Origin of the sequence: Bacillus sp. EB106-08-02-XG196, from assembly GCF_013396335.1 — a bacterium.
In the GTDB taxonomy this organism is placed as follows: domain Bacteria; phylum Bacillota; class Bacilli; order Bacillales; family Cytobacillaceae; genus Neobacillus.
The window spans coordinates 1-57671 of the sequence record NZ_JABWSY010000004.1; the positions used below are offsets into that span (position 1 = coordinate 1).

Consider the following 57671-nt stretch of genomic DNA (forward strand, 5'->3'; position numbering starts at 1 on the left):
TTCTTTAGGTTTCAAAGAAAGAATAGGTCCATTTTGGTAAAATTGAAAGTTATTCGCTTAGCTTGATGGCTATGGTGACAGGCACTCCTAATTATCTATTCTTTTGTTACTAATTTTAGTGGAGCTGCTATGATTTTCTCTACGCTTTTACCCTGCAAAACGTCTCTTGCAGCGTCTACAGCAAGCTTACCAATTAACTCTGGCTGTTGGGCAACTGTTGCTTCCATATTGCCTGATTTAATCGCATTTAGGGCATCGTCATTCCCATCAAATCCAATGACCATAACTTCCTTACCAGAGCTATTAATTGCCTCAATAGCCCCCAACGCCATTTCATCATTATGAGCAAATACAGCTTTAATATCAGGATTTGCCTGCAGAAGATTTTCCATAACGGTTAATCCCTTCGTACGATCAAAATCAGCTGCTTGTTTAGCCGTTACGTTCAATTTTTGATCTGCTACGTTATGAAATCCCTTACCCCTTTCACGTGTGGCCGATGCCCCTGGAACTCCCTCTAATTCAATAACTTGTGTTTTTTCTCCAAGCTTTTCAATAATATAATTTGCGGCCATTTCCCCGCCTTTTATATTATCTGAAGCCACTAATGCTTCTACCTTCCCTTTATCAGCTGACCGATCCAAAGTAACTACTGGTATACCAATATTATTCGCTGATTGGACAGCCGTTGAAATAGCAGCTGAATCAGTTGGATTAATGAGCAGAGCATCTACACCCTGCTGAATTAAATCTTCCACGTCATTCACTTGTTTCGCAGAGTCATTTTGTGCATCTACGATAATAACTTCCATACCCAAGGCTTCTACTTCTTTCACCACTCCATCCCTTAAAGAAACGAAAAATGGGTTATTTAATGTAGAAACAGATAAGCCAATTTTAATATCTTCTAAACTTTCTTTTTTATCTGGTTTTGCCCACCCAGGCGGTTGCATGGAACAAGCACTTAGGAGCAAAAGTGTTAGTGATAGACATATAGTTAGTAATTTTTTCATCGTGATCTCTCCTTATGCTACTTTTTACGGTCAAGTAATACTGCAATTAAGATAACAATCCCCTTAACCACCATTTGATAAAAGGATGATACTCCAAGAAGATTTAAACCGTTATTTAAGGTTCCGATAATTAAAGCACCGATCAATGTTCCAAAAATTCTTCCTTTTCCCCCTGATAAGCTTGTCCCTCCTAATACAACGGCAGCAATTGCATCAAGCTCATAGGAAGTACCCGCAGTAGGCTGGGCTGAATTTAAACGAGATGTTAAGATTGCACCGGCCAGCGCTGCAAGCATACCTGAAAGACTATAAATCATGATTTTTACATTCGGAACTTTTATCCCTGAAATTAATGCTGCTTTTTCATTTCCGCCAATCGCATATGTTTTACGGCCGAATGGAGTTTTATGAAGAATAATGAATAAGACAACAAATGTAACAATCATCGTAATCGCTGGTACAGGTATTCCTAGAAAATAACCACGGCCAAATAACTGAAACAGATAATTATCACCAAGACCAGTAATTGGGTTTCCACCAGTATAAACAAGTGTTAGTCCTCTAAAGATCGTCATTGTTGCTAGAGTTGCGATAAATGGTGCCATTTTCCCCCTGGTAATGAACAATCCGTTAACTGTTCCCATCAATCCGCCAAGAATACATCCAATTATGATTGCAAGTATCGGGTCTATACCAGATACCATCATTCCCGCTGTCAAAGCACTGGATAATGCAAGAATAGCCCCAACAGATAAATCAATTCCGCCTGTTAAAATAACAAACGTCATCCCAAACGCAATAAGTGCATTAATTGCCACTTGCCTTAATAAATTTAATATATTCAAAGGTTCAAGAAAACTTGGATTTAATATCGATACAATCACAACTAAGATAATTAAACCAAGTAACGGTCCTAACTTTTGGGTGATGGCATTCATCATATTTGTCTTACTAGGTTTTGTACCTGCATTAATAGAATTCATCCTACTGACCTCCTGTTGCCAATGTCATAATTTTTTCTTGGGTCGCATCTTCTTTCAATAAATCACCTTTTATTTTTCCTTCATGAACGACGAGGATTCGATCACTCATTCCAAGGACCTCAGGTAATTCTGAAGATACCATGATGATCGCTACACCCCGATCAGTTAATTCATTCATTAGTTGATAAATTTCTCTCTTCGCTCCAACATCTACTCCTCTAGTTGGTTCATCTAAAATTAGTAATTTCGGCCCTATCCCAACCCACTTGGCAATGACCACTTTTTGCTGATTTCCTCCTGATAGCTTTCCTACGGCAATATCTGGGGATTCCGTTTTAACTGTCAAGCGTTTAATGAGCATATTAACAAAGTCTGTCTCACTTTTTTCATTGATAATCCCTTTTGGAGCGAAGCTATAGAGGGTTGGCAAAACCATATTATCTCTTATAGAGAAATCTAAGATTAATCCCTCATCTTTCCGATCTTCTGTAATGAATCCGATTCCTGCCTTGACAGCCTGTTCCGGTGTTTTGATGGTCACTTTCTCACCCTTTAACCAAATTTCACCGCCATCAATACCATCCAGGCCAAAAATTGCCCTCATGATTTCTGTTCTTCCGGCTCCCATCAAGCCTGAAACCCCGACTATTTCCCCAGCACGTACAGAAAAATTCACATCTTCAAAATGTCCTTTTTTTGTTAACCCCTTTACTTCAAGAACGGTTTCAGCCGGGTTAGGATTTCGTTTAGGAAAACGGTCGGTTATTTCCCTTCCAACCATTTTCCTGACAACCTCATCAAAATTTGTTTCCGGAATCGCCTTCGTGTCAACGGTTTTCCCATCACGCATTATAGTAATCCTGTCACAAATGGAGAAAATCTCCTCCATCCGATGAGAAATATATACGATCGATACTCCTTCTTTTTTCAATGAAGAAATAACATCAAAAAGCTTGCTGATTTCCCTTTCTGTCAATGCAGCAGTAGGTTCATCCATAATAATTACTTTTGCCTCGGTCATTAAAGCTTTCGCAATCTCAATCATTTGCTGCTCCCCAACAGAGCAGCTACCTGCCTCTTTATCTAACGGAATCGATACGGCTAATCTATCGAACTGTTTTTTTGCCAGCGTTTTCGTTTCATTTATTTTTAAAAGACCAAATGAATTCTTTAATTCCTTGCCAATAAATAAGTTTTCTAGAACCGTCATATCAGGCCAAATATTTAATTCCTGATGAATAAAAGTGATTCCACTTTGCTCCGCTTCTTTTGGGTTCTTAAAATAAGTCTCTTTCCCATCAATTTTGATGACCCCAGAATCACCCGCATGCAGTCCTGTAAGAACGTTCATCATTGTTGATTTCCCTGCACCATTTTCCCCCATTAGGGCATGTACTTCCCCATCTAATAAATCAAAATCAACACCTGTTAAAACTTGATTAGTTCCAAATGCTTTATAGATGTTTTCCATCGTAATACGCATGTTTATCACCTCATCTATTAGAAAAATACTCCAGATTGTAAAATACAGTTTGCATATGGTGTAATTTCACCCGTACGAATGACTGCTTTAGCTCGTTTTGTTAATTGTTTAAATTCCTCATGTGAAACATGTTCTATTTCCTTATCAGCGAATTTACCTTTTAAATAGTTAGCATGTTCGGGATTTCTTTCTTCTATTTCAGAGGCAATCATCACTTTTTCGATAACCATATCCTCTTCAACCGCATTCACTACATCTATAAATGAAGGCATTCCTGTTTTGACTGCTAAATCGATCTTTTTAACTCCATCAGGAATGGGCAAACCAGCATCTGCTATCACAATATAATCGGTATGACCAAGATCAGCTAACACCTTTGATATATGGCTGTTTAATATTCCATAACGTTTCATTTTTATAAATTCCCTTCTACTTCTTTTCTTGTCGGCATTCCACCCTGTGCACCAAATTTTGTTACAGACAATGATGCAGCCCGATTAGCAAAACGAATGCTATCTTTTATGTTTTTACCCTCAGCTACCGCAACAGCAAATGCCGCATTAAATGTATCGCCTGCACCTGTTGTATCGACAGTCTCAACCACATAAGCCGGGACAAGCACCTCATTCTCGCCATCATAATAGCGGACTCCGTTTTTACCTTCAGTAACCAATAATTTATTTGGATATTCTTTTAAAGCATCATGGATATCCTTGTTCTCAAAAAGAACAGAAGCTTCCCATTCATTTGGAGTAATATAAGCTGCCTTTTCAATCACAGTTTTACTAATATGTCTTGCGGGTGCCGGATTTAGTAATAAGGGCACATTATTCAGAAAGCAAATTTCGGTTACATATTCCACTGTTTCCTCAGGAATCTCTTGCTGGATTAGTACAATATCTGATTCTCGTATTACATCCAGTGCCTTTTCAACAAATTCAGGTGTGACATAATTATTAGCACCTTTAACCACAATAATGCTGTTATCACCCTCTGCCAGGGTAATATGTGCTGTTCCTGTTTCTAAATGTGTAACCGGTTCCACATAGGTTGTAACAACTCCATTAGCTGTGAAATTGTTAACTATTTCTTCCCCAAACCCATCGTCACCTACACATCCAACCATATACACTTCAGCACCGAGCCTGGCAGCTGCGACAGCCTGGTTAGCTCCTTTGCCGCCAGGGACTGTCTTAAAGCTCTCTCCGAGAATCGTTTCCCCTTTATTCGGCCGCTTTGAAGCGGTTACAACCAAATCCATAGAAGAACTACCAATAATCGTCATTTTAGCCATTTTTCTTCTCAACCTTTCTTGTCGTTTGCCTTTCAATAAATGTAACAGGCATTTGAATATTCTTTTGCTCTACCGTTTTTTTATTAATAATTTTCATTAATAATTTTGCTGCTTCTCTGCCCATATCATAGGCTGGCTGTCTAATGGTTGAAAGTGGCGGGAACAGCAGCTTGCTAAGCGGTATATCATCATATCCAATAATTTGTAAATCATCAGGAATTGATCTTCCAATTCTTAGTGCTTCATGTAATATGGCTGCCGCACTAAGATCATTGCTGGCAATGACCCCATCCGTTTCAGGAAATTTCTCAAATAATGTTTTGGCCATTTTTTCTGCATCGTGAAAACTAAACGATGACGTAATCACCTGAAAGTCTACATTAGCATTGCATAATTCATCCACTGCACCTTTGAATCTGTCTTGCGCTGTCCTTAGTTCAATAGGTCCTCGGAGTAAAGCAATTCGCTTACTTCCCCTTTTGATTATTTCTTGTGCTGCCTTTTTCCCCCCATCTAATCCATCTGAATAAACTGAAGGATGACTATTAGTTGTACGATCAAGAAAAACAACAGGAAAAGATAAGTCTTCGTAAAGACTTGTTTCAGCTTGATTTGTTGCAGAAATAACACCTATTACATTATTTTGTTTAAATGTCTGTATATAATCTATTTCTTTTTCAGGTTTTTCATCAGCATTTCCGATAATCAAGTGGATGCCTTGCGCTTGCATTTCATCCTCTACTCCACGAGCTAGCTCAGGAAAGAAGGGATTTCGAATATCCGGAAGCAATAATCCAATTAATCTTGATTTTTTCTTATAAAGAGATCTTGCCACTTCATTTGGTTTGTAGTTTAATGCTTTAATTGCCTCGTTTACTAGCTTCCTAGTATCTTCATGTGCATAACCTTTATTGTTTAATACTCTTGAAACGGTAGCCACAGATACTCCAGCTTTTTTTGCGACATCACGTATGGTAGCCATCGATTCACTCCTTATGTGTAACCGGTTACACATATAGTAGCATAATCTTTTTTCACACGCAACATACTTTACCTAAAAAAAATGGCACCCACACAATTTGTGCAGATGCTTTGCCTTTTTTAAACAAAGATAATTTCTTCTGTCGCTCTGTATTCCCTTGGAGAAAGGCCAACATACTTTTTAAAGGTACCACTGAAATAATTTGGTGTATTGAAACCTAGTTCTTCAGCAATCCACTCAATCGTATGATTCGTATGACGCAATAGCCACACTGCACGCTGCAAACGGACAAAGGTGACATATTCAACAAAATTACGCCCTGTTTCTTGTTTAAATATCCGACTGAAGTACGGTACACTAAGATTAATTTGATCAGCTACCCGTTTTAATGAAAGATCTTCGATACAATACCGGGCAATATAGTCTGTACATTTCTGAATCTGAACATCCTTTGTAATCTCTTCAAAATAACGCAGTGAAGGCCTGTCATACGGCGTGGTGCGCCTAGCCTTGCATGCTTCACGATAGGAATGGTGCAAGAGGAGCGGTTCTCGGTAGATGGAGCCTACCCCTATATATAAATAAATCCCATACTCGTTTTCCAATGCTTGAATAGTATCAAGGATCCTGTTCTCCCCTTCTTTCCAGTGCATTAAGGAACCGTACTCGGGAGGCACCTGGATAAGCATAAGTAAATGTTTTCGGTAGGAAAGAAAAGTAAGCTGATAACCTTGGAAGCGGTTTCTAAAAAACTCCTGAATCCCTCTCGGTGCCCAGCCTTCCTGTTCCCTGCTGCCAGGACAACGGACAAATCCCTGAATAAAACAGACCGCATTTGGCATTGCCTCTCCTGGAAGAAAAGAACGAGATTGAATTAATTCCTCTTCAGTTGTTTTATCGCCAACCAGTAGCCGCCGCAAAAATGCCTCTTGAAATGGTAACGTATTGCGTTCCGGTTTTTGTTCATGATGGATCTGATAAAATAACTCATCATATTCAATAGGTATAGAATTCGTAATTGACAGCTCCCTAATAGCCCGTTTCAATGTACGAAGAAATATATGCTTTTTCACGGATTTCACTAGCAAGTACTCTAGCTTAAACTCAATGGCAAGCGGCGAAGTATATAATAACGATGGGTCTAGTAAGGGAATAATCCTGCATTCTTTATTACGTTTGCGAAATCGGTGTATTTTAACCCAATCATGCCATTTTCTTACTTCGATAACAGCTATATGTATATCATGTTGATTAAACTCAGCTTCTGCCAGTACACAACTTTCCATAAATTCTTCTTTAATCCAGTCTGCCAGCTTTTCATATTCCAGTTCATCTTCTACTGCTAGACTAATAGAATACATTTTATATTCTCCCCTCCTTCCTAAAATGTGGCATTTAAAGTTATATTCCTATACAAATTATAGTACAAAAATTAGACTATAGTAAATATTTGTACATTTCTGATAATTAATTGTAAGGTATATGTCCATTTTATGACGTAAAATCATTTTAATAGTATCTTGGCCGGGCTAAGGAAGGGTACTAAAAAACGGCGGAAGCCTAAATAATATTAAGGAGGAGTAACATATGGCTGGAGAGTATACGGAGTACGACTATGTTGAGGCTGGTACGATTGACGTTAGCGAACTTAAGCCGCTCGATCCCGAAACTAGGAAAATCATGAAAGGTGAATTTAGTACTGGTCTTAAACTTACGGTTTTTTATTATATTTTTATTCTCGCAATTCCGATATTAAATTGGTACGCAGGTGATTTTATGTTTTCCCGTATGTGGGGCGGCATGACATATAGTTGGTTTTTGACCAGTGTTGTTGCAATGGCAATGGCTTTTATCATTGCTTACGTTCACACTGCTCTTTACGAAAAACGTTTAAAAAACTATCAAAAAAATTCTGGCTCCCCTGAAGAAAGGAGAATTATTTGATGGCCATGTTATTTGAACCTAAAATGCTTTTAACAATCATCCTCATGGGAACGATTGTTTATATCACATATTTATCAAAAAGAAGTGCGACTGCATCTGATTATTTCGTTGGCGGACGAAGCTTCGGCTGGTTTACTAACGGTTCAGCCATTGGCGGAGATTATTTAAGTGCTGCGACCTTTCTTGGTATTGCCGGTCTAACCTATCAGCTTGGTTACGATGGCGCTTACTATGCCTTTTGCTTCTCTATTGGCCTGACTCTTCTCGCTATGTTCGTCGCAGGTCCACTGCGCCGGTTCGGAGCCTATACAGTAGCAGACTTTTTAGCCTATCGTTTTCACAGTAAACGTGCCCGCCTCGCTGCTGTCGCTGTAGTACTTGCAATTTCAGGTTTCTATGCAGCTCCTCAGTTATTGGGTGCCGCACAAATTTTAAGCATGTTCTTTGGTACAAGCTATGAATTTGGAATTATCTTTACCTGTTCGGTTATGATTTTTTATGTTGGTATCGGTGGAATGAAGGGTACTACTCTTAACCAAGCGCTCGAATTATGGATTCGTCTTGGCGCCTTTCTCCTCATGGTTGGCGCAGCCATCTATGGCGGACTTCATTATCAGGAGATTCTAGCAGCTATTAATGAATTTCAAGGTACGATTACCGGTACTTCAGCGTTTTCGGTTGACGGAAATGATATACCATTTGATGGGTCTGTTTGGACCGGTACCGGCAACTACTTCCCATCTTTCTGGCAAACAATATCAATGACAATCGGACTTTCACTCGGTACGATTGGACTTCCTCACATCCTGCTTCGCTTCTATACAAATCCAAGTGCAAAAGCAGCGCGTAAGTCTGCTCTTATGGCAATTGGTATTGCAAGCGTGTTCTTTTTATTCGCTGTGTACCTTGGAGTAGTCGGCCGCTCTATTTTTCTAAGTGGCAATGTAGATTCAGCTGTTATGAAGGACCTTATTGCGGGCGGAAACAATATGGTTGTTCCATCTACTGCACAGGCATTAGGTGGAGAATGGCTGCTTGGACTTGTTATCGCAGGAGCATTTGCAGCCGTCTTCTCGAACCTTTCAGGATTATTCATCGCAAGCTCTGGCGCCTTAGCACATGACTTGTATGCAACTTTCTTCCGTAAGAACATCACAGAGAAAGAGCGCGTACTCGCGGGTAAAGTAGCAATTATTATCCTTGGTATTTTATACGGTGCTCTCGGTCTCATGGTAAAAGGAGCATCCATCGGCCATCTGGTCGCACTAGCATTCACCGTTGCTGCCAGTACATTTACTCCTATCTTTATCTTGGGCATCTGGTGGAGAGGAATGACAGAGAAAGGAGCAATTGCCGGGCTTGTTGCTGGCCTTCTAGCTTCGATGTACATGATTTTCTTTAAGACGACTCTTCCTGAGTTCCTGCAGTTCAATGTACCAGGACTAATTACAGTGCCAATTGGATTCCTATCAGTTATTATCGTCTCAAAGCTTGATCGCAGAGTTCCTGCAGATGTGAACGAATTTATGAAAAAAGTTCACTCCAAAGAATCGGAAGTAGCATAGAAAAAATAAAGGTATAAAAAAAGGGTGTCCCAAAAGCAAATCGCTTTTGGACACCCTTTTTTCGGTTAGTAGTTAGGAGTAAAATTTATAAGTATTGTTTAAATTTGAGTAAAAAAGTGAAAGTAACGGAATTACCTTTTTGGAGGTAAAATGGTGAAAGTCATTAAAATAATCGTTCAGATATGTTTGATTTACATAATTTCTTCACTGGGAACCATCATTCAGGAACAATTTAATTTGCCTATCCCCGGAAGTATATTAGGATTGTACAAAACGATTCGAAAATACCTAGTTAATTCCTCCGGTGACTGTGCCATATCATTTTGCATCCACCATTTTACGGTTTCAACGAAACTACCAGAAATATGATTAACAATATACTCTTTAGGAATTCTATCCAAGCTTTTATTTGGAATAAATCTACTAAACACCTGCTCTAAATACGACTTAAATACATTTAAAAATAACTCTCTGCTCTCACCCGAAAGAATCCCTTTGATATCCCTTCCTCTATCTTTTAAGTGGTATAAAATGTGTGTAATTTTAACCTCCAAGTCATCATTGGCAGAGGAAAAATCATGAGAGCCTTCTGGATTCACCTCTTCCTCAAAAACGTGTTCGAATATATCACTGCATAGCACCTTTAATAAATCGTCTTTGGTTTCAAAGTGCGAATAAAATGTGCTTCTCCCAATGTTTGCTTCATCAATGATATTTTGAACGGTAATTTTCGAATATCTCTTCTGTGCCAGGAGGGAACTAAAGGCATTAAATATGGAGTCCCTCGTCTTTTGCATTCGTCTATCCATCAATCACCCTCCTTTCATACAAAAACAATGAATTGTTCAGTATCTTACATTTCGTATGTTTTGAATATTGTAGTTGAATGAGAATCAGCTACAATAGATATCGAATACAGTGTTCATTATCATACAAATTGTACTTTAGGTTATGCGAAAGGTCAATTTAGGAGAGGTATATTATGACCACATCTATGGATTTTCAATTCGCCTGGTGCAAAATAATTTGCCAAGCTGAGCCAGAAAACAGAAGGGACAAAAGGTAAAGAACGGAAATCAAACAGTTTTATTCTAAAGGGAGTCCTTAAAATGAAGGATATTACAATTCAAGATAAAACCACTAAACAGAAACTTTCCATCATCATTGCTTTAGCAGTCCCAGCAATGATTGAAAATATTCTACAGACTTTGGTTGGGTTTGTTGATACTTTATTCGTTGCCAAATTAGGTTTAAATGAAGTCACCGCGGTAGGTGTGGCAAATGCAGTATTAGCTGTCTATATTGCTATTTTTATGGCAATAGGGGTAGGAACATCTTCTCTGATTGCCAGAAGTATAGGGGCAGGAGATATTTCAAAGGCGAAATCCATTGCCCGGCAATCCACCATCTTATCAGCCATTCTTGGACTGCTTTTTGGTTTGATTACCCTCTTTTTCAGCGAGCCACTACTCCGTTTAATGGGAGCAGAATCAACGGTTTTAGCAGATGGAGTCACTTATTTTCGTATAGTTGCCATACCTTCTATTTTTATTTCGCTTATGTTTACCTTTGGCAGTATTCTTCGAGCTGCTGGTGATACAAAAACTCCTATGAAGGTTAGTTGGTGGATTAATCTTATTCATATAGGAGTAGACTATGTATTCATTTTTGGGATCTTTGGAATAGAAGGACTAGGAGTAGCAGGAGCCGCATGGGCAACAGTCATTGTACGAATCATTGGTACACTTCTATTGTTTTTCTATATTAAACGATCAAAAGTTTCCTTTTCATTATTCGGGAGTTCCTCAAGGGAAGATACCTTGTCTATAATAAAATTATCTACTCCTACAGCAATGGAACGTTTAATTATGCGGTTCGGACAGGTACTTTATTTTGGATTGATACTCAAGATTGGGGCGGATGTCTATGCTTCCCATTCGATTGCAGGAAATATCGAAACTTTTTCCTATATGCCGGGATATGGGTTGGCAATTGCAGCAACAACACTAGTTGGGCAAAGTATTGGGGCAAATAACCATAAAGATGCATATATGTATGGGAAGTTAACGACTATTATTGGTATTTTTATCATGTCCATTGGTGGGGTATTATTATTTTTCCTATCACCTTGGATAGCAACTTGGTTCACAGATAATCAGACTGCAATTGATATGGTAGTAACCGCACTAAGAATTGACGCTTTTGCTCAACCTGCATTGGCCATTGGATTAATTTTAGCAGGAGCATTACAAGGAGCAGGAGATACGAAAAGTCCGATGTACAGCACAGCTATTGGAATGTGGTTGATTCGTATAATAGGAGTATATTTGCTTGGAATTCATTTTGAAATGGGAATTGCAGGAGTTTGGCTTTCCATAGCAGTAGATTTATATATTCGAGCTTTCTTTCTGTTTTTCAAATTTAAAAAAGTTAATGGAGGAACAAATAAAAATGGCAATACTGATGCTACATTAAGTTAGTTTCTTAACAATTGGACGCGATTGTGGAAGATCATAAGCCTCACTCTTTTGACATTACACTTTGGTAAAACGTGTTGTTACCGTCAATTAGAAATATCGTGGCATCGCTGGTAAAAACATGGCAGAAGTGGTACATTCTTTTGGCTGTTAATGATAGTATAAATATAATTGGAAAGGAGCTCATTAAATTGCCTTTTTATCACGATTTATCGTCGTATTATGATCAAATTTTCCCATTAAATCAAACTGCTAATACGTTCATAACCCAATATTTTCATAAAGGTAATTCCGTCTTGGATATGGGAGCTGGAACAGGAAATATGGCCATTGCCCTAGCAGAGAATGGGTTAAACGTTACCGCATCAGAGCCAGAAGAAACGATGGCCGAATCCATTAAGAAAAAGGCTAAATCGAAGGGGCTTTTATTATCTGTTCATACCAAAGCAATGGAAGAGATAGATAAATTTCAGGAGAACTTTGATGGAATCCTTTGCATCGGAAACACTCTGCCCCATTTATCTAATTTAGAAGGTGTTGAAAAGTTTTTACAGAAATGTTATATCAAATTAAACCCGGATGGGATTATCATCCTCCAGCAAGTGAATTATGATAGAGTTTTATCCAAGAATGATTTTTCTTTTCCAGCTATTGAAAAAGAAGATTTTACCTTTACTAGGCATTATGAAAAAAAAGACGAACATCTACTTTTTACATCAGGATTAACGATCAATGGGGATTCAACAGAAAACACTATTCCATTATATCCAGTTACATCTCAACAATTAATTACTATACTTAAAAAAGTTGGGTTTCAAGTCGTGGATGTTTTCGGAAACTTTAAAGGTGAAAGTCACTCTATTGAATCACCAGCATTGGTAACTATTGCAAGGAAACTATGATTTAAGATAGGGCAAGAACTATGGAAATTAAAAAAACAGAGATCAAGAAATACTTGTTCTCTGTTTTTTTTGGGTATTTTTAAGTTATTAATTACAAATTTATAACTTTACCCCATGACGTTCAAATGCGGCTGCTTCAAGAATGGACATACCTTGACTCTCGGCATATTTAACCATTTCCTCAGAGACCTTTGGTGCAAAATGTGCATCAGGAGTTGCATAAGACATTTCTCTTGCGCGCGCAGAATTTCTTCGTTGGAACGGTCCCCAAATAGCAAAGGTTTGGCCAGGGGTTTGGATATTAACAAATAGCGTGTTTCCATCAGGCGAGAATGTTGGTCCCGCCAATTCTGACCCGCTTTGACGGTTGTGGGCAAATGGATAGATTTTCCCTTCTGGAGTAATTCCCATAAGTCTATCGTCGCCTGAACCATCCTCTGCGTACCAAAGGTCGCCCCATGGAGTCATGCAGATATTATCCGGATATTCCATTTCACGTACATCCGTTCCCTCATAGAAAAGTTCCAATGTATTTGTTGCAGGGGTATAGCGGTAAATGCGTCCGAGTTTTTTGTCGCCGGCTGATGTGTCATCAAACCAGAAGACACCTGATTGGAAGAAAGCTCCCTCTAATCTACTGAACTGAATGCAATTTTGTTTCTTAGCATCCTCGACGCATAGGTGCGGATTAACTTCTTTCCATACGATTTGGAAATTTTGTCCTGTTTTAAAAGTGCTTGCTTTCGGATCGGTTACTGCTTCAATCGCAGCAGCATAAAGCTTACCGCCTTGTTGCAGGGCACCTGGTTGTTGGCTAGTGTCTTTAGGGATAAAGCGGTAAAGGAAGCTCGGACTTGCATCCTCAGTTAAATATACATATCCTGTAGCTGGGTCGATGGCACAAGCCTCGTGTGAAAAACGCCCCATATCCTTGATTGGAGTTCTGGACATTTCGTTCTCCGGCTGTGTCGGGTCCACTTCGAATACATATCCGTGTGTCGCAGAACGTGTTTCTTCACAAGTCAACCATGTACCCCATGGTGTCGCTCCACCAGCACAATTTCGAATTGTACCTGATGATGTTACATATTCTTCGATCACTTCTCGATTAGCTCCTACAACTAGAGCAGTTGTTCCACCTTTAGCCGCTGCATCATAAGGATTGCTTCCAAATGCTGCGCCTGTCCCTAATTCATGGTTACGAACCAGAATGGTCGTATTGTTAGGTCCTTCAAAAGCTGCCATCCCATCAAAGGCGCCCGGGATTTTTGCCCCGTTTGACATTAGACTGTCTTCTTTAGAGATAATTTTGTAATGAAAACCTTCTGGAAGGTCGAGAATTCCATTCGGATCCGGCATCAAAGGACCGTAACCGCCAAATCCGCTAGTTGGATTATTCGTCGTATCCGCAAATGCTTTTGAACCAAGTGCTAATACACCTGTTGACCCAAGTGTGAGGGCAAGTGTACTCATTCCTCCCGCTTTTAAAAAGTCTCTTCTGTTAAAGCCATTTTTAGTAGTTTCATTATTCACAAACTATCTCTCCTCAAATATTAATTATGAATCTAGTAATAGATTAAATTGATAGTTTTAAGGGAAATTAGGATTATTGTAAAAACTCAGTAAATTAATGATAAGGGTTTGTAAATAGCTCTTAGTTTCACCAGGAGACGAAATTATTTATACATAAAAACGCATCGGTTCAATTTTACTATTCATGTTTTCGTGTATTCTTAAGAAAATAGATCATAGGAATTAGGGTAACTATGAACTCCATGGTAAAAGCAATAACTAACCATAGTTGTAATCTTGAAGTCCATGGCCAAATGAGCTGTATTATAATTCTTGAAAACCACATAAGAGTAAAGAATGCATAGAATATTTTTAATTCCTTTGAACCATCAAATAATTTTCTTTGCACTATTAAAAACAGCAAACTAAATCCGGCTAACAAAAAGGAAAAGCAAAAATTTATGTAGTTAATTGATTGATATATCTCAATCGGTGCGTCCGGTATATAAGAATACCATTTAAAAGAATGCGGTGCGAAAAAATGCAATATCCCAACCATGCAACTGATTGTGCAAGCAATATTAAAAAATACCATTACGGTTTTTTCCATTTCAAAACCTCCCAAACACATTTGGAAGCAACTTATAAGCCTTTAGCCTTAATTATTATGGAAACCGACAAAATCCTAGTTCAAGCGGCACGCCTTCTCAATTAATTCTTAAATGATAATGCTTCGTATCACTATCACGAGAGGATCGTATATACCCTCTAAGTAATATTAATGAAGCCACCAGATACAGCGCGGTAAATACCACAAAGAAATATGTATCATCCGGACAGAATGCCATCGAAAAATTAAAACAGAAGTGAACCCAGAAGGCATTAAAAAGGTTATCACACTTCTTCATTATAACTGCCATGATAAAGGTCAATGCTGTCAGTAGTACTAAATTTTCAATGATATAAAGAAGTAGCGACCATCCCTTGTAATCGGTTGAGACAAACCAAAGCGGCGCGTGCCAGAACGCCCAAATTACACCCAAGGTAAGGTTCCCTCTTATGAATCCGTATCGCTTCTCTAATTCCGGACGTAAGTAACCACGCCAGCCTGATTCCTCGCCGGAAGCTCCCTGTAAAAGCGTAAACAAAAGGACGCTCGGCAGTAGGGACGAATCAAAGATAAGCTGCTCGTTGATTGACGTCTTTTGGATTGCGGATATAATCAACGCCGTTAATATGAGAACGCCTGATACGTTTACAAATACAATTAAAATATGGCCAATATGCAATTTTTCTTTGAAAGCCTTTTGATAAAACTCCTTAACTGTTATACCGGGCTTGAGCTTTTTCAACATAACAAGGAGCACAATCGTCGGGGACCAGCTGCATAATACAACAACCCATTGCATCGCAGCAGGCGTACCGTGGAGTACCTGTGATACCAGCCCGCCAAGTCCTAAGACCATTACCCAAAACAACAAGTATGCATTAACCACATACTTCCACATTACATTAAACCCTTTCCCTTTCATGATACTTCGCCCTTTCTTTTTCATTAAATTTTTATTTAAATTCTCTTTAAAGGGTTATTAAAAATCATCGGGTGAACAGGCTCCTGATATACATATTTTACCATTAATGTTGCGTTATTTTAATTTCACTTTAAAAATACACAAAGGGTTCAATTTTATTATTTTGTGCTTTTAGCATTGCATAAAAGTTTTTATAATCAGGTGTCTGGCACTATTGGCAATGTATTCAAATAAAAAAGAGTCCAAACCAATAAAATTGATTGGACTCTCAAATTAAACTAATTTGAGTCGCGGTCTTCATTTTTAGTAATGCTTTGACTAGAAGGAATTCGCTATATAAAAAGTCCCATATATATATATATATATATATATGGTAAGTATCTATACTTTCTTCAAAATGGACACATACATTAATTCTGAAACATTTTGAGGAGGAGTAAACATTCAAAGATTATTCAGAATGGGTTTCGGAGGATATCGACAAGGATACGGCGGTTTCCCTAGCATGGGTTTCGGAGGTTACAGAATGGGATATGGCGGATACCGGCAAGCAATTGAAATTACTTCATTTACTCTTTCTGCTTCTACTGTTGCCTACCAAGGAAGCCGAGTTCCAGGATACACAACCATTGAGTTGCAAACAAACGTGCCAACACGCGGGTATCTTCTTATCGTTGGGAATGGCATACAAACAAAAATTAATTTATCGACTATGGCCTTTAAAACTATACACAAAGTCGATTGGGTACCATGGGATGATACGAAAAAGGCACCTCTTCCCGCAGGTATATACCAAATCAAAGGATATCTCACGGACCAGGGATACAATCAAATGCAAGGATATCCGCTTGGGGCCCTCACAGTTGTCACGGAAACAAGTCCCAAGCCATTGATTGATGGCGTTTCTCCTAATCCAGCAGTGTTTTCACCTAAATACGGACAAACACAAACAAATTCGCTCCAAATCCAGTTCAACTTAAACCGTCCTGCTGAAGTTCAACTGACAATCCGTAATATAAATGGAGATGAAATCTATACCGGCAGCAAGGAAACCTTGTCTCCTGGAAGTCATACTGTAAGCTGGAATGGCACAGATAAAACAGGAAGGATTGTAATGGACGGCAGTTATGAGATTGTTTTTAAAACAATTGAAACAGCCTATAACTATCCTTCCACAACACCGTTAATCTGGCGATCTGGCACGATTACAATCAAAGATGCCGATTATTATATTCCGGTATCAAGATTAAAAGAAATTGTTACAGATGCATCCTTCCAAGCTCCATCATTTACTCCTGATGGAGATGGAATAAACGATAAGGTCACTGGACAATTTACACTTGCAATCCCTGCGAAATTATCCATTTATATCGCAAATGCTGCTGGAGCCCATGCCGCTCTTGTGGTAAGTGAACAAACATTTGAAGCTGGTACTCACACGTTTGTATGGGATGGCTCAGATATCATGGGCAGAAAAGTACCAAACGGAAGCTACTTTATCAAGCTCAATGTGGCAGAAGGCCCAAATAGCGGCTATATTACGTTTCCAAGCGCTGTGAAAGTGGAAAACATGTACGAAATCAAACCGATGCAGCCTGAAAAAAGAGTACGCGTCATAAGCGAAACAGCAAAAATGAGCGTTGATCCTGCAGGGCAAGGATATACTGCTATAAAAGGAGACACGTTCCCGCTTATGTCGGAAGCGATAGAGAATGGAAAATACACCGTTCTTGTTAAAGAAGGGGTCACAGGAACAATCAGTGTGAGTGATGTTGAACTTGTCACTGAACCGTCTTCGGCAGCGCAAACAACTGATTATATAGTCGTAAGTGGCGATACCTTATGGAAGATTTCATCCAAGTTCAACACGACCAGCGCTGAAATTATTACCTTGAACAACCTTGATCCAAACCAATATCTATATATAGGACAAAAATTAATAGTCCCTGCGACTGCACCTCAACCTGAACAGCCTACGCAGACCACTTATGTAGTTGTTTCCGGTGATACCCTTTGGAAAATTGCTCAAAAATTCGGTGTCAGTGCAAAAGCAATTGTCGATGCCAATAAACTGGATCCAACTGCGTACCTTTATGTTGGCCAAAAGCTGATTATTCCGGGAGCAGCGCAGCCTGAACAGCCTACGCAGACCACTTATGTAGTTGTTTCCGGTGATTCACTTTGGAAGATTGCTCAAAAATTCGGCGTAACCACTCAAGCAATTGTCGATGCTAATAAACTGAATCCATCTGCGTACCTTTATGTTGGCCAAAAGCTGATTATTCCGAGTGTGGCGCAGCCTGAACAGCCTGCGCAAACCACTTATGTAGTTGTTTCCGGTGATTCACTTTGGAAGATTGCTCAAAAATTCGGCGTAACCACCCAGGCAATTGTAGATACCAATAAACTGGATCCAACTGGATACCTATATATTGGCCAAACGCTAATCATTCCATCAAAACAGTAATAGGAAAAGGTAAGAGAACTTTATGATCCCTCTTACCCTTTTCATTGTCACTGACATTTCTTTGATGATTCAAATTAACATCCAACACAAAAAACACCGTGTTAATCACGGTGCCTTTATGTGTGATATATTAAAAACTTTTTGCTTTAAAACAGAACTTGTTCTTATTACTAAAATATGTGCTTTTTAAGTTAGCTGCATAGTTGTAATGCACGTTCCATCATTCTCAAATGTAGAAATTTCTGATTCTGATACTTTACCAGCATGATCAATCTTTATTCGAAAATTTTTATCCCTAGGAAGCCATAAGTCGAAAAATCCGTTAGTTTGGGATTTCACTTTTTCATCCATAATTACATTTCCTTCCATATCTTCAATGAATACATCGAACTCTTCTTCAACCAACTCACCTTGACAACCTGTCAAGCTATGATTTGTTCATGGATGAGTTTTATCAATGTAAGGTGCAATAGAAACGAAAAAGTCTTCCTCAGACAAGTCATAAGCTAACTCCTTCCGATCACTTTTCTCGATAATTAACTCTTGAGAAGTAATGGATGCAGTGTCATTTGTTGTTTTATTTGAACTATAATCGCTTACTACTTCTCTAATGCTTTCAACTTCTTTTTCATTTAAAGAAGCTTCATTTTTTGAATCTGCTTGTCCGCAACCAACTAATACTGCTGCCATAAATATGATTGGCAGGAAAATTTTCGCCTTCATAAAACGTTTCACTTCCTTTCTGTCTATAAAACTAGTATACCATCTATATTTTTTTCAAAAATGGGGGCTTACTTTTGTCACAAAATATTAAAGTAATGACATTCTGCCCACTAATGCAAGGACGTTATCTCCTCTAATTTTTACATATTCGATTATTTTATAGAAATCCCATTCGGTTCCATCCCTACTTTTACAGTTGCAATAACAGTATTGTCGTCGTTCTTAATGACACTCACAGTATTATCGTACATATTTGTCACATAAACAAATTGATTATCATTACTTGTAACAATTCCATGGGCACCTTTTCCAACCTTAATAGTGGCAACTACTTTTTTGGTTTTAAGATCAATTTTTGAGACACTAGCTGATGGCTTATCAGGAGTTCCTTGGTTTGCAACAAATGCATATTTTCCATCGGATTGTATATAACCTTGGGCAGGACCTTCACCCACTGGAACTTTTTCAACCTTATCAGTGGTCAAATCAATAATCGCTAATGAATTTTCCGCATTTAAAGTTGCAACTAATGTTTTTCCGTTTGGCGTAACACCAGTTGTAACAGGTGTATTCCCGACAACAATTTTTTCACTTTCTTTCATCCCCACTAAATCAATTACACTTACAGTGTCCTCACCCATATTAGCAATGTAAGCCGATTGGCTATCTGCAGTGATTCGGAATCCATGTGGTCCTTTTCCTGTTGAGATACTTTGGATTACTTTATAAGATGATAAATCAATAACGGAAACGTTATTGTCTTCATTGTTTGTTACCAGTGCATATTTCATATTTTCAGTGAACGCGATATGAGCTGGATGAGAACCAACTTCAACATTTTTAATTAATTGGTCTGTTTCAGCATCATAGAAGAGAGCAAAGCCATTAGTTTGTCCATGTTCACCTTCATCGCCCCCATGTCCTTCACCATGTTCTTCTTCATGGTTACATTCGCTACACGTTTGCTCTCCATGCCCTCCTGTTCCAGGAACAACCGTAGCACCTAATGTTTTTCCATCTGGAGATATTTGAACATTATGAACAGAACCTTCAACCTCTATGGTTTTAATTATTTTGTTGCTAGTTGCATCTAGTTTGGTGATAGCACCCTGTTCAGCTGTATAGATGAAGGCAGTTTTTTCTTTTTCTGATTTATCTTTTTCTGATTGAGAGCTCTTTTCGGATTCGGTTGTGGTGCCTTTCGTTTGATTGTCCGAGGAAGTCCCACAGGCGGCTATAAAGATGCTAACAAGGAACAAGAGGCTAACCATCATAAATTTTTTCATTTAATACACCCCTTAACTTTAATAAGTTAACTATAGTAAATAAATGTGCAGAAACTTTGAAGAACTCGACTCGAAATATGACAATTTTGTGAAACAGGTGCATTATGTCTAAAAGGGAATATCTATGTTTTCACTATGAAAAAATAAAAAGGCATTCCAAATAATTATCTTGGAATGCCTCAAATATGTAATTGTTTAACCTTCTTTGACGTATAAGGAGTAACCTACTCCTTTTTAAGTGACATTTGTCAGCCACCTTCTATACAAGTTGCAGTAGAACTTCCAACAATGGAATTTAATTCAACAAGTAATTTAGGAAGAATATCAGTATCAATAGTGGATTCCAATGTCTTTTCAATAATCAGTACATTATATTTTATAAAAACAGGTTCTGTTTCCTTCCACTTCAACTATAGCTTTTGGAGACATATTGGATTGTATAACCATTTAAAACCTCCATTTTTTTATTTCTTAATCTTCAATGAGATTCCAACTCAAAATTTGATCAATAGAATTTGCTTCTATTAATCGTGCTGGTATTTTACCTTTGGTGCTAGCAAATGCAAAATTTAATATTCCAACTATAATGCCGGCACTCACTAACTAAACCAGATGGTATAAATGGGAAGCTATATTTTTATATTATTAATAGTCTTAACTCAAGCTTAGGATTCTTTAAGCCCCACAATTCTTTAGTAGGAATCTTGGTAGTAATCTTAATTACAAATAAAACATTCTATTGATTACAACTATAATTTAATGGGTATATTTGCAGTTTTTATGCATTTTTAATGGAGATAATATGTCACGATGCTTATATTTAATATTTGTTCATACTTTTGTAATAAAAAGAGATTTACAAGTTGAAACTTCATAAAATCAACATGATATTTCCATTTTTTCTGCATATTTTTACATTAAAATGAAGGTAATAAAAGAAAGGAGTTGTAAAAGATGAAAAAATGGGCAGTAGGAATTTTAAGTTCCGCTTTATTCCTTGGAGCAGGAACAGCTGTATTTGCAGCAGGAACGAACAACTTTGGAGAAGAGAATAGCTTTGAAAAAATGCTACCTTTTATGCAAGAAATGCATCCAGATACATCCAAAGAAGATCTACAAGAAATGTACAATGCTTGCCATAATAATGGAGGGATGATGGACGGAGCGAATCAAGAAGGAATGAAAGGTGAAAATATGATGAACCGATTTTAATATTTGAAATAATTATGCCAAAAGGCTTGGTATGCTTACCAAGCCTATTTCTGGACCACCCCCGCGGCCTCTAGATGTTTTTGAAGCATACCTCCTTTCTCTAGCTCACTTAATGGACCTAAATTAGCCATTGAACTTAATGATAAACAAACCCGCAGTCCCTTTTAAAGATGTTCCTAAAAATTTTCGCCTGCTCCATTTATTCATCGAGAACCGTCCCCATGGTCCCCCCTCTTTTCACTTCCAAGTTCACCTAGTATTTTTGTTCCATGAATTTCACTGATATTTAATGTATTAACGATCAAGGGAAGATTTTGAACGGTGATTCCCCCGCCCGGAAGAATGATGATGCGATTACCAGCAAAATTGATATAGTCCCTCAATCGGTCAAGATTGTTCTCAATCAAAGTATGACTAGGTCCTCCATGAGTTAAAATCCTCTGTACACCTCGAGAAGCTAGCCAATCAATCGCCTGAAACTGAAGTTCCAGATTTATCTGATCAAATGCCATATGAAAGGTAACGTCCACCCCTTTTGCGTTATCCAATAACATCAGCATAGTCTCTTCATCAATCCAACCATCTTCCTTTAAGCAGCCAATCACCACCCCATCGACCCCCATCTGTTTGAGATGGGTGATGTCCTGCTGCATGATCTCTATTTCCGCTTTGTTATAAATAAAATTTCCTCCCCTCGGTCTGACGATGGCCATGACCCTGCAATTCTTGCGGTGGCAATATTGAATCGTTAGGGCCGCGACGCCATGGCTGACTGTTGTCCCCCCAACAGCAAGATGATCACAAAGTTCCACACGATTCGCCCCAAGTTCGATAGCTTCCGGAACGAATGTAAAATTTTCTACACATACTTCTTTCAACATACTCCCAATCCCTCCCACATTCATTAAAAAAGCAGCACTAGTACCAGTAATGGAGACTGTGCTGCTTACAATCTTAATTTCTAGACATGTTTACGAAAAAATTCTTAGAGGCAATAAGTGAAAACTTCTCATTCACCTTTCCTACTTCAACCCCGGCATCATTTCTTACAATGGATGGCTTCAACTTTCTTAAGTTTTCAATCGTTTCTTTATTTTCATAGTTAATTTGCTCTAGAATCGACGCGACCACATTTGGCCAAACATCCTCAGACCCATTTAAAACCTTCAAGGCGAAACCAAGCCTTTCTTTTTTCAATCCAAAGCAATAAACACCCTGTGCGCCACCTTTTGCGACAATGTTCGCGTCTTGGAGCAAAATCGAACAAATAAATTTTTCAGATGCTACCATAAGCGGATGCTCATTCATCACGCTGGTCATTTCCATAACCGCTTTTTGTAAAAGAGGATCTTGTATTAAATCAGGGCAGGCTAATTTTAAATACGTAATCGCCATATTTTTCAACGGAATTGCAAACACGGGAACACCGCAGCCATCTTTTCCAGCCGTAATTTCAGAAACTGAAAGCTCCGATAATACCGAAAGAATCCGTAAAATTTCTTGTTGCAGCGGATGCTCCACTTCCCAGTATCCTTCAACCGGCCAGCCATTTTCCCGGCAAACGCTGACAAAACCCATGTGCTTGCCGGCACAATTATGATAGATTCTTCTTTTTTCTAAATTACGCCACAGCATATCCTCTTTTGGTTTTTTATTTAAAGGATACGAAGGCGGGCAAAATAAATCTTCTTCCTTTACATGCAATTTCCCCAACATCGATTCCAGCGCTCCAATATGGTAGCTTTCTCCCCTATGAGAAGCCGTAAACATCGCTTCTTCTTCCCTTGTCAAACCGTATTTAGAAATAATATTTGATAAAAATACGGGTATTGCTTGAATTGGTTTTAATGCCGATCGATAAAATGTGTAATGATTCTGGTCCCCAACATGATAGGCGGTTTCCAGTCGATCGTTTACACCGCAAATCATCCCATAATGGACATTTTCAACTAAACCTGCCCTTGTTTCTTCTATTAAAACAACTGAATCCATCTATAAACACCTCTTCCAAAAAATAGTCACTCTAAATCCAGCAATGTATTTTGTATCTGAATGGCTGCGCCAAGCACTACTCCCTGATTTCCTAGTTGCGAATAAACAATTTTCAGTTTTTCCTTTAGCGGCTCCCAGATATATAAATTGCATTTTTGTTCAATTGGCGGGATAATTTCAGGAAGCTTTTCGAAAGTGTCTCCTCCTAAAATAATGACCTCAGGATTGTACAAACAAAGGATATTGCTGATGGCAAGGGCAATATAAGTCGATGCCCGGTCCATGATATTGATAGCCCACGATTCCCCGTTTCTATAAGATTCAAAAACCTCATCAATGGACTGAATATCCTTTACTTTTCTGCTATCGGCAATGATAGCCCCTTCAGAAATATAGGTAGCAAGACATCCAATTTTCCCACAATTGCAGACATTCCCACTTGGATCAATCACCGTATGTCCAATTTCTCCAGCATTATTCGAATCTCCGCGGTAAATTTCACCATTAAGAATGATCGCAGAACCAATTCCCGAACCAATACCGACGAGAACAGCATTCTGTGAATCCTTTGCCATTCCCTTAAAATTTTCCGCCAATATTTTCATTTTCAACTCATTATCAATAATGACTTTAAATCCCGTAATCCTCTTAAGGTCCTCTGCCAACGTGACGTTGTTCCACTTCAGCTGGTCTGACACCTTCACAAAACCATTTTTATAATCAATATAGCCAGGGAGCCCAACACCGACACCAATAATTTTTTCAGAGGAAATATGGTGTCTATCTATCAATTCCATCAATTCCCGATTTATTTTTTCCAGTGTCTCGTTGTATTTTTCTGTCTCATCTCTCAGGACACTTTGCCAGGCAACTATTTCTCCGATATAATTGACAACGCCGATTTTTATCAATAATTTATCTACTTCTACGCCAACGGTATAAAGAACATTCTCGCATACATCTAGTAAGGTCGCCTTTCTGCCTACTCCGGTAGTGACCAATTCAGTTTCACGAACAAACCCCAAATCCTGAAGTTCATGAACAATTCGGGTAATTGATGTTGGACTCATGCTTGTTAGCTTCGCAATTTCCATACGGGAAATAGGAGATTGATGTTTGATGATGTCGAGCACTAAATTCTTATTTTGCTTTTTCATTAATAACTGGTCTTGTTTCTCCATTAATTCCATTCCCTTTTTAAAAAATTTATTGACTAAGATTAAAAAATCATGGTAATTCTCTTATTGAAAAAGACCTAACATCATTTTTTAACTCAACATCTTGAAGGGAAACAAATTGGTGGTTACCTTCAAGGATTAAATATGTGGGGTAAAGGCAATGAATGCCTTATTTATATGCTTTAATAAACTCGATTGTATCAGAGATGTCTTTAATTGGATTGATGCCTACCTCACGTTCAATCGTTAAATATCCTTGATAGCCAATTTCCTTAAGTGCCTTGAAGTATTCGGAAAAATCAACCGCTCCTTTTCCTAAAGGCAATTCCCGAAAATATTCTCCTTCAGCTACCATTTGGGATATTTTCTCGTGATTCACGCCTTCTCCATAGCCTACAGCATCATAGACAGCTCGGGGATCTACCGGTTTTAACCGGACTCCATCCTTGACATGAGTATGGACGATATAATCCTTAAGCAGCTTTACACCAGAGACAGGATCATCCCCCGTGACCATCACCATATTGGCCGGATCAAAATTAACGGACACTCCATTGGTACTTAAACTATCTGATCATAGTCCGCTGCTTTATAGAAGCGCAAATTTTCGATATTGCCGCGGTTGCCTAGTTGATGATAGGTATTTCCGGAGATAGATTTTACTTTTGGGCGCCCCATTAAATACCAACAAATATCAATCACATAACCCCAAGATCAATTAATGGACCGCCGCCGGAGCGGTCTTTATCAGCAAACCACACTCCGGGATTTCCCAAACGGCGCAAGCAAGAGGCTTTTGCATTATAGATTTCTCCTAATTTACCACTGTCAATAAACGATTTTAAAACTTTTGTGTTCGTGGCAAAACGTCTGACAAAGCCAACTTGTAATGTTTTATTAGATCGGCGTACTGCCTCTTCCACCTTTAAAGCCTCTTCTACTGTCATGGAAAGGGGCTTTTCTACTAACACGTGCTTGCCGCCTTTTAATGCGCCAATTGAGATTTCCGCATGGATATTATTCCGCCGCACAAGGAATATTTTTCTTAACCCCTACTAGCGGGTCTTCATCGATGCAAAGGAAATTCCCTACATCAAGTGTGGTTTTAAAATTATCACGGTTAACGCCATGGATGACTCTTTGTACACGGTCGCTTGATTGGACATTAAATCCGTGATTTTCAATCGTTGTGGTAATGCCATATTGTGCAGCATAATCAGCAAGCAGCTGGCTGCCTCTCACAAGTTTTTCATAATGCTCCTCAAAATAATGAATCGTCATTTCTTTTGGCTTTAACGTAAAGGCTGTTACATCATGACGCATGATCTTAATGCCTAATCGGTTAACGATATCGAGATGTTTTTTAATTCGTTCCACTTCTTCTTGGAATGCTTCTTCTGTCTCCTGATCAAAGTTTGCCGGCAGCGAATAGGCAGATAATTCAATCCCTAAAGATTCCGCTTTTTCCCTGACTTGATCGGCCAATTCAACGTTATCAACAACAGAATACCCATATGGCACCATCTCCATATGTTCACCGCCGTTATCCGCGATCCACTGGATGACATCTAAGACGGTCATTGTTTCTGCCCGTAAATCTCTGACTAAACTATACGTACTTAATCCTACCTTAATATTATCATTCTCCTTTTTTAGCATTCAGTCAATCTTTACTATCAGATGCCCTTCCACTTTTTCAATCGCAAATGTTATATAGGGACCCACTCTTTGATAATGGATTTCCGTTAAATCAGGAAGTGTTTTGACGGATGTAACATTTTCATCTCCAACAAAGACTTTAAATTCAATGTTATGAAGCGGAATAATGTCTTCAATCACGTAAATATCCTCAGAGCGTTTTTCCGTAATATAGTGAATCGCATGCAATACTTTCGTATGGGCCTCTTCATCAACAGTAAGTGTAGTTAACAGCGTCGACGGACCGTTATGTTGGACCAACTTGTCAGCCAGAAGAGTTTCAATGGCATCCTTCATCATCACTTTACACCACATTGGGCAATTCTTCCTGTACGCTCTGAAAATCGGATGAGAAAAATAAATAACATTACCATGCTTGGTTACAGCTGGCGGACCGATTTCCTGTGAGGACGGTGCATGTTGATGAGAACAAAAAGTCTTGCCTTCACGATTAAAATAAGGTTTTACTGTATGCATTAACACTTCCGAATCTATCGATTGGATTTCTGCGCCTTTTAGATACATGACATACTCTTCTTGATGTAAGCCTTCGCCCATCCGATCATTCGGGAGAACAAAGTCTCGATCGTATTTTGAATCACCCACATATTTATTCCCGTAAAGACGACTTGCTTCTTGAGCGCTTTTATTAATTAAGGATTCGAATGTTCCAATCACCTTGCCACCGCTGTTCGCATAATCAAGCAACTTTTGCTCTAATTCAGCAGAGTATTTGATGCTGTCCGGCAAGATAATCAACTTATATTTTTCAAAGGACATTTGACTGTCAATAATATCAAATTGATAAGACAATTCCTGCAGCATTCTAACCGTACCAATTAATTCAGGAGCTATTCCCAAATTATGCTCGCCTAGAATATAGAACTCTTCCGGGGTTAAAACGCCAATTTCCGATAGTGGTGCAGTATTGACACAATATTCTTCTACATTTTTAACTCTTTCGTAAACACCTCCAATTAATTCATAGGCCGCTTTCGATAATCGGCCATTCGGATGAAGCTGATCCCCGATGGAACAGCCTGCACCCTGTGCAAGCATATTAAAACATTCAAACTCCAATGCCGCCTTATTTTTCAAGGAATGGAAATCGCCCCAATACGTATGGAACTTGCCGGTCATGCCAATGACTTCTTTACCTAAATTCCTTGCGTATCTTACTGTTGCCGGGAAATGGTCATATCCCCACCCGCCGCTTGGCAATGATTCCAATTCCAGATGCGTGTAACTTTCCAAACCACTTTTCGAAGTGGGGCCGACGTGAGAACTATTATAAAAAATACTTACACCAGGCACTCTTTCGTTTATAAACTTGCTGATTTCCGCCTTAAACTCATCCAACATAATAGTAGAATAATAAACTCGATCTCTCTTGCTTGTTGTATCCAAATCTTTTAATCTCATTTGCTTCAAGCAATTTTCACAATGGCAGTCGACTTTAAAGAGGATATCAAAGAAGAAGCCATCGATATTTTCGCTTTTTACCACATCGATAATATCTTGTACATGATTTTTAAAATAATCGCGATAACTGCTATTTAAGCAAATCGTATAATAAAAATGAGGTTCCGGGACGTTCTGACTGTTGATGTAGCCGCCATTCTCGTCAATCGCCAGCCATTCTGGATGGTTCTTCATGATATATTCATCCCATTGGACGGTTGTATAAATCGGAACTTTAATATCGTATTGATGGCAAATCTCAATTTGATCTAATAGAAGCCGGTTATTTATAAGATTTGGATGGATCAAATCCGGCTGATTTTGTGAAGGATAATAGAGCCAGCCATGGTGGCATCTCGCGAAACAAGTAATCGAATTAACATTTGCCTCCATTAACGTTTTGACAAATTCCTCAGCATGAAAATCCCCTGCCACATTTGGGATATATTCACTTGTATGGAAATCTAAATGTACTTGTCTGTATCGTGGTTTGTTCAAATAATTAACCTCCAATGCTTATTCTTTTACAGCCCCTGCTGCTAATCCGCCTTCAACTTTTTCTTGGAATAGAAGGTAAACAATTAGTGGAACGATAATGGTGATAACGATGGCTGCCATCAACGGCCCATATTCAGAACCTCTTTCGCCATTAAAATTCAATAGGCCGATGGAAATTGGTTTCAGCCGATCATCATTAATGAATAGAAGAGGAAAAAGAATGTTATTCCATGCGCCTAAAAAGTTAAAAATAGAAATAGTGGAGATGGCGGGTACCGACATCGGCAGCATGATTTTATAATAGATTTGAAAATAACTGGCTCCATCCATAATTGCTGCTTCCTCCAAAGATGCGCTTATTCCCTTCATAAAGCGGGTCATAACCAAAATGCTGAACGAGAGGGAGAAGGCCACATAAAGCAAAACCAAGGCCGCCAAATTATTTTTCAATCCGAAGGTCCCGATGATATATGCGACCGGCACGAGCACCGTGTGCATAGGGACCATCATGCCCATAAGGAAAAACAGGTCTAAAAATCGGTTTAATTTCAGATTGAATCTGGATAGTGTGAAGGATGCCATGGATGAAACGATGGCCACAATAACAACGGTTGCCAACGAAATCAAAATACTGTTCAGGAAGTAGCCGCTCATATTGGCTTCCTTCCAGGCAATGACGTAATTTTCGAATTTAAACACTTCCGGCAAGCTGAATGGCGAGCCAAATATTTCTGTATTCCCTTTAAACGAGGAAATGACTGTAAAGGCCATTGGCTCAAAGAATAACAACGCCATAAAAAGCACAAAACCATATAATAACAATTTATTTTTCATATTCTTCTCCTTTCTATTCTTTTTTTCGATTCATGAGTAATTCACTCCCAATTGTCAACACAAGGGCAATGATAAGAATAATGATTCCAATCGCACTGCCAACCCCATAGTTATCATATCTGAATGCTTCATAGTACATTAAGGTAGTTGGAAGGTTGGTCAAGCCATTTGGACCGCCTTCTGTCATGACAAAAATCAAATCGAATACTTTTACCGTTCCGATAATATCCATTAAAATACAGAGTGAAATGATCGGCTTCAACATGGGAACTGTTATGTAAAAGAACTTCTTCACCGGCGATGCCCCGTCAATTTCTGCTGCCTCATAAATTTCATGAGGAATGGTGGTGAGGCCCGCCAACAAAATGACCATATAATAACCAATGCCCGCCCAGATATTAACGAAGATTACCGTATTCATCGCCGTAGCAGGGTCTACTAACCAGCCCCTTGCGATACTTTCCAAGCCTACAAACTCCAATAATTTATTTAATGAACCATTTGGCATAAAGATAAAATACCAAAGCAAACCAATCGCGGTTAAAGGAAAGATGGTAGGAACAAAGTACACAACTTTAAAAAAACGATATCCCTTAAACTTAGTATTAATCGCTACAGCCAATAATAAGGCAATCGGTGTGTGGAAAAGGACACTGTAAAAGACCATTTTGAACATATTTTTCAATGATATAATAAAGTCCTCATCTTTAAGCACTTCTAAATAGTTAGTTAGACCGACAAATTCCAGCGGGGAACCTTTAATCCCATTCCAGTTGACAACTGAAAAATAAATCGCACCAATCATTGGAATAATTAGAAACAACACATAAATGACTAGAGCTGGAAAAGTAAATAGAAGTACTTTTGACTTTTGAACATTTGTTTTTAAATGCATCTATTCCCCTCCTTTCAAAAATTCATCTTGTTGGTTTTCGTTTAGGTGCAATATAGAGCCAAGGTATCCTATTTCATACCAAGGCTCTATCACTGCGGAATTCTATTGATCGGACTTATTTTGACTTATCAATTTCTTCTTGAATTTCTTTAGCTGCCTCTTTAGGTGTAGCGTTAATAAACATGCTGACGATTGAGTTTCTTGTTCGATCCTGCATGGATGGAAGCGGATCAAAGTCAAATATGTCTACAGCGATACCTGTTGAAGTAGAACCAAGTTCAATATTCTGCAAGAAAATATCCGCGACTTTAGATTGATCAATTTCAATATCGTTTCTTGGGATTAGGAACTGTGATTCTTCGGCAAACCTCTTTGCAGCATCGGCTGAAGTAAGCATTTTCAGCAATTCAATTGTATATTCTTTTTCTTTTCCTTCTAATTTACCGTTTACCATATACGGGCTTAATACTTGCATGTCTTCATTTTTAAACTCAGGCTTTTCTTCAAAATAAGGGAACTTTGCTACTTTAATAGCTTTAGTAAATTTCGTTTTGCTTTCATCTGTAAAGCTGCCAATATTCCATGGTCCAGTAATGATCATCCCTGCTTTTCCTTCAAGGAAGTTTGTGAGGACTAATTCATCGTTTAGACCAGCTGCATCTTTACCGAAAGCACCCATGTCATTTAAGTCTTTTACATATTTAAGGGTTTCCACAACTTCCTTGTCTGTCCATTTTAATTCTCTGGATCCAAGTTTTTTCGCTGCTTCCGTTCCTGCCCATTTGTAGAAGATTTGGTCATGTAAATGCCCTGCCATGTAAGTCGATTTTGCACCAAGGGCAATCGGGGTTACCTTAATTTTCTCCAGTTTCTTAATCGCATCTATCAATTGGTTCCAAGTTTCTGGGAACTGATCAATGCCTGCTTCTTTAAACAATTCTTCGTTATAGTAAACTCCAATTAAGCCTGATTCCATCGGGATTCCATAAGTTCCTTCATGGCCCTGTACTTGATAATACTTTAAAGCTCCTTCTGTAAAGCCATCTCCCCAAGCTGGGTCGTCTTTAAGGATTGGATCCATATTCATCAATAAGCCGTTGTCAATGTATTCGCCCAGGTTGGCAACACCTTGAATCCGAAAAATATTTGGTAATGTTCCAGAGGCAATGTCAGTTTTTAATTTATTATTAAATGCTGACTCATCCCCTTGTGATTCATCAATAATCTTGACATCTTTATGTTTTTTCTCAAATTCTTTCAAAATATCTTTATAAATCTCTACCTGTTTTGTTGTACCAGCCATCCTGGTTAATAGTCTAATCTCAATTTTTTCTTTTTCACTTGAAGAGGATTTATTTGACCCGCCACTGCAGGCCACTAGAAATGTGCTTAAAACAAGTATTAAGGCTATGACAATCTTTGTTTTCATTACTTCTCCCCCTAGAATAGATAAATTATTTGAATCCCGCTTTGCATAATAATAATTGAATTGATTTAAATGTGAGTAAATTTCAACTCCTTTGATTACAATTTGTATATAATACTTTCTATCCTTTAAAAGAATTTTTGATAGAAAATATATATAATTAATTACACCAAATTACTAATAGACACGTAATTTTGGCAAATTCATTAAAAATACTGCGTAATTTAGTTTAATTTCTCCAGTGGTGAAATTAATTAGATGCTAATTTGGAAAGCCAATTATTAATTAAGATTATACATGCAGAGGGAAACGTTTACAATATTTTTTGATGAAAATTCAGAATTATCTTACCGTAATATATTCAGGAGGATATCCCCAAAAGGGTCTGACCCTGATGTTTGGGATATCCCCTCTTTTTTTATACTATTCTTAATGGCGTAATCTTTGATTATAGAAATTATCCTATTTTTGCTATTCTCGTTTATCAGTTCATTTTCTAAGGGTTTATTATACTTTTGAATAAAATTCAAATAAACAACAAAGCTGAATCCACTGTGTTCTGGATTCAAAGCTTCACTATAAACCGTAACAAATTTTTCATCCGCTTTAATAAGTATATGTCCTCTTGTCCAATCGATTATCATATTGAAACCTCTAAGTAAATATGACTTTTCAACCAAATTCACGGGATGATCTAACCTCTTTGGAATTTTTTATTTAGAACTTCTTTACATATATCCTATAAATTTAGGTACTTCTTTTCAAATTGTTCTCTACGATACAGTTCGTCGGTCTCTGATATATGGTTCATAACTATAATCAATATTGAACTGACCATCCTGTTCTAATACAAAAGTCATTATTGTCCAGACACTTTGACTAACTTTTGCTGTTTCCTTATTTAACTCACGGATCAGTCTTGTTAACTCTAGTTGGGAAGTTTATAAAATACTAATATAATGGTACACTTTCTTCTTAAACTCTTCCGATACACCATCATCATGTTCTCCATGTCGATAACTCCTTTTTACTGATAAAGCGACTGCTCTTCTTGAACAATCGCCCTGTTAGTTTAGGTACATTCTTTCACATTCTGCTTCATACAATGGAACCAAAATGGCGATTCCTCGTTCAAAGAATCACAACCGAAAATCAAATCCTAAATAAAATGTTTTTCAATAATTTTCTTTGCACTTTCATCAAGTTTGGAAGGTAATTCAATGATTGAGAATATTTTAAATCCAAACTTTCACCGTCATTCATAGCTAACTCACCACTTGTTTCATCTGCTCAAACATTGAAATATGTTTGCTTTGTCTATGGATATCATAACTGAATAGGCAAATACTAATACTAATCTAAGACTTCGCAGTCATGCAAAAAAAGGCGGTGATTTCATGAAGAAATTTATTGTATTAAGCCATTTAATTTCAGGTACTTTTGCAGCTTCCTTCGTTTTATACTTTGTTAGGAAAAACTCATCCGAACATAGAAGAATTATGACATCTGTTATAGGAACTCAACTTCTATCGTGGGTATTTCTTTTTACTACCTCTATGATAGAAAAAGCGAAATCTTAAAGATTTCGCTTTTTTACGCCATTTAAGCACCTTTTTTATATTCAAAATCATAACATCCTCCGCCAGTTAGAGAATGCATTTGATCTATATTCGTTTTCACTCTATTATTCCCAACATTCAAATATCTTAAAAAATCTTTTTCTTTTTCCGAGCTAAATCCCTAAGATCTAATCGTTCAGGAACACCCCGACTATTTTATCGAATTCTACTCAAATTCACTAATTTTGACTTCGGTGAGAATTGTTATTAGATTTACATCCAGTTATAATCACTAAATATAGTAATAGGAGAATAAAAAATGGTTTAATTTTCTTCATCTTTATCACCTTTAATTTTTCTATCAATTAAAATTTCACCATAAGTATCAATATTTATTTAACTAAACTGCCCAATTTGTATTATAAGGTCAGCCAGATAAGAGAATATTTCTGGTTGACCTTTTTTAGTGGGAAGTAGGTAAAACTTGAAACAATATAAGATTTTCAAAGGAAAAAGTCGCCTTTATGTCGAATATAGTAGATAAAGGGGATTATCAAATGAATAAAGTTGAGTTATTAAAAAAATTATTAAATAGTAGTCGAGGTAATTTGTTTTCATTAGATATTCCTACTACAAAAGAAAATGAAAAAAAAGATTCAAGAATTGGTTAGGGTATTAGAAACAGACAAAAGAATAATTGAGAGAATATGTAAAGAGAGAATACTCAGTTTATTTACATGGAATAATTAAGTATGCATCCGAATAATCGGATGTTTTTTTATTGGGTGAATTACCATAGGGTTCTTCAAGTTATACAATTAGCTAAGATGGTAATAGAATTTTAATGAGATTTAGAAATTGTAAACCTTCATAACCCACAGAGACAATAAATCCCTTGGGTATCTATTTTCTTAAATTAACCTTCTTGTGTTAGCACAATAAGAAAAAGCCACTACAATGGGAGCTGGGTTTATAACTATTGCCCCGAAAGTCTAATAAGAAATTCATATCTCTTGATGAATTGGTAAATAATATTAAAGAGGTGACAGGATGGAAAATGATAAATTAAAACTCACATCTTCCGAAATAGGAACTTTGTGGGGAGAGTATGTAAATGGAACAGCCGTTGATATTGTAAATAGATTTATGATTTCTATTATTGAAGACGAGTCAATAAAAGCCATCTTTGAGGATGCTATCAAGACTTTCGAAAAGCAAAAGCAACAAATTGTTGCTTTTTTGGAGAATGAGAATTTTCCTGTTCCGATTGGATTTACTGAATCTGATCTTAATAAAGGTGCAAAAAGATTGTTCACTGATATTTTTTGCTTAAATTATTTACACATTATGACTTTACACGGTTTGCTAGGGCACTCCACTTCATTAGCTGTTTCTGTCAGAGAGGACTTAAGGTTTTTTTACGACTCGTGCGATAACGATGGGAAAAGGATGTATCATCAAACAATTGATTTATTGCTTGAAAAAGAAGTTTTCAAAGAGACCCTTTATTTTATCCTGCTGAAAACCCTGAATACGTTTCTAGCCAAGATTTCGCAGATGGATTTTTCGGAAAGGGTAGAATGTTAGCAGCGACAGAAATCATAAGTATTTCTTTCAACCTGAAAAAAAGTATTATGGCAAAAACTCTGGCAATCGCATTTAGTCAGGTCACCCAAACAAAAGAAGTAAGAAAATTTTTCGAGTATGCAGAAAAAATAGCTGATCAACAAATAAAAGATTTTTCAAAAATTATGCAAACGGATAATTTACCAGTTCCTAAGTCGTGGGAGACAGAAGTTACAACTTCAACAGACTCTCCTTTTTCCGATAAGTTAATGTTGTATCATACTGGTTTCTTATTCCAAACTGCACAAGCGTACCACGGGGCAGGTTTAGCATCCGCAATGCGAACAGACCTTGTATCTACTTACGAAAGCACCATTCTACAAAATCTTATGCTTACGAAAAAGTGGTTTAAAATTATGGTGGAAAATAAATGGTTAGAACAGCCACCTCTTGCTCCGAATAGGAAGGAAATAGCAAAAGAAAAATAATAAAAAATAAGGTCCTCACTGGGAGGGCATTTTTATTTTTACGAAAAATTCTTATTGAACTAACCTCCCGTTTGTTCAATAAGGAATTCTGCAAAAAAGGGAGGAATCCTTCCTGGGTCAATGCCCCCGTTCGTAATATAAGGTTAGCCAGATTTTTCTGGTTGACCTTTTTCTATTTGGTCATATGATTACGGTAGTCGGGGTAGAACGTCGCCCCCGTGGGACTAGATCCCGTCAGCTAAACTGTTCATCCCCTACTTGTATAAACATGTTTCAGGCTGGTTGGGACCATGATCCCGTTTAACAAGCGAACCTATGACATTACATGCAGCTTTAGGGGATACCGACTAATATGTATTTCTAGGAGGAGAAGAAATCAATATGAATCCAGTGATTGGTCTGGATGTATCAAAAGGAGAAAGCCAAGTTCAAGCATTTTTAGATAAAGGTAAACAATATCGTAAGAGTTTTAGTATTAAACATGATCTTAAAGGGTTAGAAAGTTTATTAGAATTCCTTCAAGAGGTGGAATAGGCACAGAAATTAAGAGAAGCAGCCCTTCGTGATCCTTTTCAAAACAATCTCTACGATAGTCATATTTTTAACCTTGAAATTTTGGTTAAGATTGTTCTTCAATACCAAGAGCATCTATCCAATATTGCGAATGAAATAGATGCCCTCGCTAGTGAAATTGAAGAATATGAGATCCTTCAATCTATCCCTGGAGTAGGAGAAAAAATCGCAGCAACGATTATTTCTGAAATCAGAGAGATAGATCGGTTTAATGATGCCAAGAAGTTAGTTGCCTTCGCTGGAATAGATCCTAGTGTGGACTCTTATGGAAAGTTTACTGCATCAGTAAACCGAATAACCAAACGTGGCTCATGTAGGCTTCGCCACGCATTGTATATGGCTGTACAAAGTGGAATTCGGGATTCCCGTAAAAAGAAAACGACGGATGAGATCATTCCACGCAATAGAAGACTACGAGAGTTTTACGATAAGAAACGAGAAGAAGGAAAACCCTTTAGAGTAGCGATCATTGCATGTGTAAATAAGCTCTTACATTGGATATACGCCTTACTAAAAAGCAGAACAACTTTCCAAGATATAGCTTAGAACCTATATCTAACTAAATACAACAAAACCTTCCAATTAGAGTACATCGGAAGGTTATTTGGCATGGACATTTTAGTATATCATGAGTCTAATAAACTTTTTATTAAAAAATGTTGACAAACTTTTGGCTGGTTTTGCTTAAGTGAATTCCTTCACAATATCGAACCCTTATTCGTACACTATTTATTAAGTAAGCGTAAAATAGCTCCCACCTTCATCAAGATGGGAGCCAATAGTATTATTTAGATAACTTATTAAAGACTATTCAATTTACAGGAATTGATGATGACCAAGGAAGCAATTGATCCAAGGACATTTCATCTGTCAAATCAATATTGGGAAGGGCTAAAATATAAGTTAATATAAAACTATATCTATGTTCTTTGAATACCGATATTGTAGATAAGTAATAACAGCAAATTTTCACGCTGTTTTTCTCCGTATTCATCGGCTCCAATCAGTTCTCCATCCCAGCACTCCATTGGAACGGGTGAATATTTTTCATAAAGATCATAATTAACTGCTTGCGGTTCGTTTCTCAATCGTAAATCGGTCACTACAATCCCCCCACATTTGAATTCTTTTAGTAAGGGTATTATTTCACAAAGTCAACTAATAGTTAAGTCTTTGCTACGCAGTAAGGGTCTACTACGTATTAAAATATGACAAGCACAGATATTCAGGATTATTGAATATAATACTTTTTTAACTGTTGCTTTCATTAAAGAGTGATTTTAGAATACCTTAGTTTGGTTTCTAATTTAGCTGCACAGTGCCTCCCAGAGAAATCCTGTTTCATAAAATGTTTCCTTAAAAAAGAAGAAGCACAATCTCCTTAAAGATTGAGCTTTTAAAACATTACACTAATTCAATTTTTGCAACAGCCTCACAATGGCTTGAATAGTGATCGCAGACTATTTCAACACTAACTGCGACACGCATTCAACATGGCTCGTCTGCGGAAACATATCCACTGGCTGAATATATTTCACTTCGTATTTAGCACTTAACATTTGAATGTCTTTGGCCAAAGTGGACGGATTGCAAGAGATGTAAATGATCTTTTCCACTTCTGTTTGTAGCATAGTTTGGATTAATTGTCCGTCAAGCCCAGTCCTTGGTGGATCGACAATGATGACATCTGGCTTCCAGCCCTTTTTCACCCATTTAGGCAGAACTTCCTCCGCTTTACCTGGTACATATTTCGTATTGGTGAAGCCGTGTCGCTTGGCGTTTTTCTTGGCGTCATCAATCGATTCTGGAATGACGTCCATCCCACGTACTTCTGCAGCTTGATCTGCCAGCCATAAACCAATGGTTCCCACACCACAATAGGCATCAACAATTTTTTCCTTACCTGTCAGCGCCGCAGTACTTTTCACTTCATTATAAAGCTTAATGGTTTGAACCGGATTTAACTGGAAGAACGTTCTAGCCGATAGCTCAAACTGCAGGTCCCCCAATGTTTCTTGGATAAATTCCTCACCGGCTAAAGGTAACGTTTCTTCTCCGAAGATAAGCGACGTTTTTTGCTCATTGATGTTCTGCACGATTGATTTCACATTCGGAAGTCTTTTTTGGATTTCCTGAATGATCTGCTCCTTCTTTGGAAGTTCGTTTTGATTCGTTATAAGCACCACTTGGAGCTCCCCACTTTGGACTCCGATACGGGTAACAATGGTCCGAACAATTCCTTTACGTGATTTCTCATTATAAATTGTAATTTTTAGTTCTTCGAGAATTTTCTTAACGGCATTCACTGCTTCATTTGTTTGTGAATGCTGAACGGCACAATGTTCAATATCAATTAATTGGTGAGAGTTTAAGCCATACAATCCAGCTAAAACCTTTCCGTCCCTGCCTGCTAGTTGGAAACTGCTCTTATTCCGATATCCCCAAGGATCTTCCATTCCAATGGTTTCTCGAATATCGAGTTTGTCCACTTGGAGCCTTGTATGTCGTTCGAGCGACTGGATAACAATATCTCGCTTTTCTTTTAATTGCTGACTATATGCTAAATGCTGCAGCTGACAGCCTCCGCATTGCTCATAGACCGGACATGGAGGCTGTACACGATGCGGTGATTTAATCCGGATTTTTTTTATTTTTGCCTCAGCAAATTTAGGGTTAATCTTGGTTGCCTCTACGACTACCTCTTCCCCAGGTAATGCACCTGGCACAAAAACTACCTGCTTCTTAAAATAACCGACGCCTTCCCCATTAATACCGAGTCGTTTGATCGTTAAGGGAAAGGTCTGTTTTTCTTGTATTTTAATTGATTGATCTGTTTTCATTTTGTTCACTCCAAATTTCGCTTCCGTTTGATTTCTCCGTATTATAGCATTATTAACAGAGAAAAGCCGAATTCTACGCGAATCCAGCTTTCCTACTCATTATTTTCTCCAGAAACTCGGTATGATCCTTGCAATACCTTTCTTTTCCGGTTTGAATTCATCCAGACTTTTAAATTTATAGCCTTTCTTTTTCAAATCTTTAATAACGGTTTCTAAAGCATCAGCGTTATCCTTCGATACTGTGTGCAACAATAAGATACAGCCAGGGTGGATTTGTCTCATAATGTTATCATATGAATATTGCCAGCCTCTTTGCGAGTTGGTATTCCAGTCCACAAACGCCAGCGACCAGAAGACATGCGTGTAGCCTTCCTCCTTCGCAATTTGCATGGTTCTCTCACTAAAAACGCCCCGAGGCGGACGTAAATACTTCATCTTCTTTTGACCTGTTATTTCTTTTGTTTTGACCTTAACTTTTCTAAGTTCTTCACGAATTCGCTCATCACTGATTTGTGTCATATTGGGATGGTGCCAGGAATGGTTTCCAATGAGATGACCTTCATCCACCATCCGCTTTGTCAATTCGGGTTGAGATAATAAATAATGCCCCGTCACAAAAAAAGTTGCCGGCACTTTTTCCTTCTTTAAAACATCCAATACTTGAGCCGTATAACCTGCTTCGTACCCATTATCAAAGGTAAGATAAAGCGTCTTCGAGTCTGGGTCTCCTTTAAAAAAGGCACCGTATTTATCAAGTATTTTTTCATACTCTGCACCAGCATCGGGCGGCTCTTCATCTACAGCTTTCTTAAATCCCCAATTGATTGGCTTATTGGGAGCGGAACCATATGTTACCTGAGGCACCATTAACAGCAGCAAACTAAGGATGCACAATAATTTCTTCATCCGTGTTCCCCCTATTTTCTTTTTTATAGTGTTTGTTTACCTATAGGGAAACATGATTAGTATTTTAAGGAAAAAGGATTGGCTGGTGGTAGATACTGTCACTAGTGCGGCCTGTTCGAGTAAAGTTAAGGAAGGATAATATGTATCCAGCGGCCCTTGGGGAAGAAAGATTGAGGAACTTCCTGATTTCGGAATTCGTAAACCATGGTTTGAAGATTAAAAAATAATCGTATATAGCTCTAGTATGGGCATCCTTTGAAATAATTTGACAGGCAGGGCATATCCATCTATTTCTAATATAATCCATTGGGGCAAATAAACATTCTGGGCATTGAACTCCAATAATAATATCGGATTCACGAATTTGGAAAAGTTTAAGTATATCTACCCTTTTTGGTGTGTGGTCTCTTAAAAGCTGGTTACTTACTTTTAAAATATCTTGTTCGCTCACCCATATTTTTTTATAGTAACCCTCCAATTCCTCAATCTTTTTTATTAAATCATGTGACTTACAAATTTTATTTTCCGCTTCTTTGTAACCTGGGGTTATAATAATTTCACTGGACGATCTCGTAAAGACAACTAAATTTTCCATAAAAATAGGAGGTAGTTTATTTCTCTCTGTCCAATTTCTCAATAATATTTTGTGTCGATTCGTCTGGGAAATAGGATTCTCATAAATCTCTCTTGTGTCAGCAGTTTCTTGAATCATTTGATTTTTTTCAATTGTTATTTTGCCTGAGTGATTCTTTCCATCAAGAATAATAAGAATATTGGGTGCAAGGAGCAGTACATCAATTTGAAAAAATGTTTCGCCTGCAGGGAGTCGGAGGTCATGTAAAATGTGGTATTTATGATGAGGAATTTGCCCCAATTGATAATTTAATTCTTTTTCGCCATTATAACCTGACTTTAATATTTTTATGTTATTTTTTATTTCAGACATTTTTTCATGATTTATCTTTAGCCTTCTTTCTAAAGCCTCGGCCTGTAGTAATGATATAGGTGTCGTAAAATTTTTATCAAACAATAAAGTCCCTCCTAAATGGTTTGATGTAACTTTTCTATATCAATTTGGCATATCCTTCTTATATTTCAGTTTTATTATGAAGCTTTAGTGACAATTTATAGTTTTCCAAATTATTTTGTTGTTTTATTTTCTGGGGAACTTTACATGTTCTACACAAAAATGTACAGGTTCTACACAAAACCATACACCTTCTACATAAAATCATACAGCTTCTACACAAAACCGGACTGGTTCTACAAAACCATACCTGCTTCTACACAAAACCGTACAGCTTCTACAAAAAACTATACAGTTTCTACAAAAAACTATACAGGTTCTACACAAAACCGGACTGGTTCTACAAAACCAAACCTGCTTCTACATAAAACCATACACCTTCTACACAAAACCGACTGGTTCTACAAATCCCAAACCTGCTTCTACACAAAACCATACAGCTTCTACACAAAACTGGACTGGTTCTACAAAACCAAACCTGCTTCTACACAAAACCATACAGCTTCTACACAAAACTGGACTGGTTCTACAAAATCAAACCTGCTTCTACACAAAACCATACAGCTTCTACAAAAAACTATACAGGTTGTACACAAAACCGGACTGGTTCTACAAAACCAAACCTGTTTCTACATAAAACCATACTGCTTCTACACAAAACCGGACTGGTTCTACAAATCAACCTGATCCGGCAAAAAAAAGAGCAGACCCCATATTAGAGCCTGCCCGCCAATCCTTTAGTTAAAAACGCGATCCTTAAATTGTGCTAATTTTTCTAATGAAGACTTGTCTACATCTGCATGCAGGCTGTTCCCGTGTGAGTCCATGGTTACGACGGCTGTGAAGCCCTCTACTCGCAGGTGCCACATCGCTTCAGGAATACCAAATTGCATCAAGTCAACACCTTCAACGCCCTTGATACAATCTGCATAATATTGTGCAGCGCCGCCAATAGCATTCAGGTATACACCGCCATGCTCTTTAAGAGCAGCCAACGTACGTGGTCCCATTCCGCCTTTTCCGATAACAGCGCGGATTCCAAATTTCTTCATAATGTCACCTTGGTAAGGCTCCTCACGAATACTTGTGGTTGGGCCAGCCGCTTTAACATGCCAGACATCTTCTTTATCCTTCAACATAACTGGACCACAGTGGTAGATGACTTGTCCATTTAAATCCACTGGTGAATCATGATCTGACAGATATTTATGAATGGCGTCACGGCCTGTATACATCATTCCGTTAATTTGAACAACATCGCCAACCTTCAATTCGCGAATTTGTTCCTCCGTGATTGGTGCTTGGAGAGAGATAACATCATTGGCACGAGCGGCAGCTGTTTCTTTCTCAGCTTCTGTTTCAGTGAAATCAATGAAATCGCCTTCCTGGTACATCCATTCATTAATTTCTCCGGACACTGGGTCTACACTTACGCCTAAACGGCGGAATGCCCAACAGTTGTAAGCGACAGATACATAGAAGCTTGCTGGAATTCGATTCATTACCCCAACCTTACAGCCTAACAACGTTGCTTCTCCGCCAAATCCCATCGTGCCGATTCCTAATTTATTTGCATTTTCCAGAACGTACTCTTCTAACGCGCGTAACTCTTCGTTTGGATTAACATCGTCTAAAGAGCGGAATAATTGTTCTTTTGCTAAATCATAACCAGATGAACGGTCGCCGCCGATCCCTACCCCAATAAAACCAGCGCTGCAGCCTTGTCCTTGTGCCTGATAAACAGAGTGCATGACACATTTCCGAATACCATCAAGGTCACGTCCTGCTCGGCCAAGTCCTTCTAACTCGCATGGAAGACTATATTGGATGTTTTTATTTTCACATCCGCCGCCTTTTAAAATCAGACGAACATCAATATAATCTTTTTCCCATTGATCAAATTTAATAACCGGTAACCCAGCTCCTAGATTGTCACCACTGTTTTCACCTGTTAGGGAATCAACAGAGTTAGGACGCAGTTTTCCTTCTTTGGTTGCGATTACAATTGCATTTTTGATCGCTTCTTTTAATTCTAATTGGTTTACACCAACCGGAGTTTTAATTTTAAATGTTGGTAATCCCGTATCCTGGCAAATAGGTGAGACTTGATCATCTGCCATTTTAATGTTATTGGTAATGGTTGCAAGGCTCATCGCTGCACTTGTGCCTGCGTTTTCCTTTTCCTTTGCCGCACTAACTGCACGGCGTACATCTTTTGGAAGCTTTGTAGAAGTTTCAACTACTAATTTGTACATACTCTCCTGAAATTTCTCGATATTCACCTAATGTACCCCTTTCCCCTTGTCCGATTCGCAATCTATTTAAAAATTACAACTATTTGACGATATTATTATACTCCTATAAGCAATTGATTGAAAGATAAAGGTTTTCCCAATAGAAAAGAGCCTGTAATTAAACAGACTCTGGAGCTTCACGATGATTGAATTCCTTACACTTGTTTTCTAATTCATCAATCATTTTAATTAAATTATCGATATCATCAAGATCCGTATCCTCTGGATCGATTGCATCCAATACGTCTAGGAACATGTTCAATCTCTGCTTTAAAAAACTAACTTGTGAATTTTTCTCATGAGTCGGACTGCCCAAAGTTGATTCTCCCCCTTCTATATCAATATCCTACACTTTCTGCAGCTCTTTTTCAAAAAAGAACCCCTACTTAACTTGGCAGGAGTTCTTTCTCCAAAATCATCTTGGTCTTTCTGATGCAGCAAAACCAAATGAAACATGATCCTGTACCGGAATCCATGCTCCAATTCCTTGGGAGGTTACATTTTTAATGACGATAATTTTTTTACTACCCTTAAGCATTAAATAAACTTCACCATAGGTGACTTTGCCTTTTTCATTGACCGCAGGTGCATAGGCATATAAGTATCCTAGTCGATTAACTGGGATATTGTAGACATGATCGTTCTTCGTTCCTGATCCAATAATCGTTTCAAATGCCAGCGGAAGATGTGTTTTTTCCATTGCCTTTAACAGCATCATCTTTTTAACATCCTCTGCATTTGCGATTTTCGCGGTTAATCCGCCACGGATGATTTTTTGAGCCTCTTGTACATAATGAATCTGGTAAGGTACTTTACCGCCGCGATTATCATAGTAGTTTGTATTAATTTTTTGATACTCCCAGTTTGGAGCGGTTTCGGTTGATTCGTAATTTAATGGCCATTGTCCAAGGTAGACGATTGCACGATAACCGATTGCAAACGGTGTGCTATTAATACTGGATTCATTGAGCATGCGTATTAAATCGGGATTTTCAATCTTCACCTTTGATGAATCAATCAGCTTTTTCGTTAACTCACTAGGCTGTAAGGTAGGTAAGTCCTGTGTTGAATTGGGGTACGTATTTTCCTTCGTAATATTACGAACCGATGCAGGAACTTGATAGTTCGCTGGTTCCTTTTTTGCATTTGCCTTTTCAGCAGAAGCAGTTGGAAGAAAAGCTAAAAGTAATAGCAGTGTTATAACGACAGGGATAAACTTTTTCACAAAGAAAAACTCCTTTCACAATATAGCAGTAATAAGTCTGCTCATAGTGTTTTCGGAGTTGAAAACTTTTATCCATTACAGCGAAATATTTCATTATTTCCCCTTATAATTCCCTTCTATCAGTCTTTGCATTAATTTTTCAAAATAAGGGAAACACAGTTGAACAAAGGGACCAATAGTAAAAGTGATAATGATTGTACCTATACCGATGGGTCCTTGTAGAATCAGCGCTGGGATTAAAGCAATAATTTCTCCAATCGTCTTTGCCATCATTAAACTTACTCGAAAACGTTCTCTAATGGCCATCATAAAACCATCAATTGGACTAGAAGGAAACTTTGCTTGTAAATAGATAGCCGCACCAAGCCCTATGATGAAAATTCCAAGAATTAAGGTAACGAATTTTATCATTAATCCATAAACCACAAATGATTCAAATACAAAAAACATCCATAAATCCACTAAAGATCCAATTAAGGTGATCGTTAATAGCGATAGTAGCTCCGGTTTTCTTTTTACCAATAAGGAATTTACAAATACTAACACTGCACCTTCGATGATGATCCAGCTGCCAATCGTCAAACCTATCCATTCAGTAAGTGCAACATTCAGTGCATCCCAAGCCCCAGCTCCCAACTCAGCTTTGATGGTTAAACAAACACCGAATGTCATAATCATTAATCCTACAACAAAAAATAATGAGCGGTACAATAATGCCATTTTTTTCTCCTTAAAAAAATTAATCAGAACATTTACAAAATTCAAATAACCGGTTATAATATACTTAACCTTTAAAGAAGGAGGGCAGTAATCAATCGACGAACCATTTACCATTAAGGAGGTTGGGATTCCACTCATATATGAAAATTCAACACTCGTGTTTTTCTATTATAAATTAAACATGAAGGTTGGTGATTGATGGGCCCACGTAAACGCGATTGGTTTTACCCCATATAGCATATGCTCGATCATTATAGCATATTTCCAAGATTTACCCTTACATCGAATGACTAATTAATAAAAGACTCTGTGCCGACTTGGCTCAGAGTCTTTTTACATGATTCTGTTTTATAGCAGGAAAAAACCTATGCCCATAATCAAGTAGGCCGCAAGTAAGGTCAGTCCCTCAAACCAGTTTGATTCTCCGTCATTCGAGATTACAATCATGAGCAGTACCGAGGTTACCATGGCAATTAACTCTGGCATGGTAAAAACAAGCGGCATAGTTTTGGTAAAGAAAAGTGAGATTAAGACTAATACTGGAGCAACAAACATGGCAATCTGGAGTGTTGAACCGATAGCAATCTCTACCGCTATATCCATTTTATTTTTAAAGGCCATGACAATAGCAGACGCGTGTTCAGCTGCGTTACCAACAATGGCAACGATAATAACCCCTATGAATAACTCCGTCCAGCCAAATGATTCCGCTACATATTCAAATGTATGAACAAGATTTTCAGATATATAGGCAACAGCTAAAGTGGCTGCCAATAGAACACCAATAGCCTTACCTTTACTCCACTCAGGCTCTTCCTCATGGTGTGTTTCAGCATTCTCGCTCTGATAGACCCCTCGATGAGTAACCAGTTTAAAGAAAAGAGCTGCTAGATAAAGTAAGATTAGAATAAGTGAGATCCCGATGCTTAGAGTTAATGTTTTCGCCTCATTCATTTCCATTGAAAAAACTTCTGGTATTACAAATGCAACGATGACCGCAAACATGAGCAGACCGGAATTATGGCGTGCATCATGTACATTAAATTTTTGCCTTTTAAATTTTAATCCTCCAATAAAAAATGATAATCCAGCAACTAGGAGCAGGTTGCCGAGTACAGAACCCGTTAAGGATGCGAGAACAACTCCAACCAATCCTTCCTTTAAAGCAAAGATTGAAATGATTAATTCCACTGCATTTCCAAAAGTAGCATTAAGGAGTCCGCCTACCCGTGGTCCAGCGACAATCGCCAAACTCTCCGTTGCCCTCCCCATATAGCTGGCAAGGGCGATAATTGAAATACAATAAACAACAAAAAGAATCATGGTTGGCCATTGCATGAGTGTCCCAATCACGGAAAGCGGGACACCAATAAAAGTAAGCAGCATAAATATTTTTCCCACTGTTATCCCTCCTAACATCATATAAAGCAATAAGGATAAAAACGTAAAAATTGTATAAAAATCCCTACAAATTGAGAATACTCTTTTTTTCCATTCATTAAAAGAGTGAAGAAAATTTTGCTTGCAAATGCCTTATTTTCTCGTTACCATCGAATGGGTATCAATATCATACTAATGAGGATCATATATGAATAAAAAAAATAATTTTCGATTTTGGATTCTAGTGACCATAGTCGCCATTTCTGGTTTTTCACAAGGAATGCTTCTTCCACTTATTGCCGTTATTTTTGAACAAAGCGGGGTATCCTCCTCCCTTAATGGATTAAATGCCACTGCGCTCTATATTGGAATTCTTCTCGTTTCACCCTTTATGGAAGCACCGCTGCGAAAATATGGGTATAAACCAACGATTATACTTGGCGGCGGGCTTGTGGTGCTTGCTCTTGCATTGTTTCCATTGTGGAAATCCTTTTGGTTTTGGTTTTTCTTGCGAGCCATCATCGGGATTGGGGATCATGCCTTACATTTTGCTACCCAAACCTGGATTACCTCTTCTTCTCCAACCGAAAAAAGAGGGCGGAATATTTCCTTGTACGGCTTATTTTTTGGGATTGGATTTGCAAGCGGACCTTTGATGACACCACTTGTAAATATTAATGAGGCATTGCCATTCATCGTTTCCTCTATTTTATGTTTAATCGGATGGGTATTTGTCTTTACATTAAAGAACGAGTTTCCAGAACAGGAAGTAGAGATTAATTCATTTTTCAACACCATCAAACGATTTAGAACAACGATGAAATATGGATGGGTCGCTTTTCTTCCTCCCTTCTGCTACGGTTTTTTAGAATCTTCTTTAAACGGCAGCTTTCCGGTATATGCACTAAGAAGGGATATTGACGTAGCAAGTGTTTCCCTAGTATTAACTGCCTTTGCAATTGGCAGTATCATTACGCAGCTGCCATTAGGTGTGCTTAGTGATTCTTATGGTCGAAGAAATGTATTAATGATCGTACTTTCCCTAGGATTTCTAACTTTTACATCTGCGAGCATATTTGAACATTCCTTTATTGGACTTTTCGTTTCCTTTCTCCTATCGGGAATGGTAGTAGGCTCAACATTTTCACTTGGAATCAGCTATATGACAGATTTAGTACCAAAGAATTTGTTAGCAACAGGAAATTTGTTATGCGGTATTTTCTTTAGTTTAGGAAGTTTGAGCGGACCGATTATTGGTGGGTTATTTATTCAGTTTTTCCAAAAAGTAAGTTTCTTTTATATAATTAGTACCATGTTACTTACCTTATCCATCATTATTTACGCTTTTGGAAAGAAAACTTTTTCAATGATAGAGCAGCATAATTCTTAAATCTTTTTGGAGCATATTTATATAATAAACATACATTGTATGATAAAATTAATTTAATTTAATAATTGTTTTTGGAACAGTGCTGTCATCTTAATTGATGACAGCTTTCGTGTTTTTTAGGGGTAATGATTTTGATTATTTTTCTCAATTAGATTTAAAATGGGGAGGGAACTGATAATGAGTACGGATGCTAAGAGATTAACAAAAGGGCTTCCAAAGGTAGGGTTTATTGAAAAAATAAAACCACATGCAGAACTTATTGCTGCTGGACTAAGTGGTGTTTTCATCGCAGCAGGATGGATTACAGATAAAATGGGTGATCAGGTTGCTTCAATTGTCTTTTATTTATTGGCCTTTGTGATAGGCGGCTTCGCCAAAGCCAAGGAAGGAATTGAAGCCACCTATGAAAACAAACAACTAAACGTTGAAATGCTAATGGTTTTTGCAGCGATTGGTTCTGCAATCATTGGCTATTGGACAGAAGGCGCCATTTTGATTTTTATATTTGCTGTTAGTGGTGCATTAGAAATCTATACGATGAACAAGAGTCACAAAGAGATTTCTTCGCTAATGAAGCTTCAGCCGGAAGAGGCTCTTCTTATTAATAATGGGATTGAAAGGCATGTTCCTGTTTCCGAGTTAAAAGTTGGCGATCAGATTCTCGTTAAGCCTGGAGAAAGAATTCCTTCTGATGGCGTCATAAAGAATGGGTATACGAACATTGATGAAGCTGCTATTACTGGGGAATCGATGCCTGTTTCAAAAGGTTTAGATAAGGAAGTGTTTGCGGGGACGGTAAATTTAACAGGTGCCATCACTGTCCAAACAACAAAAGAAAGTAATGAAACACTCTTTCATAAAATTATTGAACTTGTGCAATCCGCTCAAAGTGAAAAATCTCCATCACAGCTGTTTATTGAACGCTTTGAAGGAACCTATGTAAAAACCGTATTAGCCGTCGTTTTGTTGATGATGTTCCTCCCCTATTTCCTGCTTGATTGGAGCTGGAATGAGTCGTTTTATCGGGCAATGATACTCTTGGTGGTGGCATCTCCTTGTGCACTGGTAGCATCGATTATGCCTGCAACACTGTCTGCCATTTCAAATGGCGCAAAACGAGGAATTCTAGTCAAAGGCGGTGTACATTTAGAGAATCTCAGCCATGTAGAAGCGATTGCCTTTGACAAAACTGGTACGCTGACAAAAGGAAAACCTGAGGTTACCGAAATAATTGTTAATGAAAACTTTGATAAGATGGAGCTTTTATGGAAGACCGCATCAATTGAAAATCAATCGAATCACCCTCTTGCACAGTCCATCGTCAAGTACGTGAAAGAAAATATTAACCGTGACCTCGTTCATCCTGAACACCTTGAAGATGTTTCGGGGTGGGGTGTAAAAGCGGAAATAAATGGCGAACAGTGGAAAATAGGCAAAGCTGATTTTGTTGGAAAAGAGGCTGCTCTATCATTCGCCGCCGGTAAAGCGGCTGACCTGGCAAGCCAAGGAAATACACTTGTATTTGTGCAAGTTAACGATTGCTTAGCCGCGATGATTGCTTTAAAAGATGTTGTGAGACAAGAAACAAAGCTTGCCATCGACCATTTAAAGCAACAAGGTATTTACACGGTCATGCTAACGGGCGATAGTGAGAAAACGGCCAGTGCCATTGCAGAAGAAAGTCATGTGAATCAGTTCTTTGCTGAATGTCTGCCTGAAGAAAAAGTCGAGCAGCTCAAAAAGCTGAAGGAAAAATACAAAACCATTGCCATGGTGGGCGATGGAATTAATGATGCTCCGGCATTAGCCATTGCAAATGTGGGTATTGCAATGGGAGAAGGCTCGGATGTTGCTCTTGAAACAGCGGATGTTGTCCTAATGAAAAATGATTTACCAAGGATAGCAGAAGCCATTCATCTTTCGAAACGGATGAATCGGATTATAAAACAAAATGTTATCTTCTCCATCACGGTAATCATGATTTTAATTTCTTCAAACTTTTTTCAATTGCTGGATTTGCCGTTTGGTGTAATTGGGCATGAAGGCAGTACCATTCTTGTAATTCTGAACAGTTTAAGACTTTTAAAAAATTAATGAACCGGGCTTTTCAGCCCGGTTCTATTTAATGATATCCGTTGCTGCCGTTAGCAGAACCAGATGTTTTATTTCCCTTACTGCCTTTACCCTTTTGTTTTGTGCCGCCATCTTTTTTTGTTTGTTTTGTCATGGTGAGCCCCCTATTTGTAATCTGTTCCCCACCTATATTCTTTGCAATAAAAAGTTTTTCATAAAGGGAAATTTTAACAGTTTGTTTTATTCTTTTCACTATAGAAAGCATTAATCTCGCCGCCGAGAATGATAATAAACCCCGATATGTATAACCAAATTAGTAAAACAATAATAGCTCCAATACTTCCATAGGTCAGTGAAAAGTTGTTAAATTTACTCACGTAATAGGATAAAGCATAGGATGAAAGAATCCAGCCAACAGTTGCAAAACCGGCTCCTGGGAATGCACTTCTGCAGCGTAATTTAACATTGGGAGCAATCCAATATAATCCAGTAAAGATTAAAAATAATATAAGGGCACTGATGACTAATCTTAACATTTCCCAAATACGCAGGAATTCCAGTTGAAAACCTAAATAGGAGAAAAGAAATATTCCAATTTCCCTTCCGAATATCGGAAGTAAAACGGCCACAATAAAAACTAAAATCATCCCGATGGTCAGCACGATAGCCATCGCTCTAGAAACAATAAAAGAACGGCTTTCTTTCACATTGTATGCTTTGTTAAAAGCTCTTACTAGGGCATGAATTCCATTAGATGCCGACCAAATGGTACCAATAATACCAAATGAAAGTAATCCGCCATTTCGATTATTCATGACATAATTTACATTCTTTTCAATTAGATCCATCGTCTGAGGTGGAGCAAAGTCTCCTATCCCCCCAAGTATATCTAGGTGTTGAATGGGCAGATATGGCAGTAATGTAAAAATGAAAATAAGGAGTGGAAATAGCGAAAGAAGAAAGAAATAGGCCAGCTGCGCTGATAAACCAGGAATATCATCTTCTTCTATTCTGTGCCAAAGCAGCCTTAACAAAGATTTACGAACATTCACTGCTTTCCCCATATCTCACCTCTCCTTTTTACTGAATCCAATTGTTACTTTTCAAATTGAACATCATCTTCCACAACAACCTCTTTTAACAATTCTTCTAAGTCTAAATCCTCATGATTAGAAAAAGTACTTTTCGTCTCTTTCACAATTTCCTTTACTTGGGGAGTCAGCACACGGAGTTCGTCCACTTTTCCCGTAATATAAGAAATGTCCTCACTAACCTGCTCAATTGTGTTTCTAATTTTTTCAGCAGTCTCTTTAACATTTTCTGTGATTTCCTTAGGATGGCGAACAGCATAAGATACTTGCTCATACGCCTTTTTCGCATTCACCCTCATATCCTGCCGTGTTTTTTTATCTAATAAGCTTAGAGCTCCACCCGCTATCGCACCATAGAACATACCTTTAAAAAATAAATTTTTACCCATTTTTTTAACCTCTCCTTCCATATGGTTTTTATCATCCATTTCATCACTATAAAAAAATACCAACTTTCATCACTTTATATTTTGCTTTAAGCTTGCAGTCAAAATCAAGAGAAGGACAGATAATTACCTATTTATTTTATAAACTTAATAAAAGGAGCTGCCCAAGTTTAGATTGACATCTAGAAGTGAAAATGAAAAGATAAAGTTACGAATATGGAAGGGTGACGGCATGAATTTATCAGAAAAGACAGTAGAAAATGTAGAATACATGATCGAACAAATTAAAGAAAAATTAAAGGTATTAAATCTTGGAGCCATTAAATCTTCACACTTTGATGAAGAAATGTATGAGGAATTAAAAGAAATCTATGAAATGGTCATGAAAAAACCTTCGTTTAGCCCAAATGAAATGCAGGCATTGGTGGAAGAACTAGGGAACCTTCGTAAGAATAAGTAAAACAGATCTCGAGGAGATCTGTTTTTTATTTATCCTGATCAGTTAATATAATCGGTCCATCCTTCGTAATGGCAATGGTATGTTCATATTGAGCAGAAAACTTACCATCAATAGTCCTAGCTGTCCAGCCATTACTATCCATCTTCGTTTGGTACATTCCAGCGTTAACCATTGGCTCTATAGTAAAAACCATACCTTCTTTAATTCGTGGTCCTTTTCCGGGCAGTCCGTAATGTGGTACATCCGGTTTCTCATGAATGACAGCCCCAATTCCATGACCGATAAAGTCACGAACAACCGAAAAGCCTTCCCCTTCGACATAGGTTTGAATGGCATGACCGATATCTCCAATCCTATTTCCAGGGACAGACTGTTCAATACCTTTATAGAGAGCTTCCTTTGTTACCTTTAATAAATGTTCTGTTTCTAAAGAAACTCTTCCAACAGCATAGCTCCATGCGGAATCAGCTAACCCCCCGTTATAATTGACCACCATATCGATGGTGACAATATCACCTTCTTTTAATGGTTCCTTTCTAGGAAAGCCATGGCATACCTCGTCATTAATACTCGCACAGGTAGCATATTTATAGCCCTTATAGCCCTTTTGCTGTGGGGTTGCCTTGTGTTTAGCAAGGAATTCATCAACAAACTGATCAATCTCCCAAGTTGTTACACCTGGTTTTATCATTTTTGTAATTTCTTTATGACATGATGCGAGAATTTCTCCTGCTTTTTTCATGGCATCGATTTCCCGCTGTGATTTAAGAACAATCATCCTCTTCCCAACCTTTTTTTATTATTTTTATGTATTTTTGCAGATTTGGAAACACTCTTTAATATTATCGTTATCAAACCATTATTTCAAAAAATTTTCGCTATTTAGGAATTTTTTGTGAAAGTCAACCGTTCTTAATATGGAACTTTTTCATCTTTTCTGATAAAATTATTGTAGTAATAATAAAAATTAGGTGTGTGAGACCAATGATCGGTGATCGTGTTAAAAAACTTCGTTTAGAAAAAAAAATGTCATTATCAGAACTTGCTGAACAAGCTGGAGTTGCTAAATCCTATTTAAGCTCTCTGGAAAGAAACCTGCAAAGGAATCCGTCTATTCAGTTCCTTGAAAAAATTTCTTCTGTATTACACGTACCTGTTGAACATCTAATAAATGAACAGATTAACAAAGAAGAATTAGATAGTGATTGGATGAACATTGTAAAAGAGGCAATGGATTCTGGTGTATCGAAAGAACAATTTCGCGATTTTATTGAATTTAATAAATGGCGAATCGGTCAAAATAATGAAGAATAAAGAAAAGCGGAAGGCGCCCGCCTATCGGCGACAAGCATAAGTCGAGCCGGCTGAAAGGTTGGTTTTTAACCTTTTGGACGGATTGGCTGTAGACCGCGAGCCGATGGCGCCTGGAGCTGGACAATAAAAGAACAAAGCATACTACCATATTTTGTAGTATGCTTTGTTCTTCTTTTATGTATCTTGGCGATTCTTTACTAGAACCTCTCTAACTTCGTTCTGATGGAGAAAATCAAGTATTGTTTCCTTCGAAATCCCTAGAGCTTTTGCTTCTACGATAAGAGCTAACCATTCTGCATCCATTCCACTCGTCATACCATCCGTTAGTGACACTTTCATCCACTCCTAAAATACATTTTCGTATTCCAGGCAGCCCGGCCATCATAGTAAAAAATATACCTTAGATCCTCGGCTTTGCGTCCCCATTTTTCAGTGAGTTTGCCTTTTTCTGTTTCATATTGCTCATAAATCATTGATTATTCAGTAAATTCCGTAGATAACTTTTCCTATTTCGTGATTACTATGTTCATTATATATAGTACTTTATTAGTATCGTGTTGTTTTTTGTCAAATACTTTAGTCTTTCGAACCTTTTTTTTACACAAATTCTACCAATTTTCTACATAAAAACGTTGGAGTATTCACAAAATGTAGAAAGTTTATCATTTAAATGGAAGTTTAATGGAAAATAAAGGAATTAACAGTCGAAAATAGGATGTTTACCCTAGAACTAAACTTTGAAATTAGGTTGAAAGAGCTAGAAATTACTGTGAAATTTGTTTATTTTGTGACGATTGACAATTAACTGTTAACAGCATTATAATATACTAAATATTATAAATATTCAAATAATGGTGGTGATTTCAGTCTATGACAGCCATACATGTGTTGAATTTCGTAATACCAATTGCCTTTTTAGTATTTTTTGGTTTCCTTATTGACACCATGTGCAGTCCTGCAAAGTCTGATGAAAAAATTAAAGAAGAATAATTCTCTTATCCTCCTCTTCTTCACTAATAAATTTCCTTCGTTTGGGAATGATACATTCGTAGACGAAAGGAGTGTTTCATTTGGCACGTGGAGAACATTTTAATCATAAAAAGAAAGGTCATCCTGGTAATTTACCAAAGGATAACCAAACTGAAAGGCATTCAAAGGATGCCATCGGTGACGAGGAGTTCCTTGTAGTACGAGAAGCATTTAAGAATAGAGTTGAAACGGAAGAAATAGAGTAAAAGGCGTGAACTTCACGCCTTTTTTGCTTATTTTACATTATCAAATTTTTGAATGAGTTTCTTAAGATCCCATTCTTTTAGACCTTCTGCTGCCCTCTCGATGTCTTTTGAAAAGATTCGATCCTTCTTTATAGAAGGAACAAGCTCTCTTCCCTTCTCATATATCGTCTTTGTCTGGCAGGCCATTTTTTCCACCCCGCGAATCTCAACCGCCTGCATGGCACAAATGAGTTCAATTGCCAGCACTCGTCTTGCATTCTGAATGATTTGATAAGCATGTCTAGAGGCAATGGTACCCATACTCACATGATCTTCCTGATTGGCAGATGAGGGAATGGAATCGACACTTGCAGGATGGGCAAGTGTTTTATTCTCTGATACCAACGATGCGGCAGCATATTGCATAATCATCGCACCTGACTGCAATCCAGGTTCAGGACTTAGGAAAGGCGGCAGATCGTTCAACTGTGGGTTTACTAATCGCTCAATCCGTCTTTCAGATATATTTGCAAGCTCCGCTACTGCAATCTTCATAAAATCCATTGCGAATGCAATTGGCTGACCATGAAAATTCCCTCCAGAAATAACCTTTTCTCCATCATCAAAAATAAGTGGATTGTCTGTAGCCGCATTCATTTCAATTTCTAATTTTTCCTTAACATAATCAAGTGCCTGCCAGGATGCCCCGTGTACCTGTGGAATACACCTTAGAGAATAAGCGTCCTGAACACGGTATTCTCCTTGAACCGTGGTTAATAAACTATCACTAAGATACCTGCGGATTCTTGCTGCCGTATCAATCTGCTGCTGGTATCCCCTTGCTACATGAACTTCCTCAGCAAATGCATCAATGATCCCGTTTAACCCTTCCATTGTCATCGCTGCAATGAGTTCACTTTCAAATGCCAGCTGTTCAGCTTCAAGATAGCCGACCACTCCCATAGCTGTCATTGCCTGTGTTCCATTAATTAGCGCAAGACCCTCTTTTGCCTCTAATGTTAGGGGCAGGATTCCTTCCATTTGAAGCGCATGGATTGACTCCATCCTATTTCCTTTGTAAAATACTTCACCTTCCCCTATCAGCACTAATGCTAAATGGGAGAGAGGAGCTAAATCACCGCTTGCACCTAAAGAACCTTGCTGAGGAATAACCGGTATGATTTCTGTATTAACCAGTTCTAAAAGTTTCTCAATCAGAATTGGCCGAACTCCTGAGTACCCTTTTAAAAGGGCATTGGCACGTAAAAGAACCATTGCTTTTGAAACAATTTCCGGAAAGGGGTCCCCCACCCCGCAAGCATGTGAGCGAATTAAATTGAGCTGTAAATCCCTGACATGCTCTTTATTGATTAATACATCACTAAACTTCCCAAATCCCGTATTAATACCGTAAACTACTTTGTGCTCGGAAACGATTCTTTCTACCGCTTCACGGCTCTTTTTTACAAGATCCATACTTTTTTCTGAAGCAAAAACCTTCTCTTTTCGATATAAAACATCTTTCATTTGATCCAATGTTAAACTTTGACCTGTTAGCATAATCACATTTCTCACCTCTACCACTTTAATTGAATAAAGAAAGAGGCTGGATTCCATCTCAGATTAGATTTGGAGTCCAGCCTCTTTTATTAACATTTTCGAATAATATTTTGTTTTTGGATGCCTCATAGGTTATCAGTCCATTCAAATATTTTTATTCTAATAATTATTGTATGTGATAAAAAGCTTGATTGTCAACAGAATTGTCAGAATTTTAGCACGATAATACTTTAGCACAATAATACAAAAAAGTTGAAGTGCCTATCTAAACTTCTAGATGGACACTTCAACTTTTTTTAATAATTTAATCAAATTTTATCCCTTTTAATAAGTCTGCAAAGGCATTATTAATCGGTTCAGCTTCTTTTTCTTGCTGTTTTAAATACTTTTGTACGGTACGTTTATCCACTTTTCCACCAGTTTCTTTCTTGCGTCGTGCTTCAAAAGCAGATAGTTTCTCGCGATACCCACATGTACATGCGAAGATTTGACCTTGACCTTCACCACGAAGTTCCATTTTCTTTTTACATTGAGGGCAGCGTGCGTTGGTAACGCGAGCGACATTCTTTTTATGACCGCAGTCACGATCTTGGCAGACAAGCATTTTGCCTTTCTTGCCGTTTACCTCTAGCATTGGTTTTCCACAGTCAGGGCATGATTTTGTGGAAATGTTGTCGTGCTTGTATTTTTTGTCGCTTGCTTTAATTTCAGCAACAATTTTTTTTGTATGTTCTTTCATTTCATTTATGAACACATCTTTTTTAAGTTTCCCTTTAGCAATCAGCTCAAGTTTTTGTTCCCACTCAGCTGTTGTCGCTGGCGATTTTAATTCTCCTGGTACTAAATCTAGTAACTGCCGGCCTTTAGACGTGATATAGATTTCTTTTCCACCACGTTTTTCAATTAGAAATGAATTGAATAATTTATCAATAATATCAGCGCGAGTGGCAACTGTACCAAGTCCGCCAGTTGATTTTAACGTATCTACAAGCTTCTTATCATTTGTTTCCATGTACTTCGTTGGATTTTCCATGGCTGACAGTATAGTAGCCTCTGTAAAGCGTGCAGGAGGCTTTGTTTGGCCAGATGTTTGAGCGATTAACTTTGTTATTAATACATCACCCTTTTCAAGACGAGGTAATAATTGCTCTTTAACATCATCCGTTGATTCTTCATCATCAAATCGATTTTCATACACTTCTTTCCAACCTGCATTCATTACCGTTTTTCCTTTAGCAATGAATATTTCTTCACCTATTTTTGCTTGGACTGTTAACTGCTCGTATTCAAAAGCTGGGAATAATACAGCTAAGAAACGTTTTACGACAAGGTCATATATTTTACGTTCTTTATCTGTAAACGCTGAGAATTTCACATAACCTTCCGTTGGAATGATGGCATGGTGATCACTTACTTTCCTATCATCTACAAAGGCGTTTGTTGCTTTAATTGGCTTTGCTAATACTTTATTTGCAAGAGAACGATATTCACCTGAACCACACGCCTTTAAACGCTCGGGAAGCGTACTAACAATGTCTGAAGATAAATAACGTGAATCTGTACGAGGATATGTTAACACTTTATGTTGCTCGTACAGTTTTTGCATGATATTTAGTGTTTCTTTAGCTGAATAACCAAAGATTTTATTAGCATCACGTTGTAACTCTGTTAAATCATATAGAGCAGGTGAGAATGTTTTCTTTGCTTTGCGGTCAATGGAAACAATATTTGCATCTTTACGTCCAAGTGATTTAACGATTGCATCGATTTTTTCTTTATTAAAGCTGCGACTATTTCCAAACGCATCTTGCCACGTTAATTTAAGTCCATCTGTTTGAGCCTCAATCCCATAATACGTTTGAGGCTTGAAGCTCTTTATTTCATCTTCACGTGTTGCAACCATGGCAACGGTTGGTGTCTGTACACGCCCACAGTTTAATTGAGCATTAAATTTAGTTGTTAATGCACGAGTTGCATTTAAACCGATGTACCAGTCTGCCTCCGAACGTGCTACTGCTGAAGCGTATAAGTTTTCATAAGCTTTTCCAGGCTTTAAGTTATTGAATCCATCTTTAATCGCTTTATCTGTTACAGAGGAAATCCACAGACGTTTGATTGGCTTATGAATATTTGCTTTATCAATAATCCAACGTGCAACTAATTCTCCTTCTCTCCCTGCATCAGTAGCTACAATTATTTCGTTCACATCACTACGGCTTAATTGTGTTTTTACAGCATTAAACTGCTT

The 57671-nt window shown here is 37.9% G+C and carries 47 protein-coding genes, 6 pseudogenes and 1 riboswitch (1 of these 54 running past the window's edge); of the genes and pseudogenes, 14 read left to right on the top strand and 39 right to left on the bottom strand.

Annotation, left to right across the window (positions count from 1 at the left end; translation table 11 throughout):
* Window positions 1-95: 95 nt before the first annotated feature.
* From rbsB to MLOOGBEN_RS07435, 7 genes are all read right to left on the bottom strand, one after another.
* Window positions 96-1013: a ribose ABC transporter substrate-binding protein RbsB gene (gene rbsB / locus MLOOGBEN_RS07405; protein WP_179157631.1), complete on the bottom strand. Its 918-nt coding sequence runs from the start codon at window positions 1011-1013 to the stop codon at window positions 96-98.
* A 17-nt stretch (window positions 1014-1030) separates the two neighbouring features.
* Window positions 1031-1954, bottom strand: a complete 924-nt coding sequence (gene rbsC, locus MLOOGBEN_RS07410; protein ID WP_179157877.1) for a ribose ABC transporter permease RbsC — start codon at window positions 1952-1954, stop codon at window positions 1031-1033.
* 43 nt (window positions 1955-1997) lie between these two features.
* Window positions 1998-3479 (bottom strand): sugar ABC transporter ATP-binding protein, encoded by a 1482-nt coding sequence (locus MLOOGBEN_RS07415; RefSeq protein WP_179157632.1) that lies wholly within the window; start codon window positions 3477-3479, stop codon window positions 1998-2000.
* 17 nt (window positions 3480-3496) lie between these two features.
* Window positions 3497-3892, bottom strand: a complete 396-nt coding sequence (gene rbsD / locus MLOOGBEN_RS07420) for a D-ribose pyranase (RefSeq protein ID WP_179157633.1) — start codon at window positions 3890-3892, stop codon at window positions 3497-3499.
* Between the two features lie 2 nt (window positions 3893-3894).
* Window positions 3895-4773 carry a ribokinase gene (gene rbsK / locus MLOOGBEN_RS07425; RefSeq protein ID WP_179157634.1) on the bottom strand — a complete coding sequence of 293 codons (879 nt, stop codon included), beginning with the start codon at window positions 4771-4773 and terminating at the stop codon, window positions 3895-3897.
* The gene (locus MLOOGBEN_RS07430; protein WP_179157635.1) at window positions 4766-5755 is read right to left on the bottom strand and encodes a LacI family DNA-binding transcriptional regulator; all 990 of its coding nucleotides are present in this window, start codon (window positions 5753-5755) and stop codon (window positions 4766-4768) included. The genes rbsK and MLOOGBEN_RS07430 overlap by 8 nt, the downstream gene beginning before the upstream one ends.
* Window positions 5756-5874: 119 nt before the next feature.
* Window positions 5875-7116: a helix-turn-helix transcriptional regulator gene (locus tag MLOOGBEN_RS07435; protein WP_179157636.1), complete on the bottom strand. Its 1242-nt coding sequence runs from the start codon at window positions 7114-7116 to the stop codon at window positions 5875-5877.
* 226 nt (window positions 7117-7342) lie between these two features.
* Here MLOOGBEN_RS07435 and MLOOGBEN_RS07440 point away from each other — a divergent pair, with 226 nt between their 5' ends.
* Window positions 7343-7699 (top strand): hypothetical protein, encoded by a 357-nt coding sequence (locus tag MLOOGBEN_RS07440; protein ID WP_179157637.1) that lies wholly within the window; start codon window positions 7343-7345, stop codon window positions 7697-7699.
* A complete protein-coding gene (locus MLOOGBEN_RS07445) occupies window positions 7699-9264 on the top strand; it encodes a sodium/solute symporter (RefSeq protein ID WP_256988958.1) in 1566 nt (521 codons plus the stop codon). The genes MLOOGBEN_RS07440 and MLOOGBEN_RS07445 overlap by 1 nt, the downstream gene beginning before the upstream one ends.
* A 221-nt stretch (window positions 9265-9485) precedes the next feature.
* Here the strand turns inward: MLOOGBEN_RS07445 and MLOOGBEN_RS07450 are convergent, their stop codons facing one another.
* Window positions 9486-10073 (bottom strand): TetR/AcrR family transcriptional regulator, encoded by a 588-nt coding sequence (locus MLOOGBEN_RS07450; protein WP_179157639.1) that lies wholly within the window; start codon window positions 10071-10073, stop codon window positions 9486-9488.
* A 300-nt stretch (window positions 10074-10373) separates the two neighbouring features.
* On the opposite strand from MLOOGBEN_RS07450, the gene MLOOGBEN_RS07455 reads away from it, so the two are divergent.
* Both MLOOGBEN_RS07455 and MLOOGBEN_RS07460 read left to right on the top strand, forming a co-directional pair.
* Window positions 10374-11744, top strand: a complete 1371-nt coding sequence (locus MLOOGBEN_RS07455) for an MATE family efflux transporter (RefSeq protein WP_218781093.1) — start codon at window positions 10374-10376, stop codon at window positions 11742-11744.
* 188 nt (window positions 11745-11932) lie between these two features.
* Window positions 11933-12643, top strand: coding sequence for a class I SAM-dependent methyltransferase (locus MLOOGBEN_RS07460; protein ID WP_179157640.1), 711 nt, complete (start codon window positions 11933-11935; stop codon window positions 12641-12643).
* Between the two features lie 99 nt (window positions 12644-12742).
* Here the strand turns inward: MLOOGBEN_RS07460 and MLOOGBEN_RS07465 are convergent, their stop codons facing one another.
* Together MLOOGBEN_RS07465 and MLOOGBEN_RS07470 are read right to left on the bottom strand one after the other, a co-directional pair.
* Window positions 12743-14176 (bottom strand): alkaline phosphatase PhoX, encoded by a 1434-nt coding sequence (locus MLOOGBEN_RS07465; RefSeq protein WP_368737767.1) that lies wholly within the window; start codon window positions 14174-14176, stop codon window positions 12743-12745.
* 686 nt (window positions 14177-14862) lie between these two features.
* Window positions 14863-15711: a CPBP family intramembrane glutamic endopeptidase gene (locus MLOOGBEN_RS07470; protein WP_218781094.1), complete on the bottom strand. Its 849-nt coding sequence runs from the start codon at window positions 15709-15711 to the stop codon at window positions 14863-14865.
* 436 nt (window positions 15712-16147) lie between these two features.
* Between MLOOGBEN_RS07470 and MLOOGBEN_RS07475 the strand changes: the two genes are divergently transcribed.
* Entirely contained in the window at window positions 16148-18154 is a 2007-nt protein-coding gene (locus MLOOGBEN_RS07475; RefSeq protein WP_218781095.1) for a LysM peptidoglycan-binding domain-containing protein, read from the top strand.
* A gap of 186 nt (window positions 18155-18340) precedes the next feature.
* Here the strand turns inward: MLOOGBEN_RS07475 and MLOOGBEN_RS07480 are convergent, their stop codons facing one another.
* Both MLOOGBEN_RS07480 and MLOOGBEN_RS07485 read right to left on the bottom strand, forming a co-directional pair.
* Entirely contained in the window at window positions 18341-18877 is a 537-nt protein-coding gene (locus tag MLOOGBEN_RS07480; protein ID WP_179157643.1) for a CueP family metal-binding protein, read from the bottom strand.
* Window positions 18878-19029: 152 nt separating this feature from the next.
* Window positions 19030-20163 (bottom strand): YncE family protein, encoded by a 1134-nt coding sequence (locus MLOOGBEN_RS07485; protein ID WP_179157644.1) that lies wholly within the window; start codon window positions 20161-20163, stop codon window positions 19030-19032.
* Window positions 20164-21117: 954 nt separating this feature from the next.
* Here MLOOGBEN_RS07485 and MLOOGBEN_RS07490 point away from each other — a divergent pair.
* Window positions 21118-21375 (top strand): CUE domain-containing protein, encoded by a 258-nt coding sequence (locus tag MLOOGBEN_RS07490; protein ID WP_179157645.1) that lies wholly within the window; start codon window positions 21118-21120, stop codon window positions 21373-21375.
* A 203-nt stretch (window positions 21376-21578) separates the two neighbouring features.
* Here the strand turns inward: MLOOGBEN_RS07490 and MLOOGBEN_RS07495 are convergent, their stop codons facing one another.
* The 12 genes and pseudogenes from MLOOGBEN_RS07495 to MLOOGBEN_RS29695 all read right to left on the bottom strand — a co-directional run.
* Entirely contained in the window at window positions 21579-22256 is a 678-nt protein-coding gene (locus tag MLOOGBEN_RS07495) for a copper homeostasis protein CutC (RefSeq protein WP_179157646.1), read from the bottom strand.
* 73 nt (window positions 22257-22329) lie between these two features.
* On the bottom strand, window positions 22330-23367 hold the full coding sequence (locus MLOOGBEN_RS07500) for an asparaginase (protein WP_179157647.1): 1038 nt from the start codon (window positions 23365-23367) through the stop codon (window positions 22330-22332).
* 26 nt (window positions 23368-23393) lie between these two features.
* Window positions 23394-24548 carry an ROK family transcriptional regulator gene (locus tag MLOOGBEN_RS07505; RefSeq protein WP_179157648.1) on the bottom strand — a complete coding sequence of 385 codons (1155 nt, stop codon included), beginning with the start codon at window positions 24546-24548 and terminating at the stop codon, window positions 23394-23396.
* A gap of 166 nt (window positions 24549-24714) precedes the next feature.
* Window positions 24715-25116 (bottom strand): annotated as a pseudogene (locus MLOOGBEN_RS07510) (sugar phosphate isomerase/epimerase family protein); the annotation flags it as partial.
* A 2-nt stretch (window positions 25117-25118) separates the two neighbouring features.
* Window positions 25119-25567 (bottom strand): annotated as a pseudogene (locus tag MLOOGBEN_RS07515) (Gfo/Idh/MocA family protein); the annotation flags it as partial.
* Window position 25568: 1 nt separating this feature from the next.
* Window positions 25569-26180, bottom strand: a pseudogene (locus tag MLOOGBEN_RS07520) (sugar phosphate isomerase/epimerase family protein); the annotation flags it as partial.
* Window positions 26181-26204: 24 nt separating this feature from the next.
* Window positions 26205-28202 carry an alpha-amylase family protein gene (locus MLOOGBEN_RS07525; RefSeq protein ID WP_179157649.1) on the bottom strand — a complete coding sequence of 666 codons (1998 nt, stop codon included), beginning with the start codon at window positions 28200-28202 and terminating at the stop codon, window positions 26205-26207.
* A gap of 18 nt (window positions 28203-28220) precedes the next feature.
* Entirely contained in the window at window positions 28221-29036 is an 816-nt protein-coding gene (locus MLOOGBEN_RS07530; protein ID WP_179157650.1) for a carbohydrate ABC transporter permease, read from the bottom strand.
* A gap of 13 nt (window positions 29037-29049) precedes the next feature.
* Window positions 29050-29931 (bottom strand): carbohydrate ABC transporter permease, encoded by an 882-nt coding sequence (locus MLOOGBEN_RS07535; RefSeq protein WP_179157651.1) that lies wholly within the window; start codon window positions 29929-29931, stop codon window positions 29050-29052.
* A gap of 115 nt (window positions 29932-30046) precedes the next feature.
* On the bottom strand, window positions 30047-31360 hold the full coding sequence (locus MLOOGBEN_RS07540; protein ID WP_179157652.1) for an ABC transporter substrate-binding protein: 1314 nt from the start codon (window positions 31358-31360) through the stop codon (window positions 30047-30049).
* A gap of 344 nt (window positions 31361-31704) precedes the next feature.
* Entirely contained in the window at window positions 31705-32001 is a 297-nt protein-coding gene (locus MLOOGBEN_RS07545) for an Imm74 family immunity protein (RefSeq protein WP_179157653.1), read from the bottom strand.
* A gap of 129 nt (window positions 32002-32130) precedes the next feature.
* Window positions 32131-32277 (bottom strand): annotated as a pseudogene (locus MLOOGBEN_RS29695) (immunity protein YezG family protein); the annotation flags it as partial.
* Window positions 32278-33966: 1689 nt separating this feature from the next.
* Between MLOOGBEN_RS29695 and MLOOGBEN_RS07555 the strand changes: the two are divergent.
* The 3 genes and pseudogenes from MLOOGBEN_RS07555 to MLOOGBEN_RS07560 form a co-directional block, all read left to right on the top strand.
* A pseudogene (locus tag MLOOGBEN_RS07555) lies at window positions 33967-34970 on the top strand (DUF3231 family protein).
* Window positions 34971-35351: 381 nt separating this feature from the next.
* Window positions 35352-35504 (top strand): hypothetical protein, encoded by a 153-nt coding sequence (locus MLOOGBEN_RS29785; RefSeq protein ID WP_483296380.1) that lies wholly within the window; start codon window positions 35352-35354, stop codon window positions 35502-35504.
* Window positions 35505-36089, top strand: a pseudogene (locus tag MLOOGBEN_RS07560) (transposase); the annotation flags it as partial.
* A 374-nt stretch (window positions 36090-36463) separates the two neighbouring features.
* Here MLOOGBEN_RS07560 and MLOOGBEN_RS07565 read toward each other — a convergent pair.
* The 9 genes from MLOOGBEN_RS07565 to cax all read right to left on the bottom strand — a co-directional run bounded on the left by MLOOGBEN_RS07565 (window position 36464) and on the right by cax (window position 45941).
* Window positions 36464-36646 (bottom strand): hypothetical protein, encoded by a 183-nt coding sequence (locus tag MLOOGBEN_RS07565; protein ID WP_179157654.1) that lies wholly within the window; start codon window positions 36644-36646, stop codon window positions 36464-36466.
* A 357-nt stretch (window positions 36647-37003) separates the two neighbouring features.
* Window positions 37004-38383: a 23S rRNA (uracil(1939)-C(5))-methyltransferase RlmD gene (rlmD, locus tag MLOOGBEN_RS07570; RefSeq protein WP_179157655.1), complete on the bottom strand. Its 1380-nt coding sequence runs from the start codon at window positions 38381-38383 to the stop codon at window positions 37004-37006.
* A 99-nt stretch (window positions 38384-38482) separates the two neighbouring features.
* On the bottom strand, window positions 38483-39289 hold the full coding sequence (gene pdaA, locus MLOOGBEN_RS07575) for a delta-lactam-biosynthetic de-N-acetylase (protein ID WP_179157656.1): 807 nt from the start codon (window positions 39287-39289) through the stop codon (window positions 38483-38485).
* 64 nt (window positions 39290-39353) lie between these two features.
* Window positions 39354-40319, bottom strand: coding sequence for a nuclease-related domain-containing protein (locus MLOOGBEN_RS07580; RefSeq protein WP_179157657.1), 966 nt, complete (start codon window positions 40317-40319; stop codon window positions 39354-39356).
* 734 nt (window positions 40320-41053) lie between these two features.
* A complete protein-coding gene (locus MLOOGBEN_RS07585) occupies window positions 41054-42598 on the bottom strand; it encodes a fumarate hydratase (protein ID WP_368737768.1) in 1545 nt (514 codons plus the stop codon).
* A 130-nt stretch (window positions 42599-42728) separates the two neighbouring features.
* Window positions 42729-42926, bottom strand: a complete 198-nt coding sequence (locus tag MLOOGBEN_RS07590) for an SE1561 family protein (RefSeq protein WP_179157658.1) — start codon at window positions 42924-42926, stop codon at window positions 42729-42731.
* A 99-nt stretch (window positions 42927-43025) separates the two neighbouring features.
* Window positions 43026-43835, bottom strand: coding sequence for a YfkD famly protein (locus tag MLOOGBEN_RS07595; protein WP_179157659.1), 810 nt, complete (start codon window positions 43833-43835; stop codon window positions 43026-43028).
* 93 nt (window positions 43836-43928) lie between these two features.
* A complete protein-coding gene (locus MLOOGBEN_RS07600; protein ID WP_179157660.1) occupies window positions 43929-44555 on the bottom strand; it encodes a YczE/YyaS/YitT family protein in 627 nt (208 codons plus the stop codon).
* A 348-nt stretch (window positions 44556-44903) separates the two neighbouring features.
* Window positions 44904-45941 (bottom strand): calcium/proton exchanger, encoded by a 1038-nt coding sequence (gene cax / locus MLOOGBEN_RS07605; protein WP_256989000.1) that lies wholly within the window; start codon window positions 45939-45941, stop codon window positions 44904-44906.
* A gap of 202 nt (window positions 45942-46143) precedes the next feature.
* On the opposite strand from cax, the gene MLOOGBEN_RS07610 reads away from it, so the two are divergent.
* Window positions 46144-47325, top strand: coding sequence for an MFS transporter (locus MLOOGBEN_RS07610; RefSeq protein ID WP_179157662.1), 1182 nt, complete (start codon window positions 46144-46146; stop codon window positions 47323-47325).
* Window positions 47326-47502: 177 nt separating this feature from the next.
* Window positions 47503-49419 (top strand): heavy metal translocating P-type ATPase, encoded by a 1917-nt coding sequence (locus MLOOGBEN_RS07615; protein ID WP_179157663.1) that lies wholly within the window; start codon window positions 47503-47505, stop codon window positions 49417-49419.
* Window positions 49420-49625: 206 nt separating this feature from the next.
* Here MLOOGBEN_RS07615 and MLOOGBEN_RS07620 read toward each other — a convergent pair whose 3' ends face one another.
* Together MLOOGBEN_RS07620 and MLOOGBEN_RS07625 are read right to left on the bottom strand one after the other, a co-directional pair.
* Window positions 49626-50462, bottom strand: coding sequence for a YihY/virulence factor BrkB family protein (locus MLOOGBEN_RS07620; RefSeq protein WP_179157664.1), 837 nt, complete (start codon window positions 50460-50462; stop codon window positions 49626-49628).
* A gap of 32 nt (window positions 50463-50494) precedes the next feature.
* Entirely contained in the window at window positions 50495-50878 is a 384-nt protein-coding gene (locus tag MLOOGBEN_RS07625; protein WP_179157665.1) for a YtxH domain-containing protein, read from the bottom strand.
* 229 nt (window positions 50879-51107) lie between these two features.
* On the opposite strand from MLOOGBEN_RS07625, the gene MLOOGBEN_RS07630 reads away from it, so the two are divergent.
* Window positions 51108-51335, top strand: a complete 228-nt coding sequence (locus MLOOGBEN_RS07630) for a DUF1128 domain-containing protein (protein ID WP_179157666.1) — start codon at window positions 51108-51110, stop codon at window positions 51333-51335.
* A 25-nt stretch (window positions 51336-51360) separates the two neighbouring features.
* On the opposite strand, the gene map is transcribed toward MLOOGBEN_RS07630, so the two are convergent.
* Window positions 51361-52113 (bottom strand): type I methionyl aminopeptidase, encoded by a 753-nt coding sequence (map, locus tag MLOOGBEN_RS07635; RefSeq protein WP_179157667.1) that lies wholly within the window; start codon window positions 52111-52113, stop codon window positions 51361-51363.
* 206 nt (window positions 52114-52319) lie between these two features.
* On the opposite strand from map, the gene MLOOGBEN_RS07640 reads away from it, so the two are divergent.
* Window positions 52320-52649 carry a helix-turn-helix domain-containing protein gene (locus MLOOGBEN_RS07640; protein WP_179157668.1) on the top strand — a complete coding sequence of 110 codons (330 nt, stop codon included), beginning with the start codon at window positions 52320-52322 and terminating at the stop codon, window positions 52647-52649.
* Window positions 52650-52823: 174 nt separating this feature from the next.
* On the opposite strand, the gene MLOOGBEN_RS07645 is transcribed toward MLOOGBEN_RS07640, so the two are convergent.
* Complete coding sequence (locus MLOOGBEN_RS07645) at window positions 52824-52982, bottom strand: anti-repressor SinI family protein (protein ID WP_368737769.1); 159 nt, start codon at window positions 52980-52982, stop codon at window positions 52824-52826.
* Between the two features lie 32 nt (window positions 52983-53014).
* Window positions 53015-53102: riboswitch (cyclic di-GMP riboswitch) on the bottom strand.
* A gap of 617 nt (window positions 53103-53719) precedes the next feature.
* Between MLOOGBEN_RS07645 and MLOOGBEN_RS07650 the strand changes: the two genes are divergently transcribed.
* On the top strand, window positions 53720-53884 hold the full coding sequence (locus MLOOGBEN_RS07650; RefSeq protein WP_179157669.1) for a hypothetical protein: 165 nt from the start codon (window positions 53720-53722) through the stop codon (window positions 53882-53884).
* A 27-nt stretch (window positions 53885-53911) separates the two neighbouring features.
* On the opposite strand, the gene hutH is transcribed toward MLOOGBEN_RS07650, so the two are convergent.
* Together hutH and MLOOGBEN_RS07660 are read right to left on the bottom strand one after the other, a co-directional pair.
* Window positions 53912-55429, bottom strand: a complete 1518-nt coding sequence (hutH, locus tag MLOOGBEN_RS07655) for a histidine ammonia-lyase (protein ID WP_179157670.1) — start codon at window positions 55427-55429, stop codon at window positions 53912-53914.
* A 298-nt stretch (window positions 55430-55727) separates the two neighbouring features.
* Window positions 55728-57671: the 3' portion of a DNA topoisomerase III gene (locus MLOOGBEN_RS07660; RefSeq protein ID WP_179157671.1), read on the bottom strand. The gene runs 246 nt beyond the window's last position; only the last 1944 of its 2190 coding nucleotides appear in the window; its start codon lies beyond the right edge, outside the window — the gene reads right to left on this strand; its stop codon occupies window positions 55728-55730.

Bases quoted from the DNA above. Each gene is read 5' to 3' on its own strand.
- MLOOGBEN_RS07485 (WP_179157644.1), bottom strand. From the start codon at position 20,163: ATGAAAAAATTTATGATGGTTAGCCTCTTGTTCCTTGTTAGCATCTTT.
- MLOOGBEN_RS07430 (WP_179157635.1), bottom strand. From the start codon at position 5,755: ATGGCTACCATACGTGATGTCGCAAAAAAAGCTGGAGTATCTGTGGCT.
- MLOOGBEN_RS07415 (WP_179157632.1), bottom strand. From the start codon at position 3,479: ATGCGTATTACGATGGAAAACATCTATAAAGCATTTGGAACTAATCAA.
- MLOOGBEN_RS07475 (WP_218781095.1), top strand. From the start codon at position 16,148: ATGGGTTTCGGAGGATATCGACAAGGATACGGCGGTTTCCCTAGCATG.
- rbsK (WP_179157634.1), bottom strand. From the start codon at position 4,773: ATGGCTAAAATGACGATTATTGGTAGTTCTTCTATGGATTTGGTTGTA.
- MLOOGBEN_RS07620 (WP_179157664.1), bottom strand. From the start codon at position 50,462: ATGGGGAAAGCAGTGAATGTTCGTAAATCTTTGTTAAGGCTGCTTTGG.
- MLOOGBEN_RS07490 (WP_179157645.1), top strand. From the start codon at position 21,118: ATGAAAAAATGGGCAGTAGGAATTTTAAGTTCCGCTTTATTCCTTGGA.
- map (WP_179157667.1), bottom strand. From the start codon at position 52,113: ATGATTGTTCTTAAATCACAGCGGGAAATCGATGCCATGAAAAAAGCA.
- MLOOGBEN_RS07535 (WP_179157651.1), bottom strand. From the start codon at position 29,931: ATGCATTTAAAAACAAATGTTCAAAAGTCAAAAGTACTTCTATTTACT.
- MLOOGBEN_RS07505 (WP_179157648.1), bottom strand. From the start codon at position 24,548: ATGGAGAAACAAGACCAGTTATTAATGAAAAAGCAAAATAAGAATTTA.
- MLOOGBEN_RS29785 (WP_483296380.1), top strand. From the start codon at position 35,352: ATGAATCCAGTGATTGGTCTGGATGTATCAAAAGGAGAAAGCCAAGTT.
- rlmD (WP_179157655.1), bottom strand. From the start codon at position 38,383: ATGAAAACAGATCAATCAATTAAAATACAAGAAAAACAGACCTTTCCC.
- MLOOGBEN_RS07530 (WP_179157650.1), bottom strand. From the start codon at position 29,036: ATGAAAAATAAATTGTTATTATATGGTTTTGTGCTTTTTATGGCGTTG.
- MLOOGBEN_RS07540 (WP_179157652.1), bottom strand. From the start codon at position 31,360: ATGAAAACAAAGATTGTCATAGCCTTAATACTTGTTTTAAGCACATTT.
- MLOOGBEN_RS07440 (WP_179157637.1), top strand. From the start codon at position 7,343: ATGGCTGGAGAGTATACGGAGTACGACTATGTTGAGGCTGGTACGATT.
- MLOOGBEN_RS07435 (WP_179157636.1), bottom strand. From the start codon at position 7,116: ATGTATTCTATTAGTCTAGCAGTAGAAGATGAACTGGAATATGAAAAG.
- MLOOGBEN_RS07615 (WP_179157663.1), top strand. From the start codon at position 47,503: ATGAGTACGGATGCTAAGAGATTAACAAAAGGGCTTCCAAAGGTAGGG.
- MLOOGBEN_RS07495 (WP_179157646.1), bottom strand. From the start codon at position 22,256: ATGTTGAAAGAAGTATGTGTAGAAAATTTTACATTCGTTCCGGAAGCT.
- rbsD (WP_179157633.1), bottom strand. From the start codon at position 3,892: ATGAAACGTTATGGAATATTAAACAGCCATATATCAAAGGTGTTAGCT.
- pdaA (WP_179157656.1), bottom strand. From the start codon at position 39,289: ATGAAGAAATTATTGTGCATCCTTAGTTTGCTGCTGTTAATGGTGCCT.
- MLOOGBEN_RS07445 (WP_256988958.1), top strand. From the start codon at position 7,699: ATGGCCATGTTATTTGAACCTAAAATGCTTTTAACAATCATCCTCATG.
- MLOOGBEN_RS07600 (WP_179157660.1), bottom strand. From the start codon at position 44,555: ATGGCATTATTGTACCGCTCATTATTTTTTGTTGTAGGATTAATGATT.
- rbsC (WP_179157877.1), bottom strand. From the start codon at position 1,954: ATGATGAATGCCATCACCCAAAAGTTAGGACCGTTACTTGGTTTAATT.
- MLOOGBEN_RS07470 (WP_218781094.1), bottom strand. From the start codon at position 15,711: ATGAAAAAGAAAGGGCGAAGTATCATGAAAGGGAAAGGGTTTAATGTA.
- MLOOGBEN_RS07630 (WP_179157666.1), top strand. From the start codon at position 51,108: ATGAATTTATCAGAAAAGACAGTAGAAAATGTAGAATACATGATCGAA.
- cax (WP_256989000.1), bottom strand. From the start codon at position 45,941: ATGCTGCTTACTTTTATTGGTGTCCCGCTTTCCGTGATTGGGACACTC.
- MLOOGBEN_RS07455 (WP_218781093.1), top strand. From the start codon at position 10,374: ATGAAGGATATTACAATTCAAGATAAAACCACTAAACAGAAACTTTCC.
- MLOOGBEN_RS07640 (WP_179157668.1), top strand. From the start codon at position 52,320: ATGATCGGTGATCGTGTTAAAAAACTTCGTTTAGAAAAAAAAATGTCA.
- rbsB (WP_179157631.1), bottom strand. From the start codon at position 1,013: ATGAAAAAATTACTAACTATATGTCTATCACTAACACTTTTGCTCCTA.
- MLOOGBEN_RS07500 (WP_179157647.1), bottom strand. From the start codon at position 23,367: ATGGATTCAGTTGTTTTAATAGAAGAAACAAGGGCAGGTTTAGTTGAA.
- MLOOGBEN_RS07450 (WP_179157639.1), bottom strand. From the start codon at position 10,073: ATGGATAGACGAATGCAAAAGACGAGGGACTCCATATTTAATGCCTTT.
- MLOOGBEN_RS07610 (WP_179157662.1), top strand. From the start codon at position 46,144: ATGAATAAAAAAAATAATTTTCGATTTTGGATTCTAGTGACCATAGTC.
- MLOOGBEN_RS07625 (WP_179157665.1), bottom strand. From the start codon at position 50,878: ATGGGTAAAAATTTATTTTTTAAAGGTATGTTCTATGGTGCGATAGCG.
- MLOOGBEN_RS07545 (WP_179157653.1), bottom strand. From the start codon at position 32,001: ATGATAATCGATTGGACAAGAGGACATATACTTATTAAAGCGGATGAA.